44 protein-coding genes and 1 pseudogene (2 of these 45 only partly in view) are annotated in these 57,671 nt (G+C 62.5%); 30 read left to right on the top strand and 15 right to left on the bottom strand.

Translation table 11 applies throughout. The features are described 5' to 3' along the window. The 3 genes from PBR20603_RS05195 to astA all read left to right on the top strand — a co-directional run. A protein-coding gene (locus tag PBR20603_RS05195; protein ID WP_150558493.1) for an amino acid ABC transporter ATP-binding protein crosses the window boundary here: on the top strand, window positions 1–83 show its 3' end. The gene continues 640 nt to the left of window position 1, outside the view; the window shows 83 of its 723 coding nt (coding positions 641–723); its start codon lies off the left edge, out of view; it ends in the stop codon at window positions 81–83. Between the two features lie 211 nt (window positions 84–294). After that, window positions 295–1,536, top strand: a complete 1,242-nt coding sequence (locus PBR20603_RS05190) for an aspartate aminotransferase family protein (RefSeq protein ID WP_150558492.1) — start codon at window positions 295–297, stop codon at window positions 1,534–1,536. 207 nt (window positions 1,537–1,743) lie between these two features. Continuing rightward, window positions 1,744–2,808 (top strand): arginine N-succinyltransferase, encoded by a 1,065-nt coding sequence (gene astA / locus PBR20603_RS05185; protein WP_174977824.1) that lies wholly within the window; start codon window positions 1,744–1,746, stop codon window positions 2,806–2,808. A 28-nt stretch (window positions 2,809–2,836) separates the two neighbouring features. On the opposite strand, the gene PBR20603_RS05180 is transcribed toward astA, so the two are convergent. Genes PBR20603_RS05180 through PBR20603_RS05165 form a run of 4 tightly spaced genes read right to left on the bottom strand, consistent with a single transcriptional unit; the run spans window position 2,837 to window position 7,702 of the window. After that, entirely contained in the window at window positions 2,837–3,814 is a 978-nt protein-coding gene (locus PBR20603_RS05180) for a Csu type fimbrial protein (RefSeq protein WP_150558490.1), read from the bottom strand. Next, a complete protein-coding gene (locus tag PBR20603_RS05175; protein WP_174977786.1) occupies window positions 3,811–6,414 on the bottom strand; it encodes a fimbria/pilus outer membrane usher protein in 2,604 nt (867 codons plus the stop codon). The genes PBR20603_RS05180 and PBR20603_RS05175 overlap by 4 nt, the downstream gene beginning before the upstream one ends. Continuing rightward, window positions 6,401–7,159, bottom strand: a complete 759-nt coding sequence (locus PBR20603_RS05170) for a fimbrial biogenesis chaperone (protein ID WP_150558488.1) — start codon at window positions 7,157–7,159, stop codon at window positions 6,401–6,403. The genes PBR20603_RS05175 and PBR20603_RS05170 overlap by 14 nt, the downstream gene beginning before the upstream one ends. Window positions 7,160–7,174: 15 nt before the next feature. After that, window positions 7,175–7,702 (bottom strand): Csu type fimbrial protein, encoded by a 528-nt coding sequence (locus tag PBR20603_RS05165; RefSeq protein ID WP_150558487.1) that lies wholly within the window; start codon window positions 7,700–7,702, stop codon window positions 7,175–7,177. A gap of 543 nt (window positions 7,703–8,245) precedes the next feature. Between PBR20603_RS05165 and PBR20603_RS05160 the strand changes: the two genes are divergently transcribed. From PBR20603_RS05160 to PBR20603_RS05120, 9 genes are all read left to right on the top strand, one after another. Next, complete coding sequence (locus tag PBR20603_RS05160; protein WP_150558486.1) at window positions 8,246–8,818, top strand: HdeD family acid-resistance protein; 573 nt, start codon at window positions 8,246–8,248, stop codon at window positions 8,816–8,818. Between the two features lie 117 nt (window positions 8,819–8,935). Then, complete coding sequence (gene dps, locus PBR20603_RS05155) at window positions 8,936–9,421, top strand: DNA starvation/stationary phase protection protein Dps (protein WP_150558485.1); 486 nt, start codon at window positions 8,936–8,938, stop codon at window positions 9,419–9,421. 143 nt (window positions 9,422–9,564) lie between these two features. Then, window positions 9,565–12,270, top strand: a complete 2,706-nt coding sequence (locus PBR20603_RS05150) for a bifunctional acetate--CoA ligase family protein/GNAT family N-acetyltransferase (RefSeq protein ID WP_150558484.1) — start codon at window positions 9,565–9,567, stop codon at window positions 12,268–12,270. Window positions 12,271–12,344: 74 nt separating this feature from the next. Further along, window positions 12,345–13,322, top strand: coding sequence for a magnesium/cobalt transporter CorA (gene corA / locus PBR20603_RS05145; protein ID WP_150558483.1), 978 nt, complete (start codon window positions 12,345–12,347; stop codon window positions 13,320–13,322). A gap of 228 nt (window positions 13,323–13,550) precedes the next feature. After that, window positions 13,551–14,873, top strand: a complete 1,323-nt coding sequence (locus PBR20603_RS05140) for a CaiB/BaiF CoA transferase family protein (protein ID WP_150558482.1) — start codon at window positions 13,551–13,553, stop codon at window positions 14,871–14,873. A gap of 259 nt (window positions 14,874–15,132) precedes the next feature. After that, the gene (locus tag PBR20603_RS05135) at window positions 15,133–15,984 is read left to right on the top strand and encodes a sulfite exporter TauE/SafE family protein (RefSeq protein ID WP_174977785.1); all 852 of its coding nucleotides are present in this window, start codon (window positions 15,133–15,135) and stop codon (window positions 15,982–15,984) included. A gap of 410 nt (window positions 15,985–16,394) precedes the next feature. Next, a complete protein-coding gene (locus PBR20603_RS05130) occupies window positions 16,395–16,970 on the top strand; it encodes a hypothetical protein (RefSeq protein WP_150558481.1) in 576 nt (191 codons plus the stop codon). A 226-nt stretch (window positions 16,971–17,196) separates the two neighbouring features. Continuing rightward, window positions 17,197–17,871 carry a response regulator gene (locus PBR20603_RS05125; RefSeq protein ID WP_150558480.1) on the top strand — a complete coding sequence of 225 codons (675 nt, stop codon included), beginning with the start codon at window positions 17,197–17,199 and terminating at the stop codon, window positions 17,869–17,871. 44 nt (window positions 17,872–17,915) lie between these two features. Continuing rightward, window positions 17,916–21,281: an ATP-binding protein gene (locus PBR20603_RS05120; protein ID WP_174977784.1), complete on the top strand. Its 3,366-nt coding sequence runs from the start codon at window positions 17,916–17,918 to the stop codon at window positions 21,279–21,281. Between the two features lie 25 nt (window positions 21,282–21,306). Here PBR20603_RS05120 and PBR20603_RS05115 read toward each other — a convergent pair whose 3' ends face one another. After that, complete coding sequence (locus PBR20603_RS05115) at window positions 21,307–22,212, bottom strand: LysR family transcriptional regulator (RefSeq protein ID WP_150558478.1); 906 nt, start codon at window positions 22,210–22,212, stop codon at window positions 21,307–21,309. Between the two features lie 113 nt (window positions 22,213–22,325). On the opposite strand from PBR20603_RS05115, the gene hmgA reads away from it, so the two are divergent. Together hmgA and fahA are read left to right on the top strand one after the other, a co-directional pair. Continuing rightward, a complete protein-coding gene (hmgA, locus tag PBR20603_RS05110; RefSeq protein WP_150558477.1) occupies window positions 22,326–23,645 on the top strand; it encodes a homogentisate 1,2-dioxygenase in 1,320 nt (439 codons plus the stop codon). A 100-nt stretch (window positions 23,646–23,745) separates the two neighbouring features. Beyond that, window positions 23,746–25,020 (top strand): fumarylacetoacetase, encoded by a 1,275-nt coding sequence (gene fahA, locus PBR20603_RS05105; protein WP_150558476.1) that lies wholly within the window; start codon window positions 23,746–23,748, stop codon window positions 25,018–25,020. A gap of 467 nt (window positions 25,021–25,487) precedes the next feature. Here fahA and ydiK read toward each other — a convergent pair whose 3' ends face one another. Beyond that, window positions 25,488–26,657: an AI-2E family transporter YdiK gene (gene ydiK, locus PBR20603_RS05100; RefSeq protein WP_150558475.1), complete on the bottom strand. Its 1,170-nt coding sequence runs from the start codon at window positions 26,655–26,657 to the stop codon at window positions 25,488–25,490. 126 nt (window positions 26,658–26,783) lie between these two features. Beyond that, window positions 26,784–27,452 (bottom strand): RodZ family helix-turn-helix domain-containing protein, encoded by a 669-nt coding sequence (locus PBR20603_RS05095; RefSeq protein ID WP_150558474.1) that lies wholly within the window; start codon window positions 27,450–27,452, stop codon window positions 26,784–26,786. Between the two features lie 26 nt (window positions 27,453–27,478). Between PBR20603_RS05095 and PBR20603_RS05090 the strand changes: the two are divergent. The 6 genes and pseudogenes from PBR20603_RS05090 to PBR20603_RS05065 form a co-directional block, all read left to right on the top strand. Further along, window positions 27,479–28,417: pseudogene (locus tag PBR20603_RS05090) on the top strand (HAD-IC family P-type ATPase); the annotation flags it as partial. Between the two features lie 3 nt (window positions 28,418–28,420). Next, entirely contained in the window at window positions 28,421–29,002 is a 582-nt protein-coding gene (gene kdpC, locus PBR20603_RS05085) for a potassium-transporting ATPase subunit KdpC (protein WP_150558473.1), read from the top strand. 74 nt (window positions 29,003–29,076) lie between these two features. After that, the gene (locus tag PBR20603_RS05080) at window positions 29,077–29,775 is read left to right on the top strand and encodes a response regulator (protein WP_150558472.1); all 699 of its coding nucleotides are present in this window, start codon (window positions 29,077–29,079) and stop codon (window positions 29,773–29,775) included. A gap of 186 nt (window positions 29,776–29,961) precedes the next feature. Next, a complete protein-coding gene (locus tag PBR20603_RS05075) occupies window positions 29,962–30,378 on the top strand; it encodes a universal stress protein (RefSeq protein ID WP_150558471.1) in 417 nt (138 codons plus the stop codon). After that, window positions 30,339–30,722: a hypothetical protein gene (locus tag PBR20603_RS05070; RefSeq protein ID WP_150558470.1), complete on the top strand. Its 384-nt coding sequence runs from the start codon at window positions 30,339–30,341 to the stop codon at window positions 30,720–30,722. The genes PBR20603_RS05075 and PBR20603_RS05070 overlap by 40 nt, the downstream gene beginning before the upstream one ends. A 36-nt stretch (window positions 30,723–30,758) precedes the next feature. Further along, on the top strand, window positions 30,759–33,875 hold the full coding sequence (locus tag PBR20603_RS05065; RefSeq protein WP_150558469.1) for a transglycosylase domain-containing protein: 3,117 nt from the start codon (window positions 30,759–30,761) through the stop codon (window positions 33,873–33,875). A gap of 113 nt (window positions 33,876–33,988) precedes the next feature. Here the strand turns inward: PBR20603_RS05065 and ppsA are convergent, their stop codons facing one another. Both ppsA and PBR20603_RS05055 read right to left on the bottom strand, forming a co-directional pair. Next, a complete protein-coding gene (ppsA, locus tag PBR20603_RS05060) occupies window positions 33,989–36,394 on the bottom strand; it encodes a phosphoenolpyruvate synthase (RefSeq protein ID WP_150558468.1) in 2,406 nt (801 codons plus the stop codon). 1,176 nt (window positions 36,395–37,570) lie between these two features. Then, entirely contained in the window at window positions 37,571–38,263 is a 693-nt protein-coding gene (locus PBR20603_RS05055; protein WP_150558467.1) for a peptide arginase family protein, read from the bottom strand. A 431-nt stretch (window positions 38,264–38,694) separates the two neighbouring features. On the opposite strand from PBR20603_RS05055, the gene PBR20603_RS05050 reads away from it, so the two are divergent. Both PBR20603_RS05050 and PBR20603_RS05045 read left to right on the top strand, forming a co-directional pair. Then, the gene (locus PBR20603_RS05050; RefSeq protein WP_246174406.1) at window positions 38,695–40,659 is read left to right on the top strand and encodes an IucA/IucC family protein; all 1,965 of its coding nucleotides are present in this window, start codon (window positions 38,695–38,697) and stop codon (window positions 40,657–40,659) included. Then, complete coding sequence (locus PBR20603_RS05045; RefSeq protein ID WP_150558466.1) at window positions 40,656–41,894, top strand: MFS transporter; 1,239 nt, start codon at window positions 40,656–40,658, stop codon at window positions 41,892–41,894. The genes PBR20603_RS05050 and PBR20603_RS05045 overlap by 4 nt, the downstream gene beginning before the upstream one ends. Window positions 41,895–42,634: 740 nt before the next feature. Here the strand turns inward: PBR20603_RS05045 and PBR20603_RS05040 are convergent. Then, window positions 42,635–43,174 (bottom strand): cytochrome b, encoded by a 540-nt coding sequence (locus tag PBR20603_RS05040; protein ID WP_246174405.1) that lies wholly within the window; start codon window positions 43,172–43,174, stop codon window positions 42,635–42,637. Between the two features lie 224 nt (window positions 43,175–43,398). Here PBR20603_RS05040 and PBR20603_RS05035 point away from each other — a divergent pair, with 224 nt between their 5' ends. Together PBR20603_RS05035 and PBR20603_RS05030 are read left to right on the top strand one after the other, a co-directional pair. Further along, a complete protein-coding gene (locus tag PBR20603_RS05035) occupies window positions 43,399–44,274 on the top strand; it encodes a cation diffusion facilitator family transporter (protein WP_150558465.1) in 876 nt (291 codons plus the stop codon). A gap of 208 nt (window positions 44,275–44,482) precedes the next feature. Beyond that, on the top strand, window positions 44,483–45,325 hold the full coding sequence (locus PBR20603_RS05030; RefSeq protein ID WP_150558464.1) for a class I SAM-dependent methyltransferase: 843 nt from the start codon (window positions 44,483–44,485) through the stop codon (window positions 45,323–45,325). Window positions 45,326–45,388: 63 nt separating this feature from the next. On the opposite strand, the gene PBR20603_RS05025 is transcribed toward PBR20603_RS05030, so the two are convergent. From PBR20603_RS05025 to atzF, 3 genes are read right to left on the bottom strand one after another with little or no spacing between them, the layout of a single operon-like run. Beyond that, window positions 45,389–46,174: a GntR family transcriptional regulator gene (locus tag PBR20603_RS05025; RefSeq protein WP_150558463.1), complete on the bottom strand. Its 786-nt coding sequence runs from the start codon at window positions 46,172–46,174 to the stop codon at window positions 45,389–45,391. Further along, window positions 46,171–49,791 (bottom strand): urea carboxylase, encoded by a 3,621-nt coding sequence (uca, locus tag PBR20603_RS05020; RefSeq protein ID WP_150558462.1) that lies wholly within the window; start codon window positions 49,789–49,791, stop codon window positions 46,171–46,173. Before uca ends, PBR20603_RS05025 begins: the two co-directional genes overlap by 4 nt. Window positions 49,792–49,810: 19 nt before the next feature. Then, on the bottom strand, window positions 49,811–51,628 hold the full coding sequence (gene atzF / locus PBR20603_RS05015; RefSeq protein WP_150558461.1) for an allophanate hydrolase: 1,818 nt from the start codon (window positions 51,626–51,628) through the stop codon (window positions 49,811–49,813). Between the two features lie 480 nt (window positions 51,629–52,108). Between atzF and PBR20603_RS05010 the strand changes: the two genes are divergently transcribed. The 3 genes from PBR20603_RS05010 to arsH all read left to right on the top strand — a co-directional run bounded on the left by PBR20603_RS05010 (window position 52,109) and on the right by arsH (window position 54,435). Next, window positions 52,109–52,726 carry a sigma-70 family RNA polymerase sigma factor gene (locus PBR20603_RS05010; RefSeq protein ID WP_150558460.1) on the top strand — a complete coding sequence of 206 codons (618 nt, stop codon included), beginning with the start codon at window positions 52,109–52,111 and terminating at the stop codon, window positions 52,724–52,726. Continuing rightward, window positions 52,723–53,457: an anti-sigma factor gene (locus PBR20603_RS05005; protein ID WP_150558459.1), complete on the top strand. Its 735-nt coding sequence runs from the start codon at window positions 52,723–52,725 to the stop codon at window positions 53,455–53,457. The genes PBR20603_RS05010 and PBR20603_RS05005 overlap by 4 nt, the downstream gene beginning before the upstream one ends. Window positions 53,458–53,718: 261 nt before the next feature. After that, complete coding sequence (gene arsH / locus PBR20603_RS05000; protein WP_150558907.1) at window positions 53,719–54,435, top strand: arsenical resistance protein ArsH; 717 nt, start codon at window positions 53,719–53,721, stop codon at window positions 54,433–54,435. Window positions 54,436–54,455: 20 nt separating this feature from the next. Here arsH and PBR20603_RS04995 read toward each other — a convergent pair whose 3' ends face one another. Next, window positions 54,456–54,791, bottom strand: a complete 336-nt coding sequence (locus PBR20603_RS04995) for an ArsR/SmtB family transcription factor (protein ID WP_150558458.1) — start codon at window positions 54,789–54,791, stop codon at window positions 54,456–54,458. A gap of 63 nt (window positions 54,792–54,854) precedes the next feature. On the opposite strand from PBR20603_RS04995, the gene PBR20603_RS04990 reads away from it, so the two are divergent. The 3 genes from PBR20603_RS04990 to PBR20603_RS04980 all read left to right on the top strand — a co-directional run bounded on the left by PBR20603_RS04990 (window position 54,855) and on the right by PBR20603_RS04980 (window position 57,467). Continuing rightward, entirely contained in the window at window positions 54,855–55,376 is a 522-nt protein-coding gene (locus PBR20603_RS04990) for an arsenate reductase ArsC (RefSeq protein WP_150558457.1), read from the top strand. Further along, window positions 55,376–56,464 (top strand): ACR3 family arsenite efflux transporter, encoded by a 1,089-nt coding sequence (gene arsB, locus PBR20603_RS04985; protein WP_150558456.1) that lies wholly within the window; start codon window positions 55,376–55,378, stop codon window positions 56,462–56,464. The genes PBR20603_RS04990 and arsB overlap by 1 nt, the downstream gene beginning before the upstream one ends. Before the next feature lie 112 nt (window positions 56,465–56,576). After that, entirely contained in the window at window positions 56,577–57,467 is an 891-nt protein-coding gene (locus PBR20603_RS04980; protein WP_150558455.1) for a hypothetical protein, read from the top strand. 34 nt (window positions 57,468–57,501) lie between these two features. Here the strand turns inward: PBR20603_RS04980 and PBR20603_RS04975 are convergent, their stop codons facing one another. Further along, a protein-coding gene (locus PBR20603_RS04975) for a lysozyme inhibitor LprI family protein (protein ID WP_150558454.1) crosses the window boundary here: on the bottom strand, window positions 57,502–57,671 show its final stretch. It continues 676 nt past the right edge of the window; only the last 170 of its 846 coding nucleotides appear in the window; its start codon lies off the right edge, out of view; it ends in the stop codon at window positions 57,502–57,504.

Below are 57,671 nucleotides of genomic sequence, written 5' to 3'. Positions count from 1 at the left end.
TCATGGAAGAAGGCAAGCCGGAACAGATCTTCTCGGCCCCCAAGCACGAGCGCACGCGCGAATTCTTGCGCAAAGTCCTGTAATTCTCACGATTGCGACGCGCGCAGAGGTATATCCGCGCGTCGCATCTGATTACAATGCGGGGGTACGCGCGCCGAGTGCCGTTCGCAGGCTGGTTCGTCAGCGGCGCGTCGCAGGCACCCTGAGCCCCAGCCAGGTTTTTTCACAGGGCAGTGACCGTTGTCCGGGCCTGCCCCGCAATCGAAGATTGCACTCCGATTTCTCGAGGTAGTCATGAGCCAGCCAATCGCTGTGACCCGCCAGACGTTCGACGACGTGATGGTGCCCAATTACGCTCCCGCCCAGATGGTGCCCGTGCGCGGCGAAGGCTCGCGCATGTGGGACCAGGAGGGGCGCGAGTATGTCGATTTCACCGGCGGGATCGCGGTCAACGCGCTCGGCCATGCCAATCCGGAACTGGTAAAGGTCATCGAAGCGCAGGCGCGCAAGGTCTGGCACATCGGCAACGGCTACACCAACGAGCCGGTGCTGCGTCTGGCCAAGGCACTCACCGAGGCGACGTTTGCCGACAAGGCGTTCTTCTGCAATTCGGGCCTCGAAGCCAACGAAGCCGCGCTCAAGCTGGCGCGCCGCTACGCCTACGATCACGCCGCCGAGCGCGGCGGCAAGGAAAAGAGCGAGATCATTTCGTTCTACAACTCGTTCCATGGCCGCTCGCTGTTCACCGTCAGTGTGGGTGGTCAGGCGAAGTACACCGAAGGCTTCGGCCCGATTCCGGCCGGCATCATGCATCTGCCGTACAACGATCTGAAGACCGTCGAGGCAACGATTTCCGACGCCACGGCGGCCGTCATCGTCGAGCCGGTGCAAGGTGAGGGCGGTGTGTTGCCTGCCGATCCGGCGTTCCTGCGGGGTCTGCGCACGCTGTGCGACAAGCATGGCGCGCTGCTGATTTTCGACGAAGTGCAGACGGGGGTTGGCCGCACCGGCACGCTCTACGCGTACGAGCAATACGGTGTGACGCCGGACATCCTGACCACCGCCAAGGCGTTGGGCAACGGCTATCCGATTGGCGGCATGCTCACCACGAGCAAGATCGCGGCGAGCTTCTCGCCGGGCACGCATGGCTGCACGTACGGCGGCAACCCGCTCGCCACGGCGATCGCCGGACGCGTGCTCGAGCTGATCAACACCGCCGAGACACTGAACGGTGTGAAGGCGCGCCATGATTATTTCGTCAAGGGTATCGAAGCGATCAATGCGCGTCACGGCGTGTTCGAGCGGGTGCGCGGCATGGGCCTGCTGATCGGTGCGGTGCTCAAGCCTGAGTTCGCAGGCCGCGCGAAGGACATCGTGGTGGAAGCCGAAAAGCATGGTCTGATGCTGCTGGTGGCCGGGGGCGACGTGGTGCGTTTTGCGCCGTCGTTGAACATCCCGTTTGCCGACATCGACGCCGGCCTCGCGTCGCTGGAAAAGGCGGTGGCGACGGTTGCCGCGACGGCGAAGGCAGCCTGACGGCATCTCGCCTCACTACGATCTGAGCCGCAGCGCGCAGAACTTCGGGCCGGACCGGCGGATGACGTCGCTCCGGCCCTTGTTTCACCCACTTCGCCGGATGTGCCCATGACCCGTCAAACGAAAATGGCGATTCCCCCTCACGTGGCAGCGCCGGCGACGCCGGTCGCATTGACGGACTTCCCAGGCGATGACGCGGCGACGTCGCTGCGAGTGGTTCGTCTGGCGCGTCCGGGCGATCTTGCCGCGTTGCTGAAGCTCGCGGCGCTGGCTGGCCCGGGCATGACGTCGTTCAAGCCAGATCAGGCGGCGCTCGAGGCGCGTCTGGCGCGTGTTGCGGCCACCGTGGAGGGGCACGCGCCCACGGGCGAGCAGGGCTACCTGTTCGTGATGGAAGACGTTCGGACCGGCGAGATTGCGGGCGTGTGCGGACTGGAAGCCGCCGTCGGGCTGGAGCAGCCGTTCTACACGTATCGCAAGGATACGATCGTGCATGCGAGCCGCGAGCTGAATGTCTGGTCGCGGATGTTGACGCTCTCGCTCTCGAACGACCTGACTGGCTACAGCGAACTCTGCTCATTGCTGCTCGATCCGGCGTGGCGCGGGTCCGGCAACGGGGCGTTACTGTCGAAGGCGCGCTTCCTGTTCATGGCGCAGTTCCCCGAACGTTTCGGTCCGCAGGTATGCGCCGAGTTGCGCGGTTATTTCGACGACGAGGGGCGGAGCCCGTTCTGGCAGTCGCTAGGCCAGCATTTCTTCAAGATCGATTTCGATCAGGCGGACTATCTCACGTCGATCGGCAAGAAGTCGTTCGTCGCCGAGTTGATGCCGAAGTACCCGATCTACGTGGACTTTCTCTCCCCGCAGGCGCAAGCCGCCATCGGCGTGACGCATCGCGACACGCTCCCGGCGCGGCGTTTGCTGGAGCAGGAGGGCTTGCGCTGCGGCGCACATGTCGACATTTTCGACAGCGGCCCCGTGCTCGAAGCCCGTGTCGCGGACTTGCGCGCCGCCCGCGACAGCCGTTATCTCAGCGTGAACGTCGCATCGAGTTCCGCAGAAGATGGCGGTCCGGCACAGGCGGTGCCGCACACCGAACCGTATCTCGTCGCCTGTCTCGCACTGGACGGCTTTCGGGCCACGCTGGTCACGGGACGCCCTGAGCGACGTGCGTTCACCCTCAGCCCCCTCGCGGCGCAGGCGCTTGGCGTCAGACAAGGCGACCGCATTCAGGTGCTGCCCCTCAAACCGCCGCGCGCCGAAGCGGTATAAGCCGGCGCGCCCCTGCGGCCCAACGCCGTCAGAACTGAATCGTCGCTGTCACCGTGTCCGTGTAGACGCCAGGGGCTGGCGTCGATTGCGACGGCACGCGCGCGTAGATCGGGATGAATTGCACGAGCCCGGTGCCTATACCGGCCAGTTGCGACGTACCCGAGGTGCCATCGCCCCAGATCGTGGCGTACCCGCTGTCCAGATAGAGCTGATAGCCGACACTGGCGCCTGTCAGGCCGCTCATGCTGCGCGACGTGACGGTGCCCAGTAACCCGCCGGACAGGCTGACGCGATACGCGTCGTTATTCGTGCATTGCACCATGAGCTGACCGGCGCCGGTGACAGGGTTGGCGAGCGCCGATTGCGTCGCGAAAGTGATGTTCGTGGCAGCGATGGTGCAGTTGTTGATGACCGTGACGTTCGCGCTGAATGGTGTGCCCGGCACCGCTGTCATGGCGCTTCCGCAGGCGGGGGCTGGTGACAACGCCGCGTAGGACGCGTATTGCAGACTCATATCTCCCGAGGCGAAGGCTCGCGTATAGACGGTGTTGCTGCTGCCGGACGTCGGTATGGTCGTCTGCGCTGCGGCAATGCGTCCGTAAATACTGACGTTCTGCGTCAGCGTGCCGCCAAGGATCGGGCGAGCCATCGTCAGGGCGATGACGTTGCTCGTGGCGCTCCCCCATGTGTTGGAGAACGCTGGGTCTGTGAAGAGTCCGAAGTTGATGGCGTTGCTTGCGTTGGTGAGCGTGAGCGGCTGACGCGCGTTCAGCGAGAGACAAAGTTGGACGTTGGGGTTGCCACCGAGTAGAGGCCATGTGCATGAGACGGGGATCGTGCCGGTCGCCGAAAGGGCGGCGCCAGAGATCGGACTGAACGCGGCGAAGGCGAGCGATGGCGTGCCAAGCGAACAGGTTTGGGCCTGCGCACCGGCACTCAGAAGTATGAGTCCGGCAGCGGCTGCGCAACGTTGCCAGAGCCGCGACGTCCACGTCGCACATGTCATGAGTGATCCTCCTGCACCGAAGGTGGGGGGGAAGAGGGCTCGGCCGGCGGGGATGGGGCGGGGCGCTCTTCGGCGAGGGTTCCGAAGACTATGCACTCCAGCGGCCCCACGCGAGCCATCTGGCCCTCGGGTGGCATGGTCCAGTCGAACGAGACCCGGCACCGCTGCCGTCCATCGCGTGATTCAAGGGTGTTGCGCGGCTCGAGCGCATCGATAAAGACTTCGCCGTCGTAGCCGACCACCGTGATGGCACCGCTTTGCACATGCCGCACCGAGGTACCCGGGCGCAACGGTTGGCCTGACGCATTCACCAGCGTGACGAGCGCCGCGCGGTAGCGCCGCACCGGAAAGCGCACGAGCACGCCGCTGCCCGCTTGAGGCGCGATGCGTCGCTCGGTCGTCACGACTTCCAGATCGGCGCTCAGATGCATGGGATCGATGTCGATGCGCGCTGCTTCGAAGCCATTCAGATCCGGCACGAGGAAGTATCCGCGCGAATCCGTGTGCCCGATGGGCACCGATTCGCGCAGTACCGGTATGTCGGGCTGACCATCGGTACTCACAAGGGCGAAAGCGTCGTAAGTGCGCCGCGTGGCATGCACGCCCTTGTCCATGACAACCAGTGCACCGGTCATGCCGAGCGATGCGGCTGTCTGGTGTCCCACCTGTTGCGCGAGGGCGGAGAACTGGCCGTGCCGTCCGAGATATTGCAACTCGCCCTGCACGGTGCGTTGCGAGAACGCGTGTCCGCCGAGGACTTGCCAACCCCAGCCGCCGCCGTAATCCGGGGGGCGGCTGGCCCCCACCCACGCTTGCGTTTGACCATCTTGCTGATTGAACGACGTGCTCCCCAGCGCGCTGCCGCCCAGCAAGACACTGAGCATCGCGAACACCCCATGGGCGCGGCGGCGGGCGAAGTCGCGAAAGCCGCCGACGGAGAGCATGCCGCGTGTGCCTGCAGGCAGTGACAGGCTGGCCGATAGCACGCGGGTTGCCGGCTGGCGCGGCACGCGCTGTGCGAACCAGGAGAGCGAAGCGGTGCTGGCGCGTGCGAACGGCACGGAAACACTCACGCGGTCGCTGGCGCGGGGCGCAGGCACATCGTCGAGCGATGCGATGTCCCGATAATGTCCTGTAGTCCGAATCACCTGTGCATCGATACTGAGGCGTCGCGACAGATATTGATAGCCGGCGCTCCACTGACTGCCCGTGCCCCGGCCGCCAGACACAGCGGCTGACGCGCTGACGACGCCCGCGCTTCCGAGCGTCATCAACGCGCCCGCACCGCCCAGGGCGAGACGCTGTCCGGCTTGCGCCTGGGCTTCGACCGTCACGCTGTCGGTCGCGCCGCAGCGCGCCGCCAGCGAGGCGACAGGGCGACGTCGATAGGAAAACGAGCGCACGCCGTAATCGTCGCGCGGCAGGCCCGCTTCCACGGAGAAGCTCGACAGGCCGCGCGCGAGCAGCCGAGGGTCGATATAGAGCGGCACCGTGGTGATCTGCTCGCGCCCGAGCGCGTCGCGCGTCACAACGCTCGCCTGCAAGTCGCCGGTGAGCCCCGGCGCCTCCTGAATCACGAATGGCCCCGGCGGCACGCGGCCGCCCATGCGCCGTACACCGTCGAGGTACAGATCGACCGACGACGGAACAACGGCGCTGCCACGCAACGCCGGAATCGGGAACGTGACCAGATCCGGGCGCAGGCTGAAATTGCGCCGCCATTGCAGACCGGCGATGCGCAGGGAGCGCGTCCAGGAGAGGGAGCCAGTGATGAGATCGCCCGCCGTCCAGCTAGTCAAACGGGCCGGATCGTCGTGTTGCCACCAGGTGTCGTAGCGACGATAGCCGCGCCGCCACGGAGAATGCTCGACGATCCCCGTCTGGCGCACCGTTCCGCCTGACCAGAAGCCTCGGACTTCGCTCCAGACAGAGGCGCGCGTGAACCGGTCACGCTGCACGTACCCGTCGTAGTTGATGAGTACCCCTGTGCCGGATGTCGCGCTCACGACGACCGGCGCCGGACTGCCGAGCCGGTACGGTGCGAGCCACGCGTCGCTCACTTGCAGTGCGAGCGTCTGACGGGCGGCGTCATACGTCGAACGCACGCCGTCGAGCGAATCGAGTGCGATTTCGGTGCCGTCGGTCGTTGGCAGGCGGTCTGAGGTCAACCCGATGGCGCGCAGATCGCCGGCGCGCACGAACCACCGCCCCTGACGACGGACGGCGGGCGCAAGTTGGCCCGTCGGCTCGCCGTTCACGATCACTTCGAGCACATAGCGCCCGTCAAGCCGGGAGACGTTGCCGGCGCGCGGGGAGGGGGCCGCGGCCGAGGCAGTGAGCGCGATGTCGTCGAATGACGTCGTGCCTGAGATGTCTGGCGTCTTGCGGCGGCCGTCGCCCGTCACGACTGCGGGAGGCGCAGCGTGCACGTCGCCCGTGGTGCCGAACGTGGTGATGCCGAGTGTCATCGTGGTGGCGACCACCGTGGCTGCGGCATCCGACGCAGCCTTCGCCCACTGCGGCAGGGCAATGGATCGGGGGCGGCGGGAGGGAGCGACGGCGGGGGCGCGGCGTACGCGGACACGGCTAGCGCTCGCCATCCGACGCCGGATCTGCGGCAAAGCGCATCGGTACCGCGTCGATGCGCGACTCCACCGTGAAGGGGGCGATGGGCGGGGCGCCGGCGGGCCAGCGTACCGGGAAGCGACGGGTTTGCCCGGCGAGGACATAGCCAAGCAAGCCGCGCGTCAGTTGGACGCTGCGGCCTGAAGCGTCCAGCACACGTGTCGCGCCGAGCTGCGCATGCCGCTCGCCATCGTTTCTTACCTCCACCTCGCCTTGCGCCATGCGCACATCGAAGTGCAACGACGGTGCCTGTGCGTCGCTCGCCTGCACGAAGACCGGCAGCGAGTACCGCAGCCGGATCGAAACGCCTTCGGCGGCGGTGGCCTGGGCGGATGGCAGTTCGTCGACCAGCAGCCGATAGCTTTGCTCGTTGCGCTCGGGCTTGCGCGCCACATGCACGAGGCGGACGATCTGTCGTTCACCGGGCTCAATGCGCACGATCGGCGGGCTGGCGATGAGTGCCTCGGTCGGCGTCAAGATGTTGTCGCCATTGCGCTGAGTCCACGCGTACAGCCGCAACTGGCCGTGAATCGGCAAATCGCCGGAGTTGCCCAGTGTGATCGTAGTGGCAGGCTGCGTGGGCAGGATATTGACGATGACCGGCGAGACTTGCAGCGTCGCACCGTTACCGTCGGTCACGCAGAGCGTGAGCAGGGCGACGAACGCGCCGCCGCAGGCGTAGGCCGTGGGTCGGCGAACGACAGGTCTCGAAGCGTTCATGATCGATTCCACGTCTCAAAAGTACACGGTTGCCGTGACGGTCGACGAATAGACGTCAGGCGCAGGCATCGTGGCCGACAGTGTGGCCTGTCCGTAGACGGTGTACGTTTTCACCACCCCCGTGCCCAAATCGCTCAGGGTATTCGTGCCCTGGGTGTTGCCCCACGGCGTGGCGTAGCCGGAGTCCTGATAGAGACCGAACGGAATCGTAGTGGTATTGCCGGTGAGCGTGCCGGCGAGCAGGCGATTGGTCTCCGTGGAGCTGGGTACCGTGCCGGCATTCAGGCCGATGTTGTAACCCGTCGATGCCGTGCAAATCACGGCAAGCGACGACGTGCTCGCGACCGGGCCGGTCGCCGACCCCTGAACCGCATTGAACGTCATCGGCGTGGCGGCAATTGTGCAACCGGGAAGGATCGTCAACTGCACTCGCATTTGCGCCGTCGCCGATCCATTGGTGTAGACGGCGGCGTTTGCAGGCGAGCTCTGGCCGAGCAGGCAGACAATTCCGGAAAAAGCCAGACACAGCAGCGATCGGTTCATCGTCATTCTCCTTTGGAGTCCTACTTGAAGTTACGTTGATGTGACGTTCGAGCTACGTAAGTGACGGCGATACTCGCGCCATTAGAAGACGCTTTTTACGTAGTTTATGAAGGCATTTGTCGGAAATGGGTGTGCGCGAAGGACTTTCAGAATTGTCCTATTGATTTGACGGGATACCGCACGTTGGGTGTCTCAGGCATACGCGCAAAGCGCATGTTTTTCGGCGACGCAGTGCGCATGGCGTTGTGGTTGAGGCGCGCAGCATCAGACGACGCATCATGCCTGTGGGGAAGTGCTACGGGGCCGGGTGGGCAAACTGCCGCGGATTCGGATGAAAACGGGGGCGAGAATCGCGGAGAGGCATGATTTCGATCAAAGCGCGCGCCAATGGCACAAGCAATCGCACATATTTCACTTGATCTCGCAACAATGCAGTCTCTAGAATGACTTCTTGACGCGCACCGGGCGCTATTCACGCCATACGTGTGATAGGACGGTCGTTGCGCGTGTTCGCTACCTGCGATATTTCACGAGAGGGATGCCATGCTCAGACTTCTGTCGAAATACTGGTGGTTGCTTGTGTTGCGCGGTGTGCTGGCCGTGATTTTCGGCGTCGCGGCGTTTGCGTTGCCCGGCGTGACGATTGCGGTGCTGGTGCTGTGTTTCGGCGCGTTTTCATTCGTCGACGGAATCTTCTCGCTCGGCGGCGCGTGGAGTGCTCGCAAGGAGCACGCTGACTGGTGGCTGCCGCTGCTGCAAGGCATTGCGGGCATTGTTATCGGCGTCCTGACCTATCTCAACCCGGCGTTGACCGCCGTTGCGTTGCTTATCTATATCGTGGCCTGGAGTTTTGTCACCGGCGTGTTGCAGGTGGCCGCCGGAATCGCGTTGCGTCGCGAGGTCAAGGGCGAACTGTGGATCATTCTCTCCGGTGCGTTCAGCATTCTGTTTGCCATCTTCATCATGTGGCAACCGGGCGCGGGTGCGCTTGCGCTCATCTGGGCCATCGGGTCGTGGGCCATCATCTGGGGCGTATTGCTCGTAATGGCCGGTTTCAAGTTGCGGGGCGTCGCGCATGGCGTGCCGCAGGCGAGTTCGGGGCATCTGCGATCGTAGTCTTGCCGGAGTGCCGAGTCTTGCACGTTTCCCTTCGTCCGCGCGGGCGGTGTGTCACGCTCGCTGCCGACGGCTTTCCCCGGCAGCCTGCGGGCTGCCAGACGTCAGGAGTGTCAAATGGCTCTGAATCACACGCGTAACACCCTCGGTGAAAAGATTCGCATCGGGTCGGTTAACCAGCTCAATCGCGGACTGTTCAACGGCATCGACGTTCAGCGTCAGGCCAAGCAGGCACACTGGAACGTGCATGGCCCGAACTTCATCGCATTGCACCTCTTGTTCGACGAGGTCTACGACGCGGCCGTCGAATGGTCCGATCTGTGTGCGGAACGTATTGTGGCGCTGGGCGGCGTGGCCGATGGCCGCGTTCAGACCGTCGCGAAAAAGACCGAGCTGCCGCCGTACAAGAGCGAGTTCAAGCGAGGCCTCGATCACGCGGCCGAGCTGGCCCAGGCGCTTGCGGCTTATGGCGAGATCATTCGAGGCCTGATCACCGAGTCGGCGGAAAACCTCGACGCCACGACATCGGATCTCTTCACGGAAATCTCGCGAAGCGTTGACGCCCATCTGTGGAAGGTCGAGGCCCACCTGCGGGGCGATTGATTGCGATGTCGCCGGGGCACCCGTCCGGGTGCCCGCTCGCCTTGCCGCCAGAACGACTGCCCGCCTAGTGACAATGAACGCGCGCGCCGGCCATGTCCGGTGCGCGCGTTTGCATGCTTTCCTCCCGATCCCCCGGAGTCGCCATGACCACCCGTAATCTGAGTCAGATGTTCCAGCCGAAATCGGTCGCCGTGATCGGCGCGTCCAATCGCGAGCGGCGCGTGGGGACGACCGTGCTGCAAAACGTCATCGACGGGGGCTTCAAGGGGGATATCTACCCGGTCAATCCGAAGTACGCGACGCTCGCGAATCGAAGGTGCTATCGCGACGTCGCGGAACTGCCGCAAGCCCCCGATCTTGCCGTGATCTGCACGCCGCCCGCGACGGTGCCCGATCTCATTCGAGACCTCGGCGAGCGTGGTACGCGCGCCGTGGTGGTGCTCACCTCGGGGCTTGCCCGCGAGCGCGATCGTCAGGGCGTGACGTTGCAGGAGCGCATGCTCAAGAATGCAAAGCCATACTTGCTGCGCATTCTCGGCCCGAATTGCATCGGACTGCTGAGTCCTGGCATTGGGCTTAACGCGAGCTTCGCGCATATGGGCGCGCGAGCGGGCAAGCTGGCGTTCGTGTCGCAATCGGGCGCGCTCACGACGGCCGTGCTCGACTGGGCCGAGGCCCGCGAAATCGGCTTCTCGCACTTCGTCTCGCTGGGCGACAGCGCGGATGTGGACTTCGGCGATATGCTCGACTATCTCGCGAGCGATCCCGGCACCGACGCCATTCTGATGTACATGGAATCGATTCGCGACGCGCGCAAATTCATGTCCGCCGCACGCTCGGCGGCGCGCAACAAGCCCGTGGTCGTCATCAAGTCGGGGCGAGTGCCGGAAGGCGCTCAGGCGGCAGCCTCTCACACGGGGGCTTTGGCGGGATCGGACGATGTCTACGACGCGGCGATCCGTCGGGCCGGCATGTTGCGGGTCGATACGACCGACGAGCTGTTCGCCGCTGTCGAGACGCTCGCGCGGCTGCGCCCGTTCTACGGCGACAAGCTGTCGATCATGACCAACGGCGGCGGTGCCGGGGTGATGGCGACCGACGCGCTGGTGCTCGCTGGCGGCAAGCTCGCCCATCTGAGCGACAAGACGCGTGAAGCCCTCGACGCTGCGCTGCCGAAGACCCTCGGCAGGGTCAACCCGGTGGACATCGGCGGGGATGCCGATCTCGCTCGCTATACGGCCACGCTTGCGGCGCTGTGCGAAGACCCCGAGACCGCAGCCGTGCTGTTCATTCAGGCCCCCACCGCCGTCATGCCGAGTCTTGACGTGGCAAATGCCCTTGCCGCGTTGCCCAAGCCGTCGAAGAACGTCTTTACCTGCTGGCTGGGCGGGGAGGCGGCCGAGCGTGCACGTCGTATCTGCCGAGAGGCCGGATTACCGACATACGACACGCCGGAGAATGCCGCGCGGGCGTTTCTCGAAGCCGTCAACTACCGCCGCAATCAGTCGCTGCTGATGGAAACGCCCCCGTCGATTCCGCCCGGCTTTGCGCCTGACGTGGCGCGTGTGCGCGCCATCGTCGACGGTGCAATGCGCGAGGGGCGGGCCTTGCTCTCGGAGCCAGAGGCGAAGGGTGTGCTGGCGGCATATGGCATTCCGGTCGTGGAGACGCTCGTCGCCGAAACGCCGGAGCAGGCGGCCGAGTTGGCACAAGGCATTGGCTTCCCGGTTGCCGTCAAACTGATTTCACCGGAAATCACGCACAAGTCGGATGTGGGCGGTGTGGTGCTCAATATCGAGACGGCCGAGCAGGCGCGCGAGGCGGCTTGCCAGATTCGCAAACGTGCGCTGGCGGCGAAGCCGGATGCGCGTGTGACGGGCTATTCGGTGCAGCGCATGGCCAATGGCGCCGAAGCGTTCGAATTGATCGTCGGCGTGGCGACGGATAGCGTGTTCGGGCCTGTGTTGTTGTTCGGTCAGGGCGGGACGGCCGTCGAGGTGATCGCCGATCGCACGATCGGCCTGCCACCACTGAACCTGAACCTCGCGCGCGACATGGTGGCGCGCGCGCGCGTATCGAAGCTGCTCGCGGGCTATCGCAACCGCCCTCCCGCCGATCACGAGGCGATCTACCTCACGCTCGTCAAACTCTCGCAGCTCGTGTGCGACGTGCCCGAGATCGCCGAACTCGACATCAACCCGTTGTTCGCCGACGCGCACGGTGTGCTCGCGCTCGACGCCCGCATCGTGGCGCGCGCGCCCGCCTTGCCGGGGCATGGACGCCTGGCGATTCGTCCCTATCCGCAGGAACTCGAGAGCACGGTCGACGCCGGCGGCAAGCCGGTGCGCGTGCGTCCGATCCGGCCCGAGGACGAGCCTGCCTACAAGGCGTTTTTCCACACGCTCACGCCGCAGGACGTGCAGTTCCGATACTTCGGACTGATCAAGGAACTGTCGCATTCGCAGATGGCGCGCGTCACGCAGATCGACTACGACCGCGCCATGACGTTCGTTGCCACGGAAAAGGACGAAGCGGGTAATACGCGCTTGCTGGGCGTGGTGCAGGCGCTGGCTGATCCCGACAACACGGTGGCCGAGTTTTCGGTAACGGTCAGCCCGGCGGCGCAGGGACGTGGCCTCGGGCGGGCGCTCATGGAGCGGATCATCGACTACAGCCGCAAGCGCGGCACCGGGGAACTCATCGGCTATGTGCTTACGGCAAATACGCGTATGCTGACACTCGCTCGTCATCTCGGATTTGTCGAAGACAAGGAAATGGAGGCGGGCATTTTTCATATCCGGCTGTCGCTGCAACCGACGGCGCAGGCGCAGGAGACACGCAGGGGGTGACGGTCGCGGCCGCCACGTCCGAAGTCCCTGGTGCTCGCGCCGGGGCAGGGTGGCCGCCTCGAACAGGAAGACGAATGCTAGTGAATTGCGTGGCCTATGAGGATGGCCGCAAGATTGCCGACCTGAACCCCGACGAAATCTCGGACTATCTCGAGCGCCCCCATTGCTTCGTCTGGGTCGCGCTCAAGGACCCCGGCCCGGGAGAGCTCTCGCTCATGCAGCATGAGTTTGGCCTGCACGACCTTGCGGTCGAAGACGCGCAGCACGGTCACCAGCGTCCAAAAATCGAGCAGTACGGCGATTCGCTCTTCGCGGTGCTGCACGTCATGAATCAGGACGCCGAAGGCGATTTCTCGATTGGTGAAGTGGCGATCTTCGTCGGACACAACTACGTGTTGTCGGTGCGCTCGAACGCCACGCAAGGGCTTGGCGCAGTGCGGGCACGCGCGGAAAAGGAACCGGTATTGTTGCGTCAGGGCTCGATCTTCGTGCTCTATGCGCTGATGGATGCCATCGTCGATAGCTACTTCCCGGTGATCAACGACCTGGAAGCCGAACTCGAAGCGATCGAAGAGCAAATCTTCACGCCAAACGAACCTGCGAAGGGGCGGGCGATCATCGAAGATCTGTATCAGCTCAAGCGCCGGCTCATCACGCTGCAACACGCATGTGTGCCGCTGATGGAGGCCGTCAGCAAGTTGTTCGGGGCGATGGCGCCCAAGCTATGCGGTGGCATGCAGGAGTACTTCCGTGACGTTTTCGACCATCTTCAGCGCATTACAAAGAACATCGATTTGCTGCGCGAAATGGTCACAACGGCGCTGTCGGTCAACCTGGGCATGATCTCGCTTTCGGAGAACGAGACGACCAAGCGCCTGGGGTCGTTTGCAGCACTCTTTGCGGTGCCCACGATGATCGCCGGGATCTACGGCATGAACTTCGCCGATATCCCCGAGCTGAAATTCCAGTACGGCTACCCGATGTGCATTGTCGTGATGATGGTCATCGACCTGGTGCTGTTCTTAAAATTCCGCAAGGCCGGCTGGCTATGACGGCGAGGGCGTTGCGCCGCCCTGAAGCTCGTACGGTTTCTATGTCAGAAGCGTGTACTGGCGCGCACTTTGGCCAGTCCTGTTGCCCAGTGGCAACGAGGGCGTCGACCCGCTATTTTCCGCAGTGACCGGCGTCGAGCAATTGCTCTAGAATGCCTCAACGCCGCGCCAGACGGTTGCCAAGGGTTGAAGAATTACAACAAATGCCAGGCAAATAGGGGTCAGATATTGAACGCACCACTCTCGGGGATCCGTGTCATCGAGTTCTGTCATGGCGCGGCGGGTGCCTACTGCGGCTTGCTTCTGGCCGACATGGGCGCGGACGTCATTCTGGTCGACGACCCAGTCGACGATATCACCAACGATAGCCAGACCGAATCGTCAGAGCCGGCGCAGCTAGGCCTGCGGCGTAACAAGCGCTCGGTTGCCCTCGATTTGCTCACGCTCGAAGGCCGAAGCCTGGCTCACAACTTAGTGCGTGGTGCGGACGTCGTCATCGAGTGTCTGCCGCCGGGCGTGCTCGCGCGCGCAGGGTTGGGTTACGACGCGCTCGCGGCCGTGCAGCCGCATCTGGTCTACGTATCGATCTCTGCGTTCGGTCAGGACGGGCCGCGCTCGGCGGCGCAACCCGGTGTGCCGGCACTTGAAGCGCTGCGAGGCATGCTGGGCGCTGCGCCGAGCGGCCTCGAACCGCCGCGCGACTTGCCGGTGGCCGATCTGGCCGCCGGACTTTACGCGGCGTTTTCCGTATCTGCCGCACTCGTCGCGGCCAAGCAGCAAGGGCGCGGTGTGCATATCGACGTGCCGATGCTTGGCACAACGCTCGCCATCGCCGCGTTGCGCGCCGGGGACGAAGGGGCGGAGGCCGCGCACCGCGCCGGTCTGGTGCCTGCCGCAGGGCTGGTAACCGATGACGCGGCAGCCAGGATTTCCGGCGCAGGCGGCCGCCTCGACGGGAGCGGACGCCACCGGCCAGGGCAGGCGGAGGTCGCGGGGCACGGCAAAGCGTCGCCGCTCGCAGGGGACGACGACGCGGCGCGCTTTGGCGGTCCGGCCGCACCGTGGCCGACGTTCCGTGCCAGAGACGGCTATTTCGGCATGGATCTGGACGGGCAGGCCCATTGGCAGGCCATCTGTGCGCTGGTGCATCGCGTCGATCTGCTTGATGACCCGCGATTCACCAACGCTCGCGAGCGGGCGCGCCATCAAGCCGCGTTGCGTGACGTGCTTGAAACGGTGTTCGTGCTCGAGGACCGCAGCGTGTGGCTCGCCCGGCTAGTCGCCGTCGGCGTGCCCTGCACGGCGATCAGCACGTATTCCCGTGTGCTTGCCGATCCGCAGGTAGCGCATATGGGGTGGGTGCGTCCGATGGTGCTTCCCAGCGGGCAGACGACGCACACGATCGTCTCCCCCGTTCGGCTTAACGGGCAAAGCCCGGTCACGCATGTCGACCCGCCAGCACCCGGGGCGCATACGGGCGATATTCTCGCGGAACTCGATGCCAGCGGCGCGCCGGCGGTTCAGGCCACAGCATCGCCCAAAAGTCGGTAACGCCTTTCATTTCCTGATATTCCTGCGCACGGCGACGCTGTTCCGGCGTCGTCGTCCTTTGTTGCGTGCCTCCGGCAACGGTTACACCCGCGTTGCTGGCGTCGTTGCGCCCGTGTCGCTCACCTGGGTTCGCCGTTGCGCCCCATAGCCCCGCCGGGTGGGGCTTCTCTGCTGTTGGCAATTTCTATATAATCCAGCGTCATAAGCATATGACTAATAGTGATTTGAATGACAAATCACGTTCTGCCGGATTCCGTTCATGCTCCCCGAACTCTCGAGTGCTTCGCCGTTGGCTGCCTTGCTGGGCGCTGCGGTCGGTCTCGTGTTGGGATTGACCGGCGCGGGCGGCGGCATATTCGCCGTTCCCGCGCTGGTTTTCGGGCTTGGGTGGGGGGTGCCGCAGGCGGGGCCAGTTGCCTTGCTCGCGGTGGGCGCAAGCGCTGCTGTCGGCAGTGCACAGGGATTGCGCGCCGGGCTCGTGCGCTATCGTGCCGCGATGCTCATGGCCGGCATCGGTGTGTGTGTGGCGCCGCTCGGCACCTGGATGGCGCAACGATTGCCGGAGCGCTGGCTCGTCGGACTCTTCGCTATCGCCATGCTGATCGTGGCGGCGCGTATGTATCGCGCTTCGCGCAGGACTGCCGGTGGCGCCGGTAAGGTGCCGGGAAACGGGGCATCGGCTAACTGTCCGCCGCTGCCGCCGTGTCGTCTGGATCCAGCGACCGGGAGACTGCACTGGACGTGGCGAGTCGCCGGCACGCTTGGCACCATCGGTGCGGTATCGGGTTTCGCGTCGGGACTGCTGGGGGTGGGCGGCGGATTCGTCATCGTCCCCGCGTTGCGGCGCTTCACCGATATCACGGTGCACGGTGTCGTGGCCACCTCGCTTTTCGTCATCGCCCTGATTTCGGCGGGGACTGTTGCCAACGCATGGTGGCACGGCATGCACCCGGGCGCTCAGGGGTGGATGTTTGTCGCTGGCGCCATTGCCGGCATGCTGCTCGGACGTGCGCTCGCACCGCGACTTGCCGCATCGAAGCTGCAGCAAATTTTCTCGATGCTGATGGCCGCTGTCGCGCTCGGCATGGTGGTAAAAGCCTTAAGCGCCTGACGTCCCGCGGCAGCGAAGTGCCATCCTGCGGCACCCGCGCGATGCTTCAGAGATTTGCCACGTCATTCGAGTGACGCTCTGTCTCCCATGAATTTACGCACCTTGCCGTGTCCCCGGCGTGGTTGACATGTGCGCGACGCGTGGAATGAATCTTTTGGTCATCTGTTTGTCCATTTGAACGTGGCATATGCGCGAGCGGTACGTGATTCGAGTTGTTCCCGCATAGAACCACCGCATCTTGCGGGTGCCGCGTGAGTTTCGTCTAGTAATCCGCCTAATTTGGTCTAGGATATTTCCTATAAGCAGACGCAAAACGGCTGGATTTTGTAGATTTATCCTATATTCCTGCTGGTCGCAAAACGACGCGTAACGTCGATGTGTCACGCGGCGAGGCGATTGGCTTTGCATCGATGACCACGACACACGTTGATTCTCTCCCGTCTCCTTTCTCCCGTTGCCCGGGCTTCAGGCAAGTCACGGGCCGGCGTGCCATTGTCACGTTGGCCAACCTGAGCGGTGCCGTTGCAATCGCCTTGCTTACGGGGTGCAGCGAATATCAGGCGTCGACGGCTGCTGTGCCCGCTGCGACGTACGAATCGGAAAGTACGGGTGCGTCGCTGTCGGAGGCTGCGCGAACGGTGACAACACCGCGCGAAGTCGAAGCCCGTATGCGACCGGTGGCGGCGGCTGTCGCGATGAGCGGCACGCCGCAAGTCGGCAGTGTCGTGAGAGGGACGTATCGATGGATGGCGGATTGGCCTGAGACCGATTCGGTGCATCTGTGGGAAGCGGCGGCCGGACCGACACGCATTCGTGTTGTCGGACGAGCGCGCGAAATGATGCCGTCGGCGGGGTTGCGCGGCGTGCGCATCCGTTACTGCGTCAAGCCGGTCATCGGCGAGGGCAACTCACGACTCACCGGGCACAAGACCTGTTCTGCGTGGACGACGGTAGATAACCCAAGGGCGGCCCAGGTCGCCGGGTAACGATTGAGGCCGGTGGATCGGCCCCGGAGCGCGTGTGATGGAGATGGCGATGCCGCCGGACTGTCATGTCCCGCAAAGGTCGCACAGTAACAAACGAGGTCACGATGTCGTGACCAACGTGTGTGTCGACTCGACGCACATTCCTCTTTTGGGAAGCCATGACGCGTAGACACGGCGAAGGATCGCGCGCGCCCACGGCTGACTTCTTTTAAAAGGATTCTGCAAAATGATGGTAAAAATTCTGATCGCGGATGATCATCCGATCATCGCTTCCACGCTGCGTGAGATGCTCTCGCCGGATCCGGGCTTTCATGTGTTGCCCCCCGTCACCAACTCGACGGAACTCTTCAAGGCATTGGAGACGAATTCGGTCGACGTGCTGATCACCGACTATTGCATGCCCGGTGGCACTTTTGGCGATGGCCTGGTGATGATCAACCGCGTGCGCCGCAAATATCCGGATGTGAAGATCATCGTGTTCACGTCGATCGAACAGCCGGCCATTATCCACGCGCTCGACAGTTGCGGCGTGCTGGGTGTCATGACCAAGTCTGACGACCTGCGCGAAATCACGGTATGCGTGGAGCGCTGCCGACGCGGCATGAGCTATCGTGGCGGGCGAGCCGAGCAGATTCTCGAAGAGCAGATGCGCCGCAAGCCGACCGCGCGCCGGCCGTTGTCTCCCAAGGAAATGGAAGTACTGCGCATGTATCTTGACGGCCTGAACGTGTCGCAGATTGCTGACGCGCTCAAGCGTTCCGCCAAGACAATCAACAATCAGAAGCGTATGGCGATGAGCAAGCTCGGCTGCCGTACCGATATGGAACTGTTCAAGCTCCACGTATCGAGCCCGGTTCAGTTTTCGCGCGACGGCGAAGTCGAAGCGCCGAATGCTGCCTGAGTTTATCTCGATACCAGACGTTGGAGTCTATGTCGGACAGAACGATGACGCGTGACATCGCGATTGCCGGCCGCCTGCTTCGTGGCGGTGGCCTGCTGGCATTGCTGTTCGGCTTGTCTGTCTGGGCTGCGGCGGTTTCCTATGGGTTGTTCGGCATGGTCTGGCAAGGCGCCCAGAAGACGGCGACCTTTTTTGCCACCGTCGGGCACGAGGTCCGAGACGTCGAAATTTTCAATGAGCAGGCCAGCACCATGGCGCGAGCCACGCTGGCGAGTTCCGTTCGCCCCGGCGGGGTCACGCAATCGCTCACCGATCGAATTCTGACGCCGTTGCTCGCGATGCCTGTCGGCTCCGCGAAGCGCGTTGCCGGCGCCGGGTGGGACGATGAGTTCCAGATCGTGAAACTGGCGGACCTGCCGCCTGAGCGTGCCGAGGTATTGGCACGCCTCACGCTTCGCCTCATGAATCTGGACGCCAACTTCTGGAGCGCACTCGGTGGACAGGACGAGACCTTCATCATCTCGGCGGACGGGGCGTTTGCGGCGCGCCGCACGGCGTTCGACATGTCGTCCGTCAGTGCTGACGATCTCGCAAAAGACGCACAGTCGATGCTCTCGGAAATCAACAAGGTGGCGCGTTACGCGGCCCATGTGCGCGCGGGCAACGAGGGTCCGTTCTGGACCTACAACTACGAAAATTCCATCACGCACGAGACGGTCGTGTCGAGCTTCGTTCCGATCCGTGACCTTGATGGGCATCTCATGCTCTATGTCGGCACCAGCATGGCGCCCGGCAAAATTATCCCGCCTCGCCTGCGAACGTTGGAGCACACGGGCGAAGCACTCCAGTTGGTGTCGCCGGACGGGTTCGTCGTCGCGAGCGCCGGTGCGCCGGCGTCACCATTGGGACCTCTGCGCAACCTCGTCACATTGCCGATGTTTGGCGATGCGCAAATGGTCTTGCGCTATGACGGTGAGCGCGTCGTTTTCGAGCGCCATCTCGCTTCCTCGCCCTGGTTCGTACGCTATGCTGTGCGGCCGGTGGACTTGCTGCAGCAAAGCGCCACGCTATTGACCGGCGCTACGTTGCTGCTGTTTCTCTATGCCGCTGCCGTCTACGCGGGGATGCGCTACATGCGTCAGCGCATTATCGAGCCCGCCCGTCAACGGACGACGGCGCTTCTCGAGCGGGACGCCTTCACGCAAACGCTGATCGAGACGGCCCCCGTCGGCATGGCGATCATCGATCCGTTCGAGCCCGCCGTGGTCATGAGCAATCCGGCATATGCCGGGACTGTCGATCTCCTGCGGCATTTGGGCGATGGCGAGTTGACGCGCATGTACCGGCAACTGCATAGCGGGGTGGTGGCGCGTCCCGTGCGGCGATTGCTGAGTGCGCTGGATGACGCCGGCGAGCGCCACTATGCGGTGAGCTTTGTCGATACGGTGTTTCGCGAACAACCGGTGCTGATCGGCACACTGTCCGACGTCACGGAGCAGCGCCGCTTTGAGCTTGAGCAACGCAAGGCACGTCTCGCTGCCGAAAGCGCCAACCGTGCAAAAGACGTCTTCCTGACAACCGTAAGCCACGAGATGCGCACGCCGCTGTATGGCACGCTGGCATCGATCGAATTATTGAGCGCGCAGAATCTTGGCGACGATCATCGCTATTACGTCGACGTGATGGAAAGCTCGACGCGCAATCTGCTCGATCTCATCAACGATCTGCTCGACTATTCGCGGATTCAGGTCGGCCGTTTCGAATTGAATTCCCGTGACTGCTCGCTGCTCAAGGAACTCGAGGCGGTCGGATTGTCCTTCACTGGGCGTGCGCGATTGCAAGGGCTTACGCTCGACTGGATGATCGATCCCCAACTCGCGCGCGCGGTGCACACCGACGCCTTGCGACTGGGGCAGGTCGTGACGAATCTCGTCGGCAACGCCATCAAGTTCACCGAGAAAGGACACGTCGCCTTCAGTGCAATGGTCACGCACACCAGCACGCAGGGCTGTGACGTGGCCTTCTCGGTGAGCGACAGCGGTGTCGGCATTGCGGCGGCCGATCTGGCCGACCTGTTCCGGCCTTTCGGCAAGAGCACCAATGAAGCTGGCATGCAGCATGGCACCGGGCTGGGGCTGGCGATTTCGCATCAGTTTGTCGGCATGCTCGGCGGCGTATTGCAGGTCGACAGTCAGGAAGGGGCGGGCACAACGATGCGCTTCACGCTCCACCTGCCGTGGGCGCCTGAAAGCGAGGCGGCATTGGCTCCCGCCACCGGAGAGACGTTCGCCTATGTCAGCGCGCTCGTTCGCCGCCATTGGTATCTCGATGCGCTGATCCGGCGGGCTGGTTACGAGCCGCTCAGGTACGACGACGCTGTGGCGTGGTCCTCCGGCAGCGGCCGCTTGCAGGATGCGGGCCTGCTCATGTTTGCCGACGAGTGGCCGGTGCGCGGTATGGCCGGAGCGGAGGTCTATTTGCTGCGTGCGAGCCCCGTCGATCGTCTCGCGGGCAGCGCGCCCGCGTGGCCGCGCGATGTGGCACTGTTCCAGCAGGCCGAGCTTTGGGATGCACTGGGTGCCGTGTCGTCGCCGGGGCATACCGAGAGCGAACTGCCCGCCTCGACGAGTGCGCGCGCGCGTGTCAGACCGCTGGCCGGTTGGTACGTGCTCGTTGCCGACGATCATCCGATCAGCGGCATGTTGCTATCGCGGCAACTGGAAGGACTGGGGGCGATGGTCGATTGCTACCACGATCCGCGCGAGGCACTGGATGCATTCGACGCGGAATCGCACATGCTGGTGATCACCGACGCCAACATGCCGCACCTCTCCGGGCACGCACTCGCGACGCAGATCAAGGCACGTGCACCCCATGTGCCCGTGGTCGTCGCGACGGCCGATGTCACGCTGCGTCACGACCGCGAGGCGAACTCGCCGTTTGATGCCGTCGTCTACAAGCCGGTCGATGCTCGTTCGTTGCTGCGCGTCATCGAACGGGTCCGGACTCGCTATCCGTCGCTTTGCGTCGAAATTGCGCCGCTGCCCGCGTCGGCACATCTGATCGAAAGTGGGCCCAAGGTGGTTCCCGAAATGGCTTCGTCGAAGGAGTGGCGTTTGCCGCTGCCGGAAATGCTCGACACCTTCGTCAAGATTGCGGATCAGGACATCGCGAATTGCCGGGCGGCGCTTGCCGATCAGTCGCGCGAAACGTTGCGCCACTCGGCACATCGTTTGCGCGGGGGGTTCATGGCGTTTGGTCTGAGTTCACTCGCATCGCTCGCGGCACAGGTGGAGCATCTGGCGCCCCAGGCATCCGCGGGACAGATGGAAGCCGCGTTCGAGGCCCTGGATGCCGCTTGGAACGACTGGCTGCGTGCTCAAGGGCAGGCGATCGCCAGCGGCGCCTGAGCGCAGCGTCAGGCGTTTTCTTTCGCTACTCGACGAAGTGTTCTGAAATCAACTGGCGCAGCCATTGATTGCCGGCGTCCTGATGATAGCGACGGTGCCAGAACACATTCGTTTGAAGCGCGGGAAGGCGAAGCGGCGGCTTGACGAACCGCAGGCCAAACGGCGCGGCGGCGCGTTCGGCAAACTTCTGCGGCACGGTGACGACCAGGTCGTTGGCGCTCACGATATACGGCACGGCGATGAAGTGGGGGACCCAGAAATTGGCGTCGGCGCCGAAGCCCGCTTGCGCGAGGAGTTGATTGACGCGCGCATACGGATTGTCGCCCGTAGCCACGAACAGATGGCGTGCCGCCTGGAACTCCGCCAGCCCTGCATGGGGCGTGTCGAGCGCGTGTCCGATGCGGAACATGCTCACGTATTGTTGACTGAACAGCCGGCGCTGAAAGAACGGTCCGGTTAGGTCGTCGAAGGCCCCTACGGCAAGATCGATGCGTCCTGCCGCCATGGCTTCCTTCAGATCGGGCAACGCGGTGCGCACCGTACTGACCCGTACACCGGGCGCGAGCCGCGTACACAGATCGACGAGCGCCGGCATGAAGTAAACCTCCCCGACATCCGTCATCGCCAACGTAAATTCCCGCTGACTGCTCGCAGGGTCGAACGCCTCGCGGTGATTGATTGCGCGGGAGATTCCGGCAAGGGCCGCAGAGACAGGCTCGGCAAGTGCCTCGGCGAATGGCGTGGGTTGCATTCCCGTGCCGGTTCGCGTGAAGAGTTCGTCTTCGAACGTCTGCCGCAGGCGAGCCAGCCCGTTGCTCACGGCAGGTTGGGACAGCCCCAACTCGCGCGCCGCCTGGGAAATGCTCCGATGCGTGAGCACCGCATGAAAGACGACCAGCAGGTTCAAATCAACGTCGCGTAAGGAAATCATGAGGCAGTCGTATTATTCGTTTCGTGAATATAGTGGATTCATCTATTTATATCGCAAAATGTGGTCGCTTGTCGGACAATCATTCCATTCGAAATCAGGAGACGAGGCCATTCATGCGCCAAGCAGACCAAATTCAGGGGGAACTGGGCTATCTGTCCGGTTTTGCCAACGAGTTCGCGACCGAGGCATTGCCCGGCGCGCTGCCTATCGGGCAGAACTCGCCGCAACGTGCGCCTTACGGCCTCTACGCGGAACAACTCTCGGGAACGGCGTTCACGGCACCGCGCGGTCATAACCGTCGCTCGTGGGTATATCGCATTCGTCCCGCCGCAATGCACAAGCCTTTCACCGCCCTGGAGCCGTCGCGCTGGCTGAGTCGTTTCGACGACGTTCCCACGCCGCCGAATCAGATGCGTTGGGACCCGCTGCCGATGCCGGATGCGCCGACAGATTTCGTCGACGGCATGGTGACGATGGCGGGCAACGGCAGCCCGGAGGCTGCCCATGGTTGCGGCATTCATCTATATGCGGCCAACAAATCGATGGACGGCCGCTTCTTCTACAACGCCGACGGCGAACTGCTGATCGTGCCGCAGGAAGGGCGTTTGCGCATCGCGACGGAGTTTGGCGTACTCGACGTCGAGCCCTATGAAATCGTCGTGCTGCCGCGTGGCGTGCGTTTTCGCGTGACGTTGCTCGATGGCAGTGCGCGCGGCTACGTGTGCGAGAACTATGGCGCGCTGTTCCGTCTGCCGGATCTGGGCCCAATCGGCTCGAACGGCCTCGCGAATCCGCGCGACTTCCTCACGCCGGTTGCCGCTTATGAGGACATCGAAGGCGACTTCGAACTGGTGGCGAAATTCGCTGGCGGGATGTGGCGCGCCGATATCGGCCACTCGCCCCTCGACATCGTTGCCTGGCATGGCAACTATGCGCCGTACAAGTACGATCTGCGCCGCTTCAACACGATCGGGTCGATCAGCTATGACCACCCGGATCCTTCGATCTTCCTGGTGTTGCAATCGCAAAGCAATGCGCCGGGTGTAGACGATATCGACTTCGTGATTTTCCCGCCGCGTTGGCTGGCGATGGAAAACTCGTTCCGTCCGCCCTGGTTCCACCGCAATATCGCCAGCGAATTCATGGGGCTCATCCATGGGGTGTACGACGCCAAGGCCGAGGGGTTCGTGCCGGGCGGCGCGAGCCTGCACAATTGCATGTCCGGTCACGGCCCCGATGCGGATACCTTCGAGAAGGCCTCGGCCGCCGATACGAGCAAGCCGCACAAGGTCGACGCGACGATGGCGTTCATGTTCGAGACGCCTGCGGTCATTCGTCCGACGCGCTTCGCGCTGGAGACCAAGCAACTGCAGGACAACTACTACACCTGCTGGCAAGGTCTGAAGAAGCATTTCAATCCGAACCAGAAATAAACGGCATCGCGCCACGACTTCGCCAATCCATGAAACGGCCGGCCTCGCGCACCTGATGCGCAGGGCTGGCCGCTGCGCTACCTAGAACAAGGAATTCCAAATGTCTGCACTCCCGCAAAGCTGGGTCGCGTCCGCCAACACCGGCGTGACGGACTTCCCGCTGCAAAATTTGCCGTATGGCGTGTTCAGCACCGCTTCGCAACCGACGCCGCGCGTTGGCGTGGCCATCGGCGATCAGGTGCTCGATCTGGCTGCCCTCGAAGCCGCAGGGGTACTTAAGGCCGCCGATACCGCAGTCTTTGCTCAGCCCTCCCTCAACGCGTTCGTGTCGCTGGGCAGCGCCGCATGGCGTGCCACTCGCGCTCGACTGACGTCGCTGCTCGCCGCCGACGGCGACGCGGCGCTGCGCGATAACGCCACGCTGCGTGCGCAAGCGCTCGTGCCGCTTGCGGATGCCACGCTGCACTTGCCTGTGCAGGTGCCGGGCTACACCGACTTCTACTCGTCGAAAGAGCACGCGACAAATGTGGGCTCGATGTTCCGCGATCCGGCCAACGCGCTTCTGCCGAACTGGCTGGAAATCCCCATCGGCTATAACGGCCGCGCCAGCTCGGTGGTCGTGAGCGGTACGCCGATTCATCGCCCGAATGGGCAGATCAAGCTGCCTGACCAGCCGCGTCCGATTTTCGACGGCTGCCGCAAGCTCGACTTCGAACTCGAAACCGGCTTCATCGTCGGTCGCGACACGTCCCTGGGCGAATCGCTGAGCGTGGATGCCGCCGAAGCGGCCATCTTCGGGATGGTGGTGCTCAACGACTGGTCGGCGCGCGATCTGCAGCAGTGGGAATACGTGCCGCTCGGCCCGTTCAACGCGAAGACGTTCGGCACGTCCATCTCGCCGTGGGTGGTGACGATGGAAGCGCTCGAGCCGTTCCGCGTTGCCGGTCCGGCGCAAGACCCGCAACCGTTGTCGTACCTGCAACAGCAGGGCAAGCACGCCTTCAACATCGAGTTGGAAGTCCTCCTGCAAGCCGACGGCGACGCGCAGCCGACCTCCATCTGCCGCACCAATTTCCGCCACATGTACTGGAGCATGGCCCAGCAGCTTGCTCACCACACTGTCTCGGGCTGCAACGTGCGCGTTGGCGACCTGATGGGTTCGGGCACGATCAGCGGCCCGACCCCGGATTCGTTTGGCAGCCTGCTCGAACTGACGTGGAACGGCAAGAACCCGATCACGCTCTCCAGCGGCGCGAAACGCACTTTCATCGAAGACGGCGACACCGTCGTGATGGCGGGCTGGTGTCAGGGTGACGGCTACCGTGTCGGCTTTGGCCAAGTCTCGGGCAAGATCCTGCCTGCGAAGGCGCAATAAGCCCTGTCTGTGCCGTGCCCAGGGGGACCCCGGGCACGCCGACTCAAGCACGCACAACGCGTCGTGCCGGCTGACCGGCCGGCGCGTTTGTCATTTGCGGGTCCGCTGATACCTCCTGCCTGCCAGGGTCTGCTGGCCATGCCGGTGACAAGCGCTGCCACCAGGGATCGATGCGGCTGACGATTAGGCTCGCGGTAACACGGCAGCGTGTTGGCGTGTAGGCGAGTTCGTTGCCGACCCGGCGCAACAGGGGCGGATCGCCCAGGCGGGCGCGACGCGGCACGCGCAGCGAGCGCCGCGCGGGTGCCGGGGTGGAATGGGTGGGTGTGACGTGTGGCATTTGATATGTCCCGGAATCTCGTGAATACGGGAGATATTTAGCCATGCGGCGGCGGGGAGCGACAGGTGAAGCTGTCTGAAAAATGTGACCGGTTTGCGTGACAGGTCGATGTCGCACGCCGCGGCGATCAGGTGCGTTTGTCGCCAGGCGTTGCCGGCGCCTTCGCCGGGGCATCGACTGGCGATGTCGCCTCCGACGCGGGCGACGTCGCCGGGGGCGAACCGCTCGGTGCCATCGGCGGACGGTTCAGTCCTTCGTTGATCCAGGCTGTCAGCAACGTATAGGTCACCGCAAGAATCACAGGGCCGACGAACAGGCCGACGATGCCGAACGTGAGCATTCCGCCGAGCACACCCGCGAGAATCAATGTCATCGGCAGATCTGCGCCGCGACGGATGAGCATCGGACGCATCACGTTATCCAGCATCCCGATGAATACCGAGAGCACCAGCAGCAGCGTGGCGAGTGTCGGGCTGTCCTGCCAATAAAGCCATGCAACGCTCGAGAGCAGCACGGGGAACGGACCGATTTGTGCAATACACAGCACCAGCATCAGGGCCGTCAGGAAGCCCGATAGCGGCACACCCGTCAGCCAGAGTCCCAGGCCACCGAGCAGCGACTGCGTCACTGCCGTGACCACGATCCCGAGCGCCACCGCACGAATCGACATGCCCGCGAGCCGTACCGACTCTTCGCCGCGATCGCCGCCGAGACGTCTTGCGATGCGAATCAGCGCTCGCGCCGCGCGCTCGCCTTGCATGAAGAGAATGCCGGAGATGATCAGCGTGAGTCCGAGGTGAACCACGAGCAGACCGACTGAGCCCAGCTTCGAGAACCCCCAGGAAGCGGCCTTGACGGCATAGGGCTGAATCCTGGCGACGAGACCGCCGGGACCGGCAGCCGCGAGTGCCTGCCACTCGTCGCTGGCGCGCTGACCGATCATCGGAATGCGGGTGAGCCAGTCGGGCGGCATCGGAAGGCTGCGTTGTCCGAAGGAATGCACTTTGTCGCTAATGTCGGACGCATGTCCGATCAGCGTGCCGATCGCGGCAGACAACGGTGCGACAACGATCACCAGCATGCCGACGATCATGACCGTGGTGGCAAGCCATCGTTTGCCCCACAAACGCCGTTGCAGGCCGATAAGCAGCGGCCAGGTGGAAGCGACGATCGTCACCGCCCAGATGAATGCCGGCAGAAAGGGGAGCAGCACCCATAGCGTACCGATCATCAGCGCACTGAGAACGAGGATGATCAGCAGGTTACGGGCAAGTTCGCTCGGGGTCGTGGAAAGCATGGGCGCTCCGGCAGGGGGACAGGCACGTGTCAACACGCGTGCGGCTGCACATATCGCACACGGTGTGTGCGTGGGAAACACGATGCCATGCCGAGCCGGACACGGCAAGTGCGCCGAGCCGGAACTTTACAGCGGTGTCGAATGCTGAACGTCGTCGTCCGCGTCGGCGCGGGGGCTACGCCACCAGGGGAGGTCCCTGGGGTGGCACAGTGCACTTGGCACCGTCGCGGTGCCATGCCGCCGGGCGCTGGCCGGTCGAGGCCCCGGTTGCGGCGGATCGTCGTGCCTGAGACTGGAGGCCACCGGTGCCGAGACGTCCGGCGTTTGCGGTTCAGGAAAGGTGAATGACGTACCTATCGGCGTGTTGTTGTTCACCTCGCGGGTGCCCGTGCTGTTCGGGCTGTCGAGTTGCATCGGGGACGAACTTCCCGACGACACGCCCGAGTCGGCAACCGTGACGACTGTGCTCGTACTGATCTTCGCTTGTGGCGAGCGCCGTTCGTGCGCAGTGCGAATGTCTTCGCGTTGTGCGGCGGTGTGGCTTATCGAGAATATGAGGCCGAGAACGCCGTACAGGATGTCAAGTACCGCGAAGACATGCGCTTCGTCGGCCGCACTCGGGGCGTGCGGGGTGGCAGACGGCAGCGTCACGTTGCGAGCATACGGCTCATCGTCCAAGCGCGTGTCGTCGGCGGCACCGTGGGCGTGCGCCGCGTAATCGCCCATCCACGCGAGATAGTAGAACGTTATCGTGAGGGCAAACCAGACGAGCCTGGGCGGGGTGGAGCGGAGCATGGCGGAGACATCGCGGAAGAATGCGCCGGCGCATGCCTGCCGATCTGCCGGAGCGCGAGATCCGCAAGGGCGCGTCGGACGCGGTGAAGTCTTATGTCGAAGCCCAGGGCGGGCGCTTTCCGACAGAAGTTGGCAGCGCAGTGGCTGACGTGGCGCGGCGTGGCAGTACGCCGTTGGTGGTCGCCCATAAGCCCGGCGCGCACGGCAGCGTGGGAGGAGAGCCCGCAAGTGTGCTCGGCGTCATCGAGCTGAAAGATATCGTCAAGGGGGGCATCAAAGAGCGCTTTTCGGAACTGCGAAAGATGGGAATACGCACGGTCATGATTACTGGCGATAACCGTCTCACAGCGGCGACCATCGCAGCGGAGGCCGGCGTGGACGACTTTCTTGCCGAAGCGACGCCGGAAGCCAAGCTAACGATGATCAGGAAGCATCAGGCGTCCGGGCTACTGGTTGCGATGACTGGGGACGGCACCAACGATGCGCCGGCGCTCGCACAGGCCGACGTTGCCGTGGCCATGAACTCCGGCACCCAGGCGGCAAAAGAGGCCGGCAACATGGTCGATCTCGACTCGAATCCGACGAAGCTCATCGAGATCGTCGAAATCGGCAAGCAGATGCTGATGACGCGAGGCTCGCTCACCACGTTTTCCATCGCGAACGATGTCGCCAAGTACTTTGCGATCATTCCGGCGGCGTTTGCCACGACGTACCCGCAGTTGCGCGTGCTCGACGTGATGCATCTCACGTCGCCATCGTCGGCCATCCTGTCGGCGGTGATCTTCAATGCGCTGATCATCGTTGCGCTGATTCCGCTCGCCCTCAAAGGCGTTCGCTATCGGGCGCTGGGTGCTGCGGCCTTACTGCGCCGCAATCTGCTGATCTACGGACTTGGAGGGATATTGCTGCCATTTCCGTTCATCAAGTTGATCGACATGGTCATCACTGCTTTTGGATGGGCCTGAACCATGAAGCACTCAATGCGTCCCGCGCTGGTCTTGTTGGTCCTGCTGACGCTCATCACCGGTGGTCTTTATCCACTCGCGGTGACTGTGGTCTCTCAGGTGGCGTTCCCGTATCAGGCCAACGGCAGTCTTATCGTGAACGGCGACAAGCCGGTCGGATCCGAACGGATCGGGCAGCAGTTCGATGCGCCGTTCTATTTCTGGGGCCGTCTGTCGGCAACGACACCGAATCCTTATAACGCGCAGAACTCCGGCGGATCGAATCTGGGGCCGACGAATCCCGCGCTTGCCGATGAGGTGAAAGGGCGCATCGCGGCACTTCGGGAGGCTGATCCGTCCAACACCTCGCCGATACCCGTCGATCTCGTTACCTCGTCAGGCAGCGGACTGGACCCGGACATCAGCCCGGCCGCCGCCGCGTATCAGGCGGCGCGCGTGGCAAAGGCTCGGGGACTACCGCTTGAGCAGGTTGAGGGACTTATCGCAAGCAACACGTCCGGGCGGCAACTTGGCCTGTTCGGCGAGCCTCGTGTCAACGTGCTGAGGCTCAATCTGGCGTTGGACCAGGTCAAGCCCGTTCGCTGAGAAAGACGGCTCGGGCGGATATGGGCGTGAGCGACAAGGCAACGAGATGATTCAGCCGGGATTTACCTGATGTCATGAATGCGCCAACCATCACCGTAGTCCTGATCGAAGATGACAGGCAGATTCGCCGATACGTTCGCGTGTCGCTGGAAGGTGAGGCGATGCGAGTCCTCGAGGCGGAAAACGGTGAGAAAGGGCTTGCGGTCGCGGCAAGCGCAGTACCCGATGTTGTCATTGTCGATCTGGGCTTGCCGGATATTGACGGCCTGGAAGTGATCCATCAATTGCGCCACTGGTCGTCTGTGCCCATCATCGTGCTGACAGCGCGCGCGGGCGAAGAAGACAAGGTGAGGGCGCTCGACGCTGGTGCGGATGACTATCTGACCAAGCCGTTCGGCATCAACGAACTGCTGGCAAGGATCCGGGCTCAATTGCGCAGGCAAGACCGATCCTTGACACTGAATACCGCCCAGGTTTCCTTCGGCGCCGTGACCGTTGATTTGGCGGCGAGATCGGTATGGCGAGACGACAAGCCGATTCACCTGACCGCGATCGAGTACCGTTTGCTCGCGGCGCTATTGCGTCATGCGGGCCGCTTGAGGACACACCGTCAGCTCTTGCAGGAAGTCTGGGGGCCCGAGCACATCGAGAACTCGAACTATCTTCGGATCTACATAGGCACGTTGAGACACAAGCTCGAGGTTGATCCGGCGCAACCCGAGCACCTCCTGACGGAAGCTGGCGTGGGGTACCGTCTGACCGGTGTCAAATGAGCGAAAAGCACGATAGGCGGGGCGTTTGATGCGCGTTTTCAGAGGAATTGACGTCATGGCAAATCCCTGCCGCCGCAAATTTTGACGCGTTTTATACGCGGCGCTCCCGTGCATTTACATCATCCTTGCAATGTCCGTGCTTGAATGAAACCAATAAAGGAAGCGGCGTGCACCCGGAGGCCCACTATGCTGAAACTGCTCATTCCTGTACTTGGTGCCCAGGGCGCAGCCCAAGCGGCACGTCACGGCGCATTCATGTTTGCCGAACGATGCGTCTCCGAAGTCGAGATTGTCGAAGTGCTTGACGATGCGGCTGCAAGTCGCGCCGTTGCCTTCCACTCATTGAGTGCGTTGCGTAGACGGGAAAAGCAGGCGGCACGCGATGCGCTCGCGCAGACACGAGCGGTTCTTGAAGATGCCGGAGTTCCATACACGTGGAAGCGCGTGTACGGGCCAGCCGAACGAACCATCGCGCAATGCGCTGCACAAAGCCACGCGGACATCGTGATCCTTGACGCAAGCCACCTCGGCTTCTTTCACCGATGGGCCGTCCTCGCCCGGCTATGGCACTTCAGTTCCACGCCGGTGACGATGCTCCACTGAACAAGCGTTGGAAACTCGCTCAAATCGGCCGCCAGATCAGCGCCACCGGTGCCGCTTTACGGCCAGACGAGCAACTTTATGCCAAAGGCGTTGGCAGAACATTGTTCTTTTTTCACCGGCAGTCCAGCGAAAATGGTAGCGTCAACCGATATCACGCGACTCATGAATACCCCGACGAATCCATGGTCATGGCAGTCCTGTCGGGAGGTTTCTCGCGCCGAAGTCGTCGTATCAACGCTCATGCAGCGCGTTGTCTTCATTTGCTTCCGGAAAATTTGAGAAGTACACAGACAATGCGCGGGAAACTCCGCATGGCGGTCTATCAGGGAAATATGCTCGACTAACATCAGCATGGCTCGTGCCGCCCGGAAGACCCCATCATGGATCGGCGTCTGACTCAAGTACCGCTTCGCGTTCCTGCCACTACATCTTCTGTGCGGTGGATCAAGTGGCTGCTGCTCGCCGGTTTTTTGATCGTGCTTGCGATCGCGGCGCAACTGCTTCGGGTCGAAATCGAAACCTCGCGGCTGCAGGCACGCTACCTGTCCGAACTGGGGCGTGACATCCACTTCGCCCTTGCCGACGGCCCAAGCGACACCACCCGATTCCCGGTGGCCGGCGGCCCGTACGACGTGCGTCTCGGCTACGCGTCGTTACCCACCTTCGAGCGACGCCTGGCCGACCGCGGTTTCTCCATCACAGCGCAGGCGCGCGAATCACCCGTAATGACGTCAGTGGCAGACCATGGGCTGTTTCTGCCTTACGAGGAAAAGGATCAGGCTGGACTGCAACTGTTCGATTCAACGGGAATACCTCTCTATACCGCACGCTACCCAGCGCGGATCTACAGCCGCTTCGAGGCGATCCCGCCACTGATCGTCAACGCGTTGTTATTCATCGAGGATCGTAGTTTGCTTGATGCCGATCAGCCGAGCCGCAACCCGGCAATCGACTGGGGCCGTTTCAGTCGTGCGTTGTACGACCAGGGCGTGCGCATTTTCATCAAGAGCCAGCCAAGCCCGGGCGGTAGCACTCTCGCTACCCAGATCGAAAAATTCCGTCATTCGCCCGGAGGCCGCACCGCGACGCCGCCCGAAAAATTGCGGCAAATCGCGTCTGCGTCCGTGCGCGCCTATCTCGGCGGCCCGATGACGCTACCGGCGCGCAGGCAGATCGTCGTCAGCTACCTGAACACTGTGCCGCTTGCGGCGCAGCCCGGCATTGGCGAAATCTCGGGCCTCGGCGACGGCCTCGCGATCTGGTATGGACGCGACTTCGACGACGTGAACCGCCTGCTGTCGGCACCTCCGAGCGCCGAAACACTCGATGCGCAGGCGGTCGCGTTCAAACAGGCGCTGTCGCTGATCATTGCGCAGCGCGCGCCGTCATATTTCCTGCGCCGCAACGACGCCGCGCTCGAACAACTGACGAACAGCTATGTGCGGTTACTGGCGACCAACGGGATCATCTCGGCGCCACTGCGCGATGCCGCACTCATGGTCCATCTCGAGCTGAAGCACGCGAGCCCGATTCGCCCGGAGGCATCGTTTGTCACGCGCAAGGCAGTGACTGCACTGCGCGCGGATTTGCTCAATACGCTCGGCGTGGCGAGCTTCTACGATCTTGACCGCCTCGACCTGTCCGTACACGCGACACTTGACGACCCGGTGCAGCGGGCGGTTAGCGAAAGGCTCGCGCTTGCCACCACCCCCGAAGGCGCGAAGGCGGCAGGCCTATACGGCTTCGAGATGCTGCGCCCGCAGGACGATCCGTCGCGAATCGCCTTCAGCTTCACGCTGTTCGAGCGGAGCGACGGCGCGAACCTCGTGCGCGTGCAGACCGACAGCGTGAACCAGCCGTTCGACGTGAACCAGGGCGCACGCCTGAATCTCGGTTCGACGGCCAAGCTACGCACGCTGATCACGTATCTGCAAATCGTTTCGGAACTGCACGCGCGCTACGCGCCGATGAGTATGGATGATCTGCGCCACGTCAGACCCGACAGGCAGGATGTGCTGACACGCTGGGCGCTCGATTATCTGTTGCGCACACCGGATCGTTCGCTGCGCGCAATGCTCAATGCCGCCGTTGAACGCAAGTATTCCGCAAGCACGGGCGAGACATTCTATACGGGCGGCGGTGCGCAGACGTTCACCAATTTCGAAGCGACGGACAACGGCAGCATTCTCACCGTGCATCGAGCGTTCCAGCATTCGGTGAATCTGGTGTTTGTGCGCCTGATGCGCGATATCGTGCGCTACGAGATGATCCAGACGGCGGGGCCGTCGTCGCATTGGCTCGATGACCCGGTCGTGCGCGAGAAGTATCTTATGCGGTTTGCCGATCAGGAAAGCCGCGTCTACGAACATCGCTTCTATGCGAAATACCACGGCCTGACGCCCGACGAGGCACTGGCCACGCTGCTGCACGACGTGCGCAAGTCGCCGCCGAAGATTGCGACGGTCTTGCGCAGCGTCGCGCCCGACGCACCCGAGACATGGTTCGACGCGCAGATGCGTGCCACGCTGAAAGGCACGCCAACGGCGTTGCTGACAACCGAGGCCCTCGCGAAGCTCTACGCGAAGTACGGTATCGACAGATTCAACCTGAACGATCGAGGTTATATCGCAAGCGTGCATCCGCTCGAACTGTGGACGGTCAACTACTTGCGCGATCATCCGGATGCGACGGAAGCTGACGTGCAAACCGCCAGCCGCGAAGCACGCGTCGCTGCGTATTCGTGGCTCTTCAAAACGCGCTATCACGCGACGCAGGATCGCCGTATCAGGCACATGGTGGAGTTGCGGGCGTATGAGGAAATCGGCACATCGTGGCGCGCGCTCGGTTATCCGTTTGCGGCCATCACGCCGTCGTATGCCGCAGCGATTGGCGCGTCGGGTGACCGGCCCGCCGCACTCGCACAACTGATCGGGGTCGTCGCGAGCGACGGCATGGCGGTACCAGCCCGGAACCTCACCGCGCTCGACTTCGCCCAGAACACGCCCTACGAGACGCATTTCGCGCCCGCGCCCAGTGGCGGGCAGACGGCACTGTTGCCCGAGATCGTCGAGGTGGTGCACGGATTGTTGCGCGACGTCGTCCTTGGCGGCACGGCGAAGCGGTTGGCGGACGGCATGCCGGTCTCGAACGGACGCGTGCTGGATGTCTACGGAAAGACAGGGACTGGCGATCAGCGCTTCAACGTATTCTCGCGGGGGCGTCGACTCATCGAATCGCGTAAGGTTAATCGGACGGCAACCTTCGTCTTCGCGATCGGCAATCGGTTTTTCGGCGCACTCACCGCTTATGTGCACGAGCCGTATGCGGCACGCTACGACTTTACGAGTGCGATGGCGGTGCAGTTGTTGAAGTCGCTGGCGCCGGTGCTTCAGCCATTGCTTGACGCGGATGCGGCTCAGGTTTCGAACCGATCTCTCGATAGGTCCACGGGGGAGGGGGCCGCGGTAGTGGCGGGCACGAGGTCAGCGCGGCAGTAGCGGTATGCAATCGCAGCAATGCGGCCGCGATGTCCATGGCCGGAGTCAGCGTCGTCACGGTGTTGATGCGTGTCGTGGTCGATCCTGCCTTGCCTGGATGAGTCAGTACATTGCTATATTGCCGGGGCCTTAGGCGCCGCCCCCTCCGCGGCAGCCACGCGGCGCTTGACCGCGATGAAGCTATCGGGACTCACCGAAATGGAATCGATGCCGCATCCCACAAGGAAGTCGGCAAACTCAGGGTGGTCGCTCGGCGCCTGTCCGCACAAACCGACGCCAGCGCCGGCGTTGTGCGCCTGCGTGATGACGCTCTGGATCATCCATTTGACGGCGTCGTCCTGCTCATCGAACAGTTCCGCCAGGTCCGCCGAGTCGCGATCAACGCCCAGCGTCAGTTGCGTGAGGTCGTTACTGCCAATCGAGAAGCCGTCAAAGCGTTGCGCGAAGGCCTTCGCCAGAATCACGTTCGACGGAATCTCGCACATCACGTAGATCTCAAGTCCGGCTTCGCCGCGCCGGATGCCGTTTTCGGCCATGACCTCGAGCACGCGGTCCGCCTCCTTTGTTGAACGGCAGAATGGGATCATGACGATGACATTCCTGAAGCCCATCTCATTGCGCAGGCGGCAAATGGCCCGGCATTCGAGCGCGAAACCCTCACGGTAGCGGGGAGAGTAGTACCGTGAAGCCCCCCGGAATCCGAGCATGGGATTCTCCTCCTTCGGCTCGAATTCCGCCCCGCCGATCAGGTGCGCGTACTCGTTGGTCTTGAAGTCGCTCATGCGAACGACAACGGGATGGGGGTACTGCACCGCAGCAATCCGTCCCAATCCACGTGCGAGACGATCGACGAAGTACGCCGTCGGGTCTTCGTATCCCGCCGTCAACGCGGCGATGGTCTGCTTTGCCGCTTCGTCCTTGAGCGTGTCGTAGCGCACAAGCGCCATCGGATGGATCTTTATCGCGTTGCTCACTACAAATTCCATTCGTGCGAGCCCGACGCCATCTGCAGGAATCCGCCACCAGCGAAACGCTGCCGCCGGATTGGCGAGGTTTAGCATGACCTTGGTGCGTGTCGACGGAATACTGCCAAAATCGATGTCCTCCACCTCAAAGTCGGCGGTACCCTCGTAGACGAATCCTTCGCGGCCTTCCGCGCAAGACACCGTCACTATCTGCTCGTCGTGCAGCAGATGGGTCGCATTGCCCGCACCGACGATGGCCGGAAGCCCCAGTTCGCGACTGACAATCGCGGCGTGTGATGTGCGGCCGCCCTGGTCGGTAATGATGGCCGCAGCACGCCGCATCACAGGCACCCAGTCTGGGTCCGTGGTCCGGGTAACGAGGATGGCGCCGTCGACGAAGCGTCCCATGTCGCGAGGGCTTTCGATGACGCAGACTTTGCCGGCCGCAATGGCTTCGCCGATGCTGATACCGGTGATAAGCCTGCGACCTGCTTCCTTGATGCGCCAGGTTTTCACTGCGCTGGCTTCGCGACGTGACTCGACCGTCTCCGGCCGGGCCTGCACGATGAACAGCTCCTTGGTATGGCCGTCTTTTGCCCATTCGATATCCATCGGCTGGCCGTAGTGCTGCTCGATCACACAGGCCCATCGCGACAAGGCCAGGATCTCCTGATCACTCAAAACGAAGGCCGCGCGCTCGGCTTTCGACGTCGGGACGTTCTTTGTCGGGCGTTCACTCTCGCTCGTGTAGATCATCTTGAGAACTTTGTCGCCCGGCTTCTTCCCGACGATAGGCGCCAATGATGGCTCTGACAGAAGCGGTTTGAAGACTTCATACTCGTCGGGATCGACCGCCCCCTGAACCACGTTCTCGCCGAGCCCCCAGGCCGCATTGATCAGGACGAACTTGTCAAATCCAGTCTCCGTGTCGATGGAGAACATGACACCGGCGCCACCCAGATCGGATCGCACCATACGTTGCACACCAACCGACAGCGCGACCTTCATATGATCGAAGCCCTTCGCCTGACGGTAGCTGATCGCCCGGTCTGTGAAAAGCGACGCGTAGCAACGCCGGCAGGCATCGAGCAACGCACGCTCGCCGCGGATGTTGAGATAGGTTTCCTGCTGCCCGGCAAAGCTCGCATCCGGCAGATCCTCGGCGGTCGCGCTCGATCGCACGGCGACGTCCATGTTGGCCTGTCCCGTGCGGTGGTTCAACTCGTCGTAAGCGAGCCGGATAGCCTCGGCGGTCTCCTTTGGCCATTCGCCCCGAAGCATGGCCCGGCGGATGGTTTGTCCTGCCTCGGCCAGGGAAAGCTTGCCGTCACCCAATTCGCCGAGCACCGAGGCGATTATCTGTTGCAGGCCATTCGCGTCGATGAAGCGCCAGTAAGCATCGGCTGTGAGTGCAAAGCCCGGTGGGACATTAACGCCACGGCTCGTGAGGTTTGCGATCATCTCGCCGAGCGACGCGTTCTTGCCGCCGACGCGCGGAACGTCGGTTCGTCGCAGTGCCTCGAACCAGACCACCTGTGATTTGTCATCGGCCATGTACTGCTCCTTCGCGGCGGGGATAGTGACATTTCCCCAGAGTCGTCATTTCGGCTCAAACATGTGACGCCACCATGGGGACGGCGAAACGTCGCCATTCCGGCGCTGTGCTTGCAGGACTGGAAACGAGTCAAGAGGGAATTGAACAGATCGGCCGTCGGACGGGTACAAAAAGTACCTGCTGTCGAAATGCACGTTATCCGCTGCGACGTGCATGAATATCCCGTGCACGCTGACGAGTCTTCAGAGTAGGTGATGGCGCAGACGCTTTCAAGCAGAGAGGCCCCGGCGCTGCGTGGTTATGGTGACGGGCTGTGCCGCGAGGCAGATACCAAGAATATCCACGCCCGCTGAATCGTGGGCAATGCGAAGATGGCGGGTGAATCTCGATGTGCGAATGCGTATGCGGTGCTATCGGAGGCTGAGAATTCCGCGTGGTTGTACGAGGCTCGCACGTATCGGAACTACGCGCACCGATCATACGTAGAGGCCCAGCAGATTGTCGTTCAACGGGATAGCAGCGCATTCACTCAATTGTTGCCATCGAGAAAAGGGCAGAACGAGAACGGAATGACGTTGATCGAACCGCAGCTCAGAGAATACCTTTCCGCGATGGACCAGGTAGGCAAGAAACTTGGCGCAATTAAGGTGGCGCTAACCCAGGCTCCGCTTTAAGTCTCGTTCGTGGTGCCCGCATAGGAAAAATATGCCTGTTGGAATCCAAATCGATGGGATCTCATTTAGCGAACTTGCATTGGTCGATCGTCCCGAACGTGATTTAACATAATGTACATTATGCGAATCACGGGTGTAGCGGCTAAGTTGTAATGTCCGGTTCTAACCAAGTTCAAATGTCCGAGTTCGAGCAGCTCGTATGGTATTCAGATGCCCCGATCATGAATGCGAGGCAACGAATTGATGGCGCGATATATCGGCAGCACGAGCCGGCGGACCTGGTTTCCCGTCGATACGGTTGCCCGAGCAACAATCCCTCGCCAAAGAGACCGCACGCAAGCTGATGATCGTTGCCGTCAACGGTTGCCGAGCCCTTCGCAAACGCGTCCGTCCGTCTGGCAAAAAGTCACAGCGATCGCTTGGGCAAGACGACATACTAGAGGCTTTGTAGCGGTGCCACTTGACGGAACGTGTCAAATATCCTTTCCGCGTTTGCTAGCGCTAAGCCGCCCCCCTCCACTGGAGTATCCGGGGAAGAACCAATGCTGCGAGGTGTCGTGTGTCGTCTGCTGCACCGGAGTAATCGAACGACAGAGAGACCGTTACGAGTGCAGCGCGCTCGATTAGTGTTCGCATTTCGGTCAACCAACCCTCAACTTTGGCGTCGGGCCAGAGATCGCCTTCGCCAAATAGCGTCGTTTCTTCGTCGTTGAACAGGTCGAGGCACAAATCAAAGATAACTGGCTTGGGGAGATCGGCACTCAGGAGAGATTCGGTTGTTTCGTGAATGCATTGGCGTACGTTGGCGGACGCCAACAACTCATCGTCAAGCCCACGATCCGAGTCGTTCTGCTTGCAGAAGAAATGCACATCGTTGATGAACCCACGGATCAAGGCCGGGGCAATGAACGAGTCGTAGGCAATCCCTTCCCTCTTGAGCACCATTTCGTAGAGCTGTGGCAGGTCGGCATTCTCCAATCGTCGCCGTGCTTGTTCATCTTCAAAAAAATCGTTCGTGGCGTCCCAGTGGTAGTCGGCATGCACGAGAGAGAAAGCTCTGATCTGCTCCTCAATGGAAAACCGCTGCCACACGTAAAACGCCCACCGATGGTCATCCATCAGCCAAATATCGGCCCCCAACGGCTCGAGCATCTGGTCATCGGCTTGCAAACGGTCAATCTCGGCGCTATTCATAGGCAGATATCCGGAAAGGCTTTCCACTGAATCGACTCTACCAGAACGGACATTTCAACATAGCCGGGAAGCGGACATCTGAACATAGCCTTGACAATAGGTACCAATTTGAAGGGTAGCATTCGCGCTGGTTTCTACCAGGAGCAACGCTCCTACCCCCGAATGCAGTGCCGCGCACACTTGCCACGTGTCGAATAACCATTGAGGGTGCCTGACAAAACACGATTGAAACACTGCTTTATTGCAAATGCGTCGCATTTGCAATAAAGTGCGAGGCAACACAAGTTGTAGCGGCGGGATTGCCTCCTATTTCAGCGGTGCCGTCCATCCAGGCCCCGCACGTCCCGCTCTCGATTGGTCCCTACTCAAGTCCTTGCGTCGCAGGTCGAGCCATCGCTTGTCTGCACGCTTATGTCCTCGTAGGAGCCATCGTGCAACATCAAGCTGCTTCCACCACCCCGGCAACGCCGGTTGCCACAACCGACACGCTGTTCCACAAGACCATCCCCGAGCTTGCTCAGGCCGGCGTTCGTGCCGCGCACTGGCGTGACGCTCAGCAAATGGCGCGCCAGCGTGTATTGTCGCGCCTGCTACAAGCCTTGTTTCGAGAAGCGCTGCTTTGCCCCGACCAGTTGATCGCCGATACCGGTGCCGACGTTACCCTCTTGCCAATCCAGCAGCGGCGCGTACAGCTGTGTTTCACCGGCCCTCGCTCAGGGGCGCTTGGGAGTTGGGCCTTGGCCGGTGACATATTCGCCCTCACACATAATGAACCGCCCCAGCCTGTCGAGCGGGCTTCCGTTTTACTTCACTACCTCGGACCGTTGTTAGACACGCAGAATGCCGGAGCGGAGCGATTAGCCGCCATCACCCGGCTCTCGGTCGAGCTCGACAACAGCCAAGACAACGACACGCTGTGCCAGGCCTACCGGCTGGCTTGGGGCGCTCGCCTTGCGGCCGAACGCGTGGCCGCCGGGGCGCGAGACGCCATCGACCTGCTCACGGCTAACGGCAGCCCGCGAGCCCTTGCGCGTACAGAGCAATGGGGCACCGGTGGCCACCCTTGGCACCCGGCGTACAAGACCCGACTGGGGCTCACGCCCAGGCAGGTGATCGCGCTGTCTCCTGAGTTCGAAGCGCAGGTGCGGGTTGGCCTGGCCGCAGTGGCGGCGCATCGCGTGAGTGTGACGACAATGGACGGTACCCAGCCGTACGTCACATGGTTCGCCGCCACCTTTCCCGACGCAATGGCCGAATTTCGGCGCGCGTTGGTACTACGCCACCTTGTCCCCGAGGCGTGGCTGCCGTTGCCCGTGCATCCATGGCAGCGCGATGCAACGCTACGGGAGACTTTTGCCCGAGAACTGGCCGCCGGCGAATTGATATTCCTGCCTGAGATAGCCATCGCGACACATCCCACTATGTCGTTTCGCACCGTGGCGGCTGTCAATGCGCCGGGAAGCCCAATGCTCAAGCTGCCCATCAGCATGCGACTGACCAGTGTGGAACGCACAGTGTCTCCCAAGTCGGCCGTGATGGGGCCGCGTGTCAGCGCACTGCTTGAGCGCATTCTGGCCACCGATGCGGCGTTGGCCCGCGTGCTGTCGATCGTTCCCGAACGCCATGGCTTGCATCTGATCGACGCCGACGACAACCGCGCACGCCACTTGTCAATGATCGTACGTGACAATCCGACAACGCGCATTGCCGTCAACGAGCGTCTGCTACCAGTCGGGGCGTTGTTCACGCCGGACTTCACAGCTGACATGACAGGCGTCGCGGCCCCTCTGCTGCTCGACACAGTGCTCGCACGCCAGGCGGATGGCCACCGTGCCGAACGAGCCGCACGTTTCTTCGACGCCTATTTGCGCGTGGCGATGCCAGCCGTCGTCGGGCTCTATCTGCGCTACGGCATCGCGCTCGAAGCACACCAGCAAAACACCTTCGTCGTGATAGATGCGGCAGGCATGCCGCAACGATTGGTTGTGCGCGACTTCGGCGATATCAAGATTGCCCTGCCCGCGCTGCAGGCGCAGGGCTTTTCCATCTCGCCATTCCGGGACGGCCATACCACCTACCCTGACCGCACCATCCCGCGCAAGAAGTTGATTCACGCTTTCCTGTTGTGCCACGTGGGCGAACTCGCGCTTGCTTTGTTCCCTGAGGATGGCAGCGCACAAGGCATGCGCCAGTGGTACGACGCTATGCATGAAGTGTTCGCACAGCACAGGGCCACCGTGGATACCAATACCTGGGCACAAGAGTATCGTGCGCTGCTGCAAGCGCCATGGACCTTCAAGACCTTTGTTCGCATGCGCTTGCGTGACCAGTCGGACGACATGCACGCCACACTGCCCAATCCGCTGGCCGCCTTCGCTGCGCCAATGCCGGCATGAGTCCGTCAACGCATGTCGGCACCCTCCGGTGGCTGCTGATCATCCAGATGCTGTCGATGGGCGCGATGGAGATGACGGGCCCGTTCTGGCCACTGTTCCTGCGAGAACTCACCCCTGTGCCGCACGTACCGTTCGCGTGGGTCGCCAGCGCAGTGTACTTCGCCCCGATGGCCGCCACGCTCGTGACCGCGCCATGGTGGGGACGCCTGGCCGACCGGGTCGGCCCCAAGCCGATGATTCTGCGAGCGCTGATCGCGCTGGGCGCGTCGCAACTGTGGTCGGTGTATGCCGATTCCGCAGCCACCGTGCTGCTGGCGCGTACGCTTCAGGGCGCGTTGGCCGGCTTTCTGGCAGCCGCGCAAGTCTACGCGTTACGCGTGGCACCACCCGAAGTGCACCGCCGTGTCTTTGCTGACCTTCAGACCGTCACCGCCTGTGCCAGCTTCATGGCGCCGCCGGTCGGTGCATGGATGGTAGCCTGGGTCGGCTTCCGGCAAGCCAACATGACGGGGGCCATCATCATTCTGGCTTGCATTCCGTTAGCGATGCTGTGCCTGCCTTCGGTCAATCCCAGACCCTGCCATCACGTGGCTAACATTGCCGCCGCAACGCCCTCCTCGGCATCCACACGGTTGGGCGCTCTGGCGATCGGCCTGCTGCTGGGCACCGTGGCCGTGCAGGCCGCACGCATCATGCCGCAGAGTTTTCTCGTGCCGTACATCACTGAGACGCTGCACGGGTCTGTGATGCTAGCCGGCATTGCCTACAGCGCCACGGCGGCTACGCTTGCACTATCGGCTCGCTGGTGGGCAAAGCGCTTTGTTCACCTGCCGATTCACCTCACACTAAGCCGCGTCTGCGCGCTGACCGCAGTCTGTGCGGCAACGGCGCTATGGCAGGGCCATACACAGAGTGAGGCTGGTTTCATCGCGGCACGCCTGGCTTGGGGGCTATGCCTTGGCGGCCTGTTGCCAGTACTTAACAGCTTGGTAGCCGAAGCCAGCCCGGCAAACCGCCAGGGCCTTGCGTTGGGGCTGTGCAGCAGCGCGGCCAAGGCCGGCGCACTGATCGGCCTTGGTGTGGCGGCCGCCGCGACGGGGCTGTTCGGCTGGCAAGCGGGCTTTGTCGCCATGGCGGGCGTGTACGGCGTGGCGCTGATAGCGCTGCTGGTCGTGCGGTGGGTGGCGGTTCGGGCAGTCACGGGGCAGGTGCGCCTGACGACGCCAAGCACTTGAGCGTCGCAATCGCCCCCGATGGGTTGCCAATCCGTGTCAAGTCTGCCTGATGGCGATCATTCATGACGCTCACGACGACGCTTTGCTTGTGGTATGTGGCATAGCGGATGCGCACGCACCCCCCTCTTGCCCGCGTCATCGAACAAGTCATTTTTTCTCTTTCGAGTACCGTCATGTCGCCGAACCGGCTAGCATCGATGATGTGTTTCGCACGAAGGCCATTTCCGGCGCAACATTTCGCGTGTTTTTGGGTGCCCGACAGGAATGACACGAAAAAATAAGCAATATGCGCGCTCGGCCGAATACACGTTCCGGACCGAACCGAATGCCCCCACCTAATGAACTGCGTCCAGAGTATGCCTGGCCGGCGCGTTCAGACGAGTTGCTGCGCGCTGCCGGGTATGACCCGGACGCCATTCGGCGACGTAACGAGGCCGGCACCCCGTGGAAAATGCGCCCGAGGCATATGCTTGCAGTACTCATTGCATCGGCCTTAGTCCCTGCGCTTTCCTTGATCACACTGGCCATGATCACCCGGATTGCGGCCGCACTGCTCTAGCGAAATCGTCAGACAGCGCGTTGTTGGCGAAATGCGCTTCTCGCCAAGGGTTTGCGGCTTCAGTCACGTGGCGGACGTGTTCATCGGTTATCTCAGCAGCTTCGACTGGACTGCGGCGAAAGCATGATGCAATTCGCCATACGCGGCTTTCTCCGAGTCCCGATGGCTGCCTCAGCGCATTCTATTTAGCACGCCTGAGCGGAAGCATCCGTTCCATCACGCCGTCTTTAAGAATCCAATGGTGATACAAGGCCGCGAGCACATGGAGTCCGACAACGCCAATCAGGACGTACGACGCATAAACGTGAATATCCCCCATCGAGTGACCGAGTGCCGAACCCGTCGCTGACAGCGGAGGTAGCGTAGCGGCGCCGAACAGGTGGACCTCGTAACCGCGAGATGAAGCGTTGATCCACCCCATGACGGGAACGGCTAACAGCAAGATATAGATCGCGGCATGCCCGGCTCCCGCCAAGGCGTTCAGGAGCCGCGAGCCTTCGGGCGGCTGGACCGGATGGGTTACGCGCCACAACAGCCGCGCCAGCACCAGCGCCAACAGCGCTGTGCCGATTGACAGATGCCACCCGACCAAGCCGACCGGAAGTGTGCCCCGCCCAATATGCGGCATCGTCCACGCTACCGTGTATTGCACGACGAGCAGCAAGGCCATGCCCCAGTGAAATGCCTGGGCAATAACACCGAATGAAGTTCGTTGGTTCACTAATGCACCTGAGAATTTACTTGATGGCGAATTGTGCGCCCATTCGCATTAGGAGAGAATTAGCCTCTTAAAAAAATTCAGGTGATGAGATTAGTTATTGAAACGATTCTCAATAATAAAATTTCCGCAACATCAAACACTTGCAAAAACACAGTCTTTAAAATATTGTTCGCCTCGCCGGGAGCACAGCCACCTGTTCAGCCAACCCCGCGCGAAGGATAATCATGGATCGTCATACCGCAGCAAAACACAGCACGCTGATCAGTGTTTGGGTGAATTTATTCCTGTCCATTGCTCAAGTGGCAATCGGACTGCTCGCCAGATCGCAGGCATTGGTGGCTGACGGCATCCATTCACTTTCCGACCTCGTATCGGACTTCGTTGTGATTGCCGCAAACCGTCAGAGCCGCCTCGCCCCTGACGCTAATCACCCCTACGGTCACTATCGATTTGAAACGGCAGCATCGCTGCTGCTCGGCCTGCTCATGCTCGGCGTTGCCGCCGGGATCGGGTGGACCGCAGTGACTCGCCTGCTCGATCCGGTGTCGATTCCGGTGGTTCATGCGTCGGCCATGTGGGCAGCGGCACTCGCACTGCTCGCGAAGGAGTTGCTGTTCCGCTACATGCTCCGCGTCGGTAAGCGAGTCGATTCCAAAATGCTGATTGCGAATGCGTGGCACGCGAGATCGGACGCCGCTTCATCACTCGTGGTTTTAGTCGGCATTGTTGCGAATCTCCTTGGCTTTCCCATGGGAGATCCGATCGCTTCGCTGATTGTCGCGGCAATGGTCGCGCGAATGGGCGGACAGATCGGTTGGTCCGCCATGAGCGATCTGATGGATCATGCGGCGGCCGACGAGGAAATTTCAGCCATAGAACATGCTGTGGCCAGCGTCAGCGGTGTGCGCGGATTCCACGATCTCCGCACACGTACCGTCGGCGACTTCGTCCTCGTCGACGTGCATATCGAAGTGGATGAGTCCCTGACGGTCAGGGACGGGCATCAGATTGCAGAGTCTGTGCAACGTCGAATCAAAACGATCCCCAAGGTCCTCGATGTCATGACGCACGTGGACCCGGTGTCAGTCGGAAGGCATTGAACCGCCCATGACGCGTTGAGCGACATGTTCGGTGCCTATCTGCAATTGCTCGATACGAAGTAAGTGAGACGCCAATGCGCGGTGCCGTTCGCCTGATGAACGCCGAAGATAACGGTGCTGCCGGTGAGTTTCGGGCCAGGTCCGGCCCTTTTCGGTAAACTGCCGGTATTCCGGGACACATCACCTCCCGCCGCTTACTTAGCCTCACATGTCGAATACCCACGAAATCCGCCCTGGCCAGTCCGTCGAGCTGCTCAAGGAGCTGCATATCCTGACGCGCGACGCAAAGATGAACCAGGACAGTCGCCGCAAGCTCAAGCAGGTCTATCACCTGTTCCAGTTCATCGAGCCCCTGCTGCAGGAAGTCAAAACCGAAAGCGGCCGCGTCACGCTGGCTGACCACGGTGCAGGAAAGTCGTACCTTGGCTTCATCCTCTACGATCTGTTCTTCAAGGCGCTGGAGGACGACTCGCATATCTTCGGCATCGAAACCCGCGAGGAACTGGTCAAGTCCTCTCAAGCGCTGGCCGCGCGGCTGGGCTTCCCCGGCATGTCGTTCCTGAACCTGTCCGTGGCAGACTCGATCACGTCGCCAGCCCTTCCCGCCACGATCGACGTCGTTACCGCGTTGCACGCCTGCAACACGGCCACCGATGACGCCATCCGCTTCGCACTGGCCAAGCAGGCCCGTCATATCGTGCTCGTGCCTTGCTGCCAGGCCGAAGTGGCCGGCGTCCTGCGCAAGCACAAAGGCAAACTGCTGGCGGGTAACCCGCTCACGGAAATCTGGCGCCATCCGCTGCACACCCGCGAGTTCGGCAGCCAGGTCACCAACGTGCTGCGCTGCTTGCAGTTGGAAGCCCACGGTTACCATGTCACCGTCACCGAACTGGTGGGCTGGGAACACTCGATGAAAAACGAGCTGATCATCGCGCAGTACAAGAACCTGCCTCGCCGCCGCCCCGCCGAACGGCTCGAAACTGTGCTGGAATCACTCGGACTGGAAGAGCTGCGCGAGCGCTTTTCCACCGCGCTCGTGCCCCAGGCATAAGGCCGCGCGATCTCCCACATCTCATCACGAGGTCCACGAAGCCGCCCTTTCAGGCGGCTTTTTTTACTTCAAAGATCCCGGCAGATTGCCCGGCACGAGATCGCGTCTGGCAAGCGAGTCGAATCGTTCTCGTGCCGAATGAAGCATGTGCAACGTAATCTGCTTGACCTCGGCCTGACTCTGCTTGATATGCGCCTCGATTCTTGCCTGGGCCAGACCCGCGTCCCTGGACTGAATCGCATCGAGAATCGCCGCGTGCTCTTCGTATGTCGCCAGCACCCGAGGTGCCTTGGTAAAGTCCAGCCGCCGGATGATTCGGATTCGCTCGGTCACATCGAAGTGCATTCTGACCATCTCCAGATTCCCGGTCGCCGCAATCAAGCCGGCGTGAAACGCTTCGTCCAATGCCGCGACCCTCGCCGGCTCAGGTTCGCGCTTGCCCGGCGCCACGCACCATATCTCGCGTAGCGGCATCAACGCCGCGATGGAATCCTCCCTGACCAGACGGGCGATGGCCGCCGACTCCATCATGATGCGGATCTCATACAGGTCTTCGAAATACTTGAAGTCGAAGTCGCGCACCTGCCACCCGCTCTTGAAGTGGACTTCGACATAGCCTTCGCGTTGCAGCCAGAACAACGCCTGCCGCACGGGCGTGCGGCTGACCTGCATGCGGGCAGCCACGTCACCTTCGCTGAACCGGTCTCCCGGCAACAGACGAAAGTCAAAGATGTCAGCCTTGAGTCTGGCGTATATCTGGGCAGCCAGCGAACCGGCGCTGCCCGCAGGACCAAGCTCCGGCGAATGCACGTCGGCCGGCTCTACGATGTCGATGGCGGCTGTCTTCATACCAGCGACACCAGCGGATCGCCCGCGCTGATCATCATTCCCGGACGGCAATGAAACGATCCGACCACGCCGTCGTGCGGCGCCGCAATTTGAAACTCCATCTTCATCGCCTCCAGAATTAACAACGGATCCCCCGCGCTGACCCTCTCGCCCTGTTGCGCAAGCAACTTCCACACATTCCCCGTGATATCCGCCGCAACGACGGTGCCCTGAATCTCGATTGACGCGGCCGCTTCGCGGCCCTCAAGTACGCGCTCGCCGCCCGATGCGCCGGCAACCCAGCGCTTAACCTCGGCGTCGAAGGCCCGGGTCTGTGCGGATTTGAACGACGCCATCTCGGGGGCAATGCGATCGAGAAACACGTTGTACTCGCCCAGATCGAAGACTTCCTCCTCGATGCGCACCCTCTGTCGACCTTCCCTGAAGTCTCGTCTTAGCGTGTCGAGTTCCGCCTCCGTCACCGGATAGAACCGCACCTGATCGAAGAAGCGCAGCAGCCATGGCTTGCCGTCCACGAACACTTCGTTCTTGAGGAACTGATTCCAGATGGGTAACGTCCGGCCCACCAACTGATAGCCACCGGGCGAGTCCATGCCGTAAATGCACATGTACACGCCGCCGATCCCCACCGTCCCTTCCGCCGTATAGGTGCGCGCAGGGTTGTACTTCGACGTGAGCAAGCGGTGACGCGGGTCGACCGGTACTGCACACGGCGCTCCGAGGTACACGTCGCCGAGGCCCAGCACCATATAACTTGCAGCGAAGACGGTGTCTTGCACCGCTTGAGCAGACGCCAGCCCGTTAATTCGCCGAATGAACTCCGTATTGCTCGGCAGCCACGGGGCCGTATCGCGGACCGACTGGCGATACCGGGCAACCGCGTCGAGCGTGGCCGAGTCCTCATAGGCCATCGGCAGATAGACAACCCGGCTCGACACCCGCATTGTGCGAACGTCGCGCAATCCGTCGTCCGCAGCCGCAATGCACTCGACCAGTGCGCGCTGCGAAATGACGCGGCTGTCAAAATGCACCTGCAACGAACGCACACCTGGCGAGAGTTCCAGAACACCGTTGACCGCCTGCGCGCGCATCGCTTCCATCAGGGCGTGAATGCGGAAACGCAGATTCAGATCCAGTACGTTCTCGCCATACTCGACGAGCACATGTTTGTCGCCCGCCTGCCGCACCACCGTCTTCGGTCGCTCACCTTGTGCGTGCACCTGATGAAGCAGCGGCGTGGCGTCATGCTGCATCCGGTATGGATGGTCCACAGGGTTCGGCATTGGCTTGCACGGCACAGCATCCCAGGTCTCGAGGAAGGCATCCTGAGCGCGTTCGAGCGTGAGGGCATCGTCAAACGACATCGGCCGGAAGCGGATCCGGTCACCGGGCTTGACCTGCCCGACCTTCCACAGCTCCGCCTTTGCAATCGTAACCGGGCAGACGAACCCGCCGAGGCTAGGGCCATCGCGCGTCAGAATCACCGGCATATCGCCCGTGAAGTTGATGCTGCCGAGCGCGTATTCGCAATCGTGGATATTCGACGGATGCAGCCCGGCCTCGCCGCCATCCATGCGGGTCCACTCGGGCTTGGGCCCGTTCAGTCGAATCCCAAGACGGTTCGAGTTGTAATGCACCTCCCACTCGGCCGCAAAAAACGTGTCGATGGAGGCTTGCGTAAAGAAGTCCGGTGCGCCGTGCGGCCCATACAGCACGCCGATGTCCCATGTCCTGCCGTATTTCGGGACCAGCATATCGGGCAGTGCCTCGGGAACATGCACCGGCGCGAGATCCTGCGTCGCGGGCAATGCCACGTCGGCAATGGGGAGGACGTCATACGCGCGCAACGTGCGGCCAGCATGACCACCGAATTGACCCAGCGCGAACGTGGCACGGCTGCCCAGATAAACGGGGACGTCGAACCCGTTGCGCACCGCGAGATAGGTTCGGCAGCCTTCTTTTGCCTTGCCCATGCGAAGCGTCTGCCCGGCCTTGACGTGAACCGGCGCCCAGAACGGCACCGGCGCGGCGTCGAGTTCCGCGTCTGCGGGTGCGCCCGTCAGCGCAATCGTTGCGTCCGCCCAGAAGCGCAACGTCGGCCCCATGACGGTGGCTTCGATACCTGCCGCATGCGATGCGTTGCCGACAATGCGATTGGCCACACGAAATGCCCAATCGTCCATCGGGCCTGAGGGTGGCACGCCGATGTCCCAGTAACCCACGCGACCGGGATAATCCTGAATCGTCGTGTAGGTGCCGGGTTCGAGCACTTCGACGGCGGCCGGTGCATACGGGAACGTATCCAGCGCACGCGTCGAAACCTCGCCCGCAGCGAACCCCTCGGAGCCGACAATGGCGCGCAAGTAATCCAGATTGGTCGAGATACCGCCAAGTCTGGCGTGTGCCAGCGCACGCCGAAGTCTGGCGATGGCTTCCGTCCGGTCTTTGCCGAAGACAATGATCTTGGCAATCATCGGGTCGTAATGTGCCGACACCTCGGTGCCCGTTTCCACCCATGTGTCGACGCGCACGTCTGCCGGGAACTCGACCTGTGTGAGTACGCCCGGGCTGGGCGCGAAGTTGCGCAGCGGATTCTCGGCATAGACGCGAACTTCAATGCTGGCGCCCTGCCCGCTCACGTCCTCCTGGAGTACTGGCGGCTCGCCGGCTGCCGTGCGAATCATCCACTCGACGAGATCCACACCTGTCACGGCCTCGGTGATCGCGTGCTCCACTTGCAAACGCGTATTGACTTCGAGGAAGTGGAACGCTTGCTCGGCGGCGTCGTAAATGAATTCCACCGTTCCCGCCGAGCGGTAGTTGACCGACTGCCCGAGCCGCCGGGCAGCTGCGAGCAATTGCTCGCGCACTTGCGCTGGCAGGTTCGGTGCAGGCGTCTCCTCCACCACCTTCTGATTGCGACGTTGCAGCGAGCAATCGCGTTCGCCCAAGGTAACGACATTGCCCTGCCCGTCGCCAAAAATCTGGACTTCGACGTGCCGCGCGCGGTCTACAAAGCGCTCGACAAAAACGCCCGCGTTCGCGAAAAACGATTTGCCCAGCCTCTGTACGGACTCGAAAGCCGCGATGAGTTCGGCTTCGTCGTTACACCGCGTCAGACCGATGCCTCCGCCACCCGCGGTGCTCTTGAGCATGACCGGATACCCGATGGCCGCGGCAGCGCTACGTGCCGCTTCGGCATCGGCGAGCAATCCCGAACCAGGCGTAAGTGGCACCCCGGCGCGTTTGGCAAGCTCACGTGCCGCGTGTTTGAGCCCGAACTGTTCCATCTGTTCGGGCGTCGGGCCGACGAAAACGATCCCCTGCGCTTCGCATTGCGCTGCAAATCCGGCATTTTCCGAGAGGAACCCGTATCCGGGGATGATGGCCTGCGCGCCAGTCGCCTTTGCGGCAGCCAGGATGAGGTCCGTGCGTAAATAGCTTTCGGCAGCCGCATTGCCACCCAGCGACACGGCCACATCGGCTGCGCCAACATGCAGGCTGTTGCGGTCGGCGTCTGAATAAACGGCAACGCTGCGGATGTTCATGCGACGCAACGTGCGTGCAATACGACAGGCGATCTCGCCGCGATTGGCGATCAGAACGGTATCGAACATGGATGGGGCGGCTCCGGCGTTAACGGGGGGTTGCGCGCAGCGATTGCTGATAGGCGGCCCAACCGCCGAATTCGGTGACATCCATGGCGTCGCGAATGGCGAACGGCTCGCAGATGAAGCCCTTCACGCACCGGCCATCCGCCAGTTCGAGCGTGCCAATGCCGAGCGGTGCAGGTACGCCAGCCACAAACGTGCCAAAAGCGTGAGCGGGAACATCCCACAACTCCACTTGAATGGCAGCGCCCTCGTCACCGCGCACGAGCCCCGGCTTGGCAGGCACGGTGTTCGACAGCGCGTAGAGCCGGTATGCCGGGCATGTGGTCGTTGCCTCGACGAACCTGGCATTGCGCGAGGTCAGTTCGTGATTCAGCGGCATGCCACGCAGATGCGCACCAACGACCGCCACGCGGATGACGTCGTCCTCGGGAGCCGGCAGAGGTGCGTCGACCCGTGTGCGCTCGGGCAGCGGCAAGCCTGTCGCCCCACGCGGCAGCCCGGTGGCCTCGTGCCACCGCGCGGCGTAGGCGGACAGCGCCCGCTCACGCCAGGCATCGCCAATCAGGGTGATGCCGAAAGGCAGACCGTCGCTTCTCAGGCTGGCCGGCACGGCCACCGCGCTCCAGTCGAGCAGGTTCACGAAGTTGGTGTATTTGCCCTGATGACTGTTGAGGCGCACGGGGTCGTTCAACAACTCGTCGATCCGGTAATGCGTGGGGGCCGTCGGCACGAGCAATGCATCGAACCCGGCGAGAAGCGCGTCCGCCTGGCGCTTGAGATCGGCGAGCCGATAGATGCCGTCGAATGCATCTGCGGCCGAGAACTGCTTTGCCTTGAAGACGATGTCGCGCACCACCGGGTGAATGTCCGCCTCATTCGTCTGCGCGAAGTCGCGAATGGCGGCGTAACGCTCAGCCACCCACGCACCGTCGTAGAGCAATGCCGTCACTTCGTCGAACAATGAGAAGTCGACAGGCACACAGGTGGCGCCAAGCGCCGCGATCCTTGCGACGGCATCCGCAAAGGCCTGCTCGGCAAGTTTGTCGCCATAAAACTCGGGCGCGGCGGGAATCGCCAGACGGGGCGCCTCGGGCATTCGCCATGCCAACGCGCACGCGGGGGCTTCGCGCGACAGTCCATCCTTCAGGTCTAGCGCAGCAGCCACGTCATAGACGCGAGTTGCGTCAGGCACCGTGGTCGCGAAGACGCAGACACAGTCGAGCGTGCGGCACGCGGGCACCACGCCGGCATTGCTGAATGCGCCGCGCGTAGGTTTGATGCCGACGATATTGTTCAGACCGGCAGGCACGCGCCCCGACCCGGCCGTATCGGTGCCAAGCGAGAACGGCACGAGACCCCGCGCGACGACAGACGCGGAGCCCGAACTCGAGCCGCCGCTGATATATGCCGGATCGAACGCATTCGTAGGAATGCCGTACGGCGAGCGTACGCCGACAAGCCCCGTGGCGAACTGATCCAGGTTGGTCTTGCCCACGACGATAGCGCCCGCCGCAACGAGCCGCGCCACGACCGTCGCGCTCTTGTCTGGCGCATAGGCAAATGCGGGGCAGCCCGCCGTCGTCGCAAAGCCCGCGACATCGATGTTGTCCTTCACCGCGAACGGCACGCCATACAGCGGGAACAGACTCAGCTCGTGCCCGGCAATGGTCAGGCGCTCGGCCAGCGCAGCGAGTTGTGCCGCCAGAACCTCTTCGGAGACGACCGAGATCCAGGCAGCATCCGGTTCGTCGAGCATCTGACGCCATTCAGTAAGCAGCGAGCGCGGCGTCGCGCCGTCTCGGTAGGCGGTCAGCCAGTCGGCGATGGTCCATCCACGCATTTGGTACTCCTTCTTGTGTACAAGTCTGCGTGAACCTAATCAAGTTTCGTGCCAACGCCCGTGGCAAATGGAGCGCCCCGGGATTGCGCCGAAAGCGTGCACGATTGCTCGTCAAACACGCCATCCCGGTGGGGCACGTTTCGCACCAATGCAAGGCAGGCGCACCATTCCCAGGCGCACCTCACACACCGAATGGTTCTCTTGGCGCGGACACCCTGCGTGCGGGTCATTTGGCCCGCGGTGCACATGCCGGCGGGCGTGTGTGGCGATCGGGCCACGCAACAATTGCATTGACAGCGCATATCGACGCGTTGCATCCGAAGGCCTGCGTCATCCGTATTTCCCGGCATGATCTCCGTCCAACGTCGCGCCATGCCCAACCCCAGTCACCTGACACCCGACTCGACGCCCTTTGCCGCGATGAAGGTGCTATATTCCCCGGATCGTCCACGCTACGGCCCACGCGACGGCCGCGTCCGCATGAATGACTTGCCCGAAAGCACCGACCGAACCGGTTCGCCAAGCGCTCAGCGCGCTGGCGACAGGAGTGCCGATGCCGCATGGCGCGACGCCTTGAATCGAACGCTATCGGCCGTCGGGCAGGAAGATCGCGACGCGTTTGCCGAGCTATACCGAATGACCTCCGCGCGCGTGTTCGGCGTCATTCTGCGCATGGTTCGCGACCGCGCCGAGGCGGAAGATCTGCTTCAGGACGTTTTCGTCAGTGTCTGGCGACGGGCGAGCGCTTTCGACCCTGCCCGGGGCAGCGCGATGACCTGGCTTATCACGCTGGCCCGCAACCGAACCATCGACCGTTTGCGGGAGCATCGTGAGACGGCCCTCGATGAGCCTGACGCCCTTGCCATTCCCTCGGAAGACCCCACACCCGCCGCCCTGGCCGAAGCGTCACAGGAGCGGCAGCGTCTTGAAGAGTGCATGCGGCGCCTTGAGCCGCAACAGCGCGGCGTCGTAAGAGAGGCGTTTTTTAGCGGCGCGTCCTACAGCGAACTGGCCGGTCGTCTGAGCGTGCCGCTCGGGACGATGAAAAGCTGGATTCGCCGCAGTCTGATGCAATTGAAAGTGTGCCTTGAGCAATGAATACATCCGCCAACCAAGACGACGAACTGCGCTGCGCCGAATATGCCCTCGGGGTGTTGAGCGCGGACGAACGGCGTGAGCTCGAGCGCGAGGCCGGCGAGAACCCGCTCATCCAGACTCGCCTGCATCAGTGGCAAACCCGCATCGCGCTGTTGGCCGAAGATGTCGCACCGGTCGAGCCGCCGCCTCGCGTCTGGCAACGGATTCAGCGCGATCTTGGTGTCCCTTTTGGCGTCCGGCCCGTCCTGCAGACGACAGCACCGTCCACCTGGTGGGACAATTTGCGCCTCTGGCGTTGGTTGGGGCTTGGGGCAAGCGTGGCCACGCTTGTCTTGCTTGCCGTCAATTTCGGCTCGCTGATACAAACCGGCCCGTCCACCACCGTGGCCAGCCCGTATATGGTGGCAACCATCGCCCGGCAGGACGGCGTTGCGCACTGGACCGCAACCGTTGACACCCGCCGCGCCGCCATGGTCGTCGTGCCAGCCGACAAGACCGTCATCGCTGCCGGACGCGCCACTGAACTGTGGCTGATCCCGCCCAATGCGAAGCCCATTGCGCTGGGCGTATTCCCCTCAGATCAGCCAGCGTCAATGGCGCTCTCGCCGGAAATCCTCGCGCAGATGGGCAACAACGCCATGCTGGCGGTATCCATCGAACCACCCGGTGGCTCGCCGACCGGCCAGCCGACCGGTCCGGTGGTTGCGACTGGCGCGGTCCGCCCGGCCTGAGCGCTCGCAAGGCGTCGACGCCCCCCTCGTCCGGACCTGGCGGGCGGCGATATCTCCAATCTTGCGAGGCCTGGTTCGCTGAACAGTCTATCGATGTGAGGCATTTCGTCGTGACTCACGGGCAGTAAAGCGCTTTGCCGAAATCCCCTCCCGTCAGAAGCGGCTTGCGCGCAACCTGAATATTCCATATTATTGGAAATATAAAAACCATCGCCAGTTGCCGCCGTGGATTCCGTCTCCTCGCCTCCCACCCTTCCTGCCGTGCGGTCCCGGTATCTGGACGTCTCTATTGCGTCCCGGCTCGGCATGGCCGCCGCAGCACCGGCGCGCATCTTGCTGCTATACGGTTCGCTGCGCGAGCGCTCATATTCCCGGCTGTTGACCGAGGAAGCCGCCCGGCTGCTGGAGTGCATGGGCGCTGAGGTTTGCATCTTCGACCCTCGCGGCTTACCGATGCCCGACGAAGTCGACTGCGACACCCATCCCAAGGTCAAGGCGCTGCGTGAGTTGTCGCTGTGGTCGGAAGGACAGGTCTGGTGCAGTCCCGAACGGCACGGAACGATCTCTGCCGTCATGAAAACGCAGATCGATCACCTCCCACTCTCGATGGGCGGTATCCGGCCGACGCAAGGCCGCACCCTTGCCGTCATGCAAGTCAGCGGCGGCTCTCAGTCCTTCAATTCAGTCAATCAGTTACGACAGCTTGGCCGGTGGATGCGGATGTTCACGATCCCGAATCAGTCGTCAGTCGCCAAGGCATTTCAAGAGTTCGACGAGGTTGGCCGGATGAAGCCGTCCGCCTATTACGACCGGGTCGTGGATGTGATGGAAGAGCTGATCAAGTTCACGTTGCTGCTACGCGGAAAAAGCGATTATCTCGTCGAGCGCTACAGCGAGCGCGCCGAAGCCGATACGCCGCTCGACACTATGGCCGACTTGTCCGCCATTGCGATCGGCGCAGCGGCAAACGCCGAATAACCCCGGGAGAACCCACCAGTTCAGCACTTCCGTGACGACGCCGGTTCGCACAGCCCCGGCACGCCCTGGCAGCAGTTTTCGGTGAGAAAGCCGACCAGTGCGTTCATCTTGTCGATGGACGCCGCGTAGTAGATGTACCGCCCTTCCTGTCTGGACGAGATCAAGCCCGCATTGGCCAGCTCTTTCAGATGGAAAGACAGCGTGGCGTTGGCAAGCCCGAGCGTCTCGGCGATGTTACCGACGCTAAGGCCTTCAGGCCCTGCGACGACCAACAGCCGGAACACGGCGAGGCGATTGCCTTGCGCCAGTGCGGCAAGCGCTTTGACAGCGTCGGTATCGTTCAAGGTAGTTTGCATGGCGTCGATTGGTCCGTGTTCGACACGGAATTTATATTTCGATATTTCCGGAATTTTTGCATCATGATACAAGCAGATACCACCAAGCGTCATGTGCTGTTCCTCTGCACGCACAACTCGGCGCGCTCAATTCTCGCCGAGGCGATTCTCAATGACCTCGGCGGGAACCGGTTTGTGGCATTCAGCGCCGGCAGCCAGCCGTCCGGTCATCCCAACCCTTACGCGCTCGAGTTGCTGGCGTCGCGCGGGACGGACACGTCGGCACTGCGCAGCAAGTCGTGGGACGAGTTCGCGCAGCCCGGAGCGCCGCGCATTGATTTCATCGTCACCGTCTGCGACAACGCGGCCGGCGAGACCTGCCCCCTCTGGCCCGGTCATCCCGCGAAAGCGCATTGGGGGGTTCCCGACCCGTCACAAACGCCGGGAACGCCCGACGCCGTTCGCAAAGCGTTTCTCCAGACCTATCTGCAACTTCGCGCACGCATTGAGTTGCTTCTGGACCTTCCGTTGGAGAAGCTCGACCCGGTGGCGGCGCAGCAGCAGGTCCAGGAGATCGGCAACCGGCTTCGCGCCAAGGAGGCGTGATGTCCGACTCGCGTGCCAGCACCGACCCATCGACGGCAACCTCAGGGAAGGCAGCGGTCATGGGCAACTTCGAGCGATACCTTACGCTTTGGGTATTGCTTTGCATGGCCGCCGGGATACTCATCGGACACGTCGCGCCAGCGTACGTCGGGCTTGTCTCGCAGCTCGAAATCGCTCACGTCAATATCGTCGTCGCCGTCTTGATATGGGCCATGATCGTCCCGATGCTCCTGAAGATCGACTTCGGCGCACTTGGCCGTGTCGCCGAGCATTGGCGCGGCGTTGGCGTCACCGTTGCGGTGAATTGGCTGCTCAAACCATTTTCGATGGCATTGCTGGCATGGCTGTTCGTGCGTCATTGGTTTGCTGCGTGGCTGCCTGCGGATCAGTTGGACAGCTACATTGCGGGGCTGATTTTGCTGGCCGCTGCGCCATGTACGGCGATGGTGTTCGTGTGGTCTCAGCTATGCAAGGGCGACGCCTATTTCACGCTCTCGCAGGTCGCGCTGAACGACGCCATCATGGTTGTTGCCTTCGCCCCTATTGTGGCGCTGCTGCTCGGCGTTTCGGCCATCAGCGTGCCGTGGGAAACATTGCTTGTCTCGGTCCTCGTCTACATCCTGATACCGGTCGCGATGGCACAAGGCCTGCGCCACGCATTACTTCGGCACCGCCAGGAAGCGCTTCAAAACGCGGCCGCCGCCGCCGCCCCCTATTCCATGAGCGCATTGCTCGCCACGCTGGTATTGCTCTTCGCATTCCAGGGAGACGTGATTATCGAACAGCCTGTCGTCATTGGGCTGCTTGCTGTTCCCATTGTGGTTCAAGTGATGCTCAACGCCGGACTCGCATACATGCTGAATCGAAAACTCGGCGTCGCCCATTGTGTGGCAGGGCCGTCGAGTCTGATTGCGGCGAGCAACTTCTTCGAACTGGCGGTCGCTACGGCCATCAGTGTCTTCGGCCTGCGCTCGGGCGCCGCACTGGCCACCGTCGTGGGCGTGCTGGTCGAAGTCCCGCTGATGCTTGTTGTGGTGCGTATCGTGAATCGAACGAAGCCGTGGTACGAGAGGAGGAACGGCTCGTGATGACAAAATCCGCCAGTTCAGCCAGAATTTCCCCGGCTCACCCCGGTGTCGCCCGAAGGTTTGGCGTGCCAACTCCTGATTGCACCGTCCAACTCAGTTGAAGGCTCAAGCTATGTCACATCCTGTCTTTCTGGAGAGTCCGCCTTGGCCACGCATGCCGGAGGGCCGTAAAGGCGAATTGAAGTCGTACTTTTCTGCCGCGGGCCCGTCGTTGGAAGCGAACGCCCATCTCCCGATCTTCTGGCGCGCACTATTTGCTTCAGACGACATTCATTTCGCCTACGTCATCGACGATTTCGATCCCGACGACGCCGCCCTCGAACTGGAAGCGTTTCTGGAGAGCGCCTCACAAGCGGAAAAGGACGCGAAATATCCTTATCTGGTGACAACGAAAGCGCTCGCGCTAGAACGTGCCACCCGACGGCGCGATCCTTTGATCGAACGCCTTGGCGAACGTTTTCGGCCGATCTACGATGCGTTCGTCGACTACATGTCCACGGCCTACGGCCCCTTCGTCCTCGTTCGGACCAGCGGGCTGCCCGATGTCACCGACGCCACCGAGTGGCTGGTAACGGAACTCGAGCAGATCACGGCGCTGGATCACGGCACACATGTTCATGCCGATCTGGCGCAGGAGATCGAGGCGCTCAAGCGCGTGGCCGATACCGATGCCGTCTGGCGCACAACCGGCGCGGGCAACCCCCGCGCCGAGGTCAATCCGTGGCCAAGCAAAACCCTGGTGGAAGCGTTTCCCGCCTGCGCGCCTCTTGCGCGATACGCTGCGCTCAAGTCGTCTGACTCGCAAGTCACCGCCGAAAAACATCGCTATCGCGATCCCAACAAGCTCGACAAAGTGCTCGAATGGGTCGCGATTTTTGTGTTTGCGGGCGCATTCGTCGGAACCTGGGCCGCCACACGCTCCGTCTGGCAGTCGATTCTCGTGACGGCCGTCGCAACGGCGGTGATGGCGTGGCTGCTGGTGCGCGTGCGACGCCTCGACTGAGCGCCTGAAACGGCGCCGGACACCGTAATACCGGTCAGTCGGCGCCGATCAACGCCTCAAGATGGACAAGCTGCTGTAAGCGCGCAAGGGCTTCATTGCGGGCCTGCATGGCCACGCAGGCGCGTCCCTGCCATGTTCCGGACGGCGGACAGATAGCGGCGGCAAGCCCCTGTTCGGACAACACGAACCCTCGCCATTTATCGG

The sequence above is a fragment of the Pandoraea bronchicola genome (genome assembly GCF_902459805.1).
Lineage (GTDB): Bacteria > Pseudomonadota > Gammaproteobacteria > Burkholderiales > Burkholderiaceae > Pandoraea > Pandoraea bronchicola.
Note: the sequence above shows the minus strand (reverse complement) of the source record. Positions and strands in the feature narration are given on the sequence as shown.

Bases quoted from the DNA above. Each gene is read 5' to 3' on its own strand.
- PBR20603_RS05080 (WP_150558472.1), top strand. From the start codon at position 29,077: ATGAATGCGCCAACCATCACCGTAGTCCTGATCGAAGATGACAGGCAG.
- PBR20603_RS05005 (WP_150558459.1), top strand. From the start codon at position 52,723: ATGAATACATCCGCCAACCAAGACGACGAACTGCGCTGCGCCGAATAT.
- dps (WP_150558485.1), top strand. From the start codon at position 8,936: ATGGCTCTGAATCACACGCGTAACACCCTCGGTGAAAAGATTCGCATC.
- PBR20603_RS05075 (WP_150558471.1), top strand. From the start codon at position 29,962: ATGCTGAAACTGCTCATTCCTGTACTTGGTGCCCAGGGCGCAGCCCAA.
- PBR20603_RS05055 (WP_150558467.1), bottom strand. From the start codon at position 38,263: ATGAATAGCGCCGAGATTGACCGTTTGCAAGCCGATGACCAGATGCTC.
- PBR20603_RS05070 (WP_150558470.1), top strand. From the start codon at position 30,339: ATGGCACTTCAGTTCCACGCCGGTGACGATGCTCCACTGAACAAGCGT.
- PBR20603_RS05135 (WP_174977785.1), top strand. From the start codon at position 15,133: ATGCTCCCCGAACTCTCGAGTGCTTCGCCGTTGGCTGCCTTGCTGGGC.
- PBR20603_RS05035 (WP_150558465.1), top strand. From the start codon at position 43,399: ATGGATCGTCATACCGCAGCAAAACACAGCACGCTGATCAGTGTTTGG.
- PBR20603_RS05175 (WP_174977786.1), bottom strand. From the start codon at position 6,414: ATGGCGAGCGCTAGCCGTGTCCGCGTACGCCGCGCCCCCGCCGTCGCT.
- PBR20603_RS05120 (WP_174977784.1), top strand. From the start codon at position 17,916: ATGACGCGTGACATCGCGATTGCCGGCCGCCTGCTTCGTGGCGGTGGC.
- corA (WP_150558483.1), top strand. From the start codon at position 12,345: ATGCTAGTGAATTGCGTGGCCTATGAGGATGGCCGCAAGATTGCCGAC.
- PBR20603_RS04995 (WP_150558458.1), bottom strand. From the start codon at position 54,791: ATGCAAACTACCTTGAACGATACCGACGCTGTCAAAGCGCTTGCCGCA.
- atzF (WP_150558461.1), bottom strand. From the start codon at position 51,628: ATGCGTGGATGGACCATCGCCGACTGGCTGACCGCCTACCGAGACGGC.
- PBR20603_RS05190 (WP_150558492.1), top strand. From the start codon at position 295: ATGAGCCAGCCAATCGCTGTGACCCGCCAGACGTTCGACGACGTGATG.
- PBR20603_RS05180 (WP_150558490.1), bottom strand. From the start codon at position 3,814: ATGACATGTGCGACGTGGACGTCGCGGCTCTGGCAACGTTGCGCAGCC.
- kdpC (WP_150558473.1), top strand. From the start codon at position 28,421: ATGAAGCACTCAATGCGTCCCGCGCTGGTCTTGTTGGTCCTGCTGACG.
- uca (WP_150558462.1), bottom strand. From the start codon at position 49,791: ATGTTCGATACCGTTCTGATCGCCAATCGCGGCGAGATCGCCTGTCGT.
- PBR20603_RS05095 (WP_150558474.1), bottom strand. From the start codon at position 27,452: ATGCTCCGCTCCACCCCGCCCAGGCTCGTCTGGTTTGCCCTCACGATA.
- fahA (WP_150558476.1), top strand. From the start codon at position 23,746: ATGTCTGCACTCCCGCAAAGCTGGGTCGCGTCCGCCAACACCGGCGTG.
- ppsA (WP_150558468.1), bottom strand. From the start codon at position 36,394: ATGGCCGATGACAAATCACAGGTGGTCTGGTTCGAGGCACTGCGACGA.
- PBR20603_RS04980 (WP_150558455.1), top strand. From the start codon at position 56,577: ATGTCACATCCTGTCTTTCTGGAGAGTCCGCCTTGGCCACGCATGCCG.
- PBR20603_RS05025 (WP_150558463.1), bottom strand. From the start codon at position 46,174: ATGAAGACAGCCGCCATCGACATCGTAGAGCCGGCCGACGTGCATTCG.
- ydiK (WP_150558475.1), bottom strand. From the start codon at position 26,657: ATGCTTTCCACGACCCCGAGCGAACTTGCCCGTAACCTGCTGATCATC.
- PBR20603_RS05160 (WP_150558486.1), top strand. From the start codon at position 8,246: ATGCTCAGACTTCTGTCGAAATACTGGTGGTTGCTTGTGTTGCGCGGT.
- PBR20603_RS05165 (WP_150558487.1), bottom strand. From the start codon at position 7,702: ATGAACCGATCGCTGCTGTGTCTGGCTTTTTCCGGAATTGTCTGCCTG.
- PBR20603_RS05170 (WP_150558488.1), bottom strand. From the start codon at position 7,159: ATGAACGCTTCGAGACCTGTCGTTCGCCGACCCACGGCCTACGCCTGC.
- PBR20603_RS05130 (WP_150558481.1), top strand. From the start codon at position 16,395: ATGACCACGACACACGTTGATTCTCTCCCGTCTCCTTTCTCCCGTTGC.
- PBR20603_RS05115 (WP_150558478.1), bottom strand. From the start codon at position 22,212: ATGATTTCCTTACGCGACGTTGATTTGAACCTGCTGGTCGTCTTTCAT.
- PBR20603_RS05065 (WP_150558469.1), top strand. From the start codon at position 30,759: ATGGATCGGCGTCTGACTCAAGTACCGCTTCGCGTTCCTGCCACTACA.
- hmgA (WP_150558477.1), top strand. From the start codon at position 22,326: ATGCGCCAAGCAGACCAAATTCAGGGGGAACTGGGCTATCTGTCCGGT.
- arsB (WP_150558456.1), top strand. From the start codon at position 55,376: ATGTCCGACTCGCGTGCCAGCACCGACCCATCGACGGCAACCTCAGGG.
- PBR20603_RS05150 (WP_150558484.1), top strand. From the start codon at position 9,565: ATGACCACCCGTAATCTGAGTCAGATGTTCCAGCCGAAATCGGTCGCC.
- PBR20603_RS05045 (WP_150558466.1), top strand. From the start codon at position 40,656: ATGAGTCCGTCAACGCATGTCGGCACCCTCCGGTGGCTGCTGATCATC.
- PBR20603_RS05010 (WP_150558460.1), top strand. From the start codon at position 52,109: ATGAATGACTTGCCCGAAAGCACCGACCGAACCGGTTCGCCAAGCGCT.
- PBR20603_RS05125 (WP_150558480.1), top strand. From the start codon at position 17,197: ATGATGGTAAAAATTCTGATCGCGGATGATCATCCGATCATCGCTTCC.
- PBR20603_RS04990 (WP_150558457.1), top strand. From the start codon at position 54,855: ATGATACAAGCAGATACCACCAAGCGTCATGTGCTGTTCCTCTGCACG.
- PBR20603_RS05030 (WP_150558464.1), top strand. From the start codon at position 44,483: ATGTCGAATACCCACGAAATCCGCCCTGGCCAGTCCGTCGAGCTGCTC.